Here is a 57,671-nt window from a genome sequence, read left to right as displayed (position 1 = left end):
GCGCATGAAACGGCGCGGCTCGGTTTTGATGCCGCCGACGCGCATCTCTTTACGCCCGATGGCCTGTCGCTCCAGCGCCGTGACCGCCATCCGCTGATCCTGTCTGAAAAGAAAACGCATCTTTAAAGAAGCATTTCCAGCAAAAGCGCGAAGCGGTTTTGCGTCGGATAATGCGTAAGGAAAAACAATCACATTATCGGAGAAAGTCCATGAGACTGAAAGACAAGGTTGCCCTCATCACCGGCGCTGCGCGTGGCATCGGGCTTGGCTTTGCGGCGGCCTACGCGCAAGAGGGTGCAAAGGTCATCATTGCCGATATCAATATCGAGCGCGCGGAAGAAGCCGCGCGCGGTATCGGTCCATCCGTGAAGGCGGTGAGGCTGGACGTGACCGATCTGGGCGCAATCGACAAGGTGGTGGCCGCCATCGATGCCGAATATGGCGGCATCGATATTCTGGTCAACAATGCCGCAATCTTCGACATGGCACCGATCAATGAACTGACCGAGGACAGCTACGAACGCGTTTTGGGCATTAATCTCAAGGGCCCCCTTTTTATGATGAAGGCGGTTTCGAATGTGATGATCAAGCGCGGACGCGGCGGCAAGATCATCAATATGGCGAGCCAGGCGGGTCGCCGTGGTGAGGCGCTGGTGACGCTCTATTGCGCATCCAAGGCGGCAATCATCTCCGCCACGCAGTCGGCGGCTCTCGCTCTGGTCAAGCATGGCATCAACGTCAATGCGATTGCGCCGGGGGTGGTCGATGGCGAACATTGGGATGTGGTGGATGCGAATTTCGCCAAATGGGAGGGCCTGAAGCCGGGCGAGAAAAAAGCAGCCGTGGCGAAGTCGGTGCCGATCGGTCGCTTCGCGACGCCGGAGGATATTACCGGCATGGCGGTGTTCCTCGCCTCGTCCGACAGCGACTATATTCTCGCCCAGACCTTCGGTGTCGATGGCGGCAACTGGATGGCGTAAGGCGAGGCCGGGATAGTGCAATGAAAGCGATCTATTTTACCGGCCATGGCGAAGCAGGCATGGCCGATCTGCCGGAACCGGCATTGCTGCCGGGTCACGCGCTGATCGACGTCAAGGCGTCGGGCCTCTGTCACACAGACATTGATGTCCTGCATGGCCGCTATGGGTCGAGTGCCTTTCCGCTGGTGCCGGGGCATGAATATGCGGGCAGGGTGATGGCCATCGCCGAAGACGTGACCAATGTGAAGGTCGGCGACCGCGTTGCGGTCGATCCGAATATTCCCTGTGGTCACTGCCGCGCCTGCCTCAAGGGGCTGACCAATCTCTGCTCCGACCTGAAAGCTTATGGCGTGACCCATAATGGCGGCTTTGCTGGCATGAGCCTCGTCAATGCCAGCCATCTCCATTCTATCGGTGATCTGCCTTATGATATCGCGGCCCTTGCCGAACCGTTGGCCTGCGTGCTGAACGGGCTTGGCGCGGCAGGCTTGAAGACTGGCCCGCACGGTACTGAAAATGCGCTGGTTTTCGGGGCAGGCCCAATCGGCCTGTTGCTGGCCCTGTCGCTGAAAGCGCAGGGCGTGTCCGAGGTTGCGGTCGCCGACATCAATGAACACCGGCTGGCTTTCGTTGAAAGCCTCGGGCTTGAGCCGGTCGTGTCCGGTTCGCAAGCGCTGGACAGGCGCCAGCGCAGCTTTGATTTTGTCGCCGACGCCACCGGCATAGCCGGGGTGGTCGAAAGCATGGTCGGCTTCACCGCCGATGGAGGAACCGTTCTGGTATTTGGCGTCTGTGCGCCCGACGCACGAATTTCAGTGGCACCCTTCGAGATTTTCCGTCGCCAGATCAGGATTGCCGGTTCGCATTCTTTGAACCGAAACATTCCGCAGGCATTGGACATATTGAAACAGGACTTTTCAAACGGTGGCTCTATGGCGCGGCTCATTTCCCACCGGCTGCCGCTGGAGCAAATGCTGCCATTCTTCACCAAAAATGGCGGCGATCCCGCGACCATGAAAGTCCAGTTCGTACCCGATTGAATAGAGGATACCGTCATGACCAAGCTATCGCGCGCAACGCTTCAAAGCTTCGATAAGGTGCACAAGCCCGGCTACGATCCTGCCGGGTTGAAGCCGGGTATCGTGCATTTCGGCGTCGGCAATTTTCACCGCGCCCATCAGGCAGTCTATCTGGACGATCTGTTTGCGACCGGCGAGGGGCATGACTGGGCGCTGGTGGGTGCCGGTGTGCGTGGTAGCGACGATGCCATGCGTGATACGCTCAAAGTCCAGGACTGGCTGACCACCGTTGTGGAACAGGAAGCCGATCATGCAGGCGCGCGCATCACCGCATCGATGGTCGATTATGTGACGATTTCGACCGAGGAAGGGCGCAAGGCCCTGATGGCCTATCTGACATCAGCCGATACGCGCATCGTTTCGATGACGATCACGGAGGGCGGCTATTATATCGACCCGGCGAGCCAGACCTTCGATCCGGCTCATCCGGATATCGTGGCGGATGCCGCGCATCCGGACCATCCGAAAACCGTGTTCGGCCTGATCGTTCAGGCGCTGAAACTGCGCAAGGCGGCGGGTGTCCAGCCTTTCACGGTCATGTCCTGTGATAACATTCCGGGCAACGGGCATGTGACGGAAGACGCCGTGACGGGGCTTGCCAAGCTGAGCGACCCGGCCTTTGCCGACTGGATTTCTGCCAATGTCGCTTTCCCGAATTCGATGGTGGATCGCATTACGCCCGCCACCGGCGCGCGCGAACGCGAGATTGCCGCGAAGGATTTCGGTGTCGATGACGGCTGGCCGGTCTTCTGCGAAGTTTTCAAGCAATGGGTGATGGAGGATAATTTCCCGACCGGACGCCCGGCTCTGGAAAAAGTCGGCGTCACCTTCACCGATCAGGTTGCCGCTTATGAACTGATGAAAATCCGCATCCTGAATGGCGGCCACGCGGCCATCGCCTATCCGGGCGGCTTGCTCGACATTCATTTCGTGCATGAGGCCATGGAGCATCCGCTGATCCGGCGCTATCTGGAGAAGTTGACCAAGGATGAGATCATCCCGGAAGTGCCGCCCGTGCCGGATACCGATCTTGAAGCCTATCGCGTGTTGATCGACAAGCGCTTCGCCAATCCAAGCATCGGCGACACCATCCGCCGCTTGTGTCTCGATGGCTCCAACCGCCAGCCGAAATTCATTCTGCCCACCGCTGCTGACCGCGTGGCGAAGGGCCATTCGGTGACCGGGCTTGCGCTCGTTTCCGCTTTCTGGTGCCGCTATTGCTATGGCACCACAGATAGCGGCGCTGTTATCGAGCCGAATGATCCGTCATGGGATCGCCTGACCAAGCAGGCAGCGCGCGCCAAGGCCGACCCGGCTGCGTGGCTTTCCATGGATGATATTTTCGGAGCGCTTGCCGCCAATCCCGCCTATGTCACCGCGTTCAGCTCTGCACTGAAAGCAATCTGGCGGGATGGCACGGTCAAGACATTGGAACGCTATCTTGCAGGTCAGCAGTTTTAATTACAAAGGAGCTGCAATCAGATGCCCGGTCGCGGCGTGGCGCATGACTTCCATCGGCACGCCGTAAATCTCCCGAAGCTGATTGGGCTCCATCACACCGGCGGGTGTTGATTGGGCGATCAGGCGGCCACTGTGCAGCGCGAAGATGGAATCGCAGAAGCGGGCGGCCATGTTCACATCGTGTAGGACGATGAAAACGCTCAGTTCCTTCTCCTGCGACAGCTTGCGTACCAGCGACAGAACTTCCAGCTGATGGGCAATATCGAGCGCCGATGTGGGCTCATCGAGAAGCAGGCATTGCGCATCCTGCGCCACCAGCATGGCCAGCCAGACGCGCTGGCGTTCGCCGCCGGAAAGCGTATCGACAAGCCGGTCCGCAAAAGGTGCTATGCCGGTCAGTTCGATGGCCTCTTCCACCTTCGCCCGGTCGGTATCACCAAAGCGGCCCAGAGCGCCGTGCCACGGATAACGGCCAAGCGCGACCAGTTCCTTGACCAGCATGCCCGATGCGGATGCCGTCTGCTGCGGCAGATAGGCAAGCTTGCGTGCAAATTCGCGGTCGCCCCATTGGTCGAGGCGCTTGCCTGCAAAATGGATTGTGCCTCCCGACGCTGGCTGCTGGCGGGCAAGTATTTTAAGCAGTGTCGACTTGCCTGAACCGTTATGTCCGATCAAGGCTGTCACACTTCCTGCCGGTATCGACATGGTCAAAGGCTGCAACAGCGTGCGCCCGGCAACCGAAAAGCTGACATTCTCAAGTTCGAACAAGTTGGTCATCAATCGTCGTCCTCTGGCGCAGTGCTTTCCCTGCAATAACGCAGCTTTTCGAAAGTTGCCACAAAAACATGAGTAAGTTATACCTCTTTTAGATTAAGATTTCAGGAAAGCAGATTTGGGTTTCCATCCGCATATGAAAAGCCGGATCGAAGACGTCACCTTGCTGGACGACCTTCACTATCGCGTCTGGAATGGCGCGATTGCCGACGTGTGGTCTGTCGAATGTGGTCCCGGCGCGCGCGGTGAATATGTCTCGCAAGCGCCACGCCTGTTTCTCGTCTGCGAAAGCCAGGGCGCGCTCGATATCCGTCCCGGCAGCAAGGGGCGTGCCGTTGCGCAAGGCGCGAACCCTTCGCGTCTTTGCTATATTCCGGCGGGCATGACGATCTGGAGCGAGAGTGCGAGACCGGGTAAGCTCAAGCATCTTGATCTGCATCTCGACATCAACACGCTGCAGCAGCGCTTTGGTGGCGCGCTCGACAGGGCTGCGGTCGAGCGTCCACGCCTTTTGTTTTCCAATGCCAGGATTGAGCAGATCGGCGGGCTTCTGGCGGAAGAGTGCCTGTCCAATGCGCCGTTGCACGATCTCTATGGTGAAGGCCTGATCAACGCGCTTGTCGCGGAACTGTTCGGGGCGGAAGCGCAGCCGCGTGCAGGCGCGAGCAGGCTGTCACCATGGCGGCTCCGGCGCGTGACAGATTTCATCGAGGACAATTACGCGCGCATCATCCGCTTGCAGGAACTGGCCGATCTGGCTGGTCTGTCGGAAACATATTTCTGCAGCGCCTTCAAGGCATCGACGGGGGTGTCGCCCCATAGCTGGCAGATGGAGCGACGCATCGCGCGTGCGCAGGCGCTGCTGCTTCAGGCGCACACGCCGCTGCCGCATATTGCGGCGCTGGTCGGGTTTTCCGATCAGGCCCATTTCACGCGTGTTTTCAAGAAGCAAACCGGCACAACGCCGGCGGCATGGCTGAGACAACAGGTGTAGCAGAGCCACAGAAAGGATTGCTTTTTTACTGCACGCTGAGATGAACTGAAGATCGTTCAATTTGCCATAAAAACGAACAATCCTGCCGAATATTCTTGATATAAGCACTCATATTAACGCGCCCGTCTGCGGGGTCGCGGGAGCCTGTGAAGGTTCGCGTTTTTATCCGTCTTAGGGGTCACATCATATGCCGTCGATGAAGCACAATCTTCTCGTCCTGCTGGCAAGCGGTACTGCGCTTGCCGCCATTCCTGCCTTGGCGCAGGAAGACAGCAAACCCCTTCAGCTAAACACGGTTGTCATTCAGTCTGATGGAAATGGCGGCACCACGCGGGCCGACGGTGTTGCGCCGGTCCGGGGCTTTGTGCCTCAGGCGACCACCACCGGCTCGAAGGACAGCGTTGCAATCGACAAGATCCCGCAATCCGTATCGGTCGTCGGGCGCGATCAGATGGATGCGCTCGGCGCGCAGAAGATCGACGAAGCCTTGCGCTATACGCCCGGCGTGCTGGCGCAGCCTTTCGGCGTCGATAATGACACGAACTGGCTCTATATTCGCGGTTTCGACGCGACGGCCAATGGCACCTATCTCGATGGGTTGCAGAATTTCAGCTACGGCTTTGGCGGCTTTTTAATCGACAGTTTCGGTATCGAGCGCATCGACGTGCTGCGTGGTCCGGCATCGGCTCTTTATGGCGGTGCCAATCCCGGCGGTATCGTGAATTACATCAGCAAGCGCCCGACCGGCGAACGCCTGCGCTATCTTGAGGCGGGCATCAACAGCTATGGCAATGGCTATCTCGGCTTCGACATTGGTGACAAGGCGACGGAGACGGTTAATTACCGCGTCAACGGCAAGATCCAGGGTGGCGACAACTATACGGATTTTTCCAAGGAATTTCGTGGCGTCATCTCGCCAAGCATCGAATACAAGCCGGATGAATCGACCAGCCTGACCATTCTGGCCAACTATACCCATCTGGACCTGACGCATGATGGCGGCTTTCTGCCTTACTATGGTACCGTGGTGCCGACCGAGTTCGGCAAGATTTCGCGCAAGGCGAATTTTACCGAGCCGGATGTCGATTCCTATAATCGCGAACAGCTATCGATCGGCTATGAATTCGAACACACATTCGACAGTGACTGGACCGTCCGTCAGAATGTGCGTTACGGCTTTGCCAATGTGAAGGAGCATAGCCTCTACCCTTACGGCTATGACGGATTTCTGGCGCAGCCAGCTGCTGGCAATCCCTACCTCGCCCGCATCAATTTCAAGCACGATACCACGGTCAACACCTTTCAGGCTGATAACCAGCTTGAAGGCAAGGTGACGACCGGGGCCATCGACCACAATCTGCTGTTCGGCGCGGAGTACCGCTATTTCCGCATCGACCAGATGCAGCAGACCGGCGGCGCAACGATCATCGACGCCTATAACCCGGTTTATGGCGAGCCGCAGGGGCCTATGTGGGACCCCTATATTGATCAGGATCTGCGCCGCAATCAGGTGGGTGTCTATGCGCAGGATCGCATGGAATTCGGCGATGGCTGGATACTGACGCTGAATGGTCGTTACGATCATGTCTGGACTGAAGCCTCAGGTCTGCCGAGCTTCGAATATGATACGGGCCGCTTCTCCGGTCGTGCAGGTCTCGGCTATGAGTTCGAGAACGGCATCACGCCTTATGTGAGTGCTGCGACCTTCTTCAATCCGATTATCGAGACCCTGTATGACGGCAGCTATGCCAAGCCGGAAACCGGCGTTCAGTATGAAGCCGGTGTCAAATATCGCCCGGCATTCTTCGATGGCCTGATCACCGCGTCCTTCTTCGATCTGACCAAGGAAAATTCGCTGACCGGCTCCAGCTTTGCCCGTGAACAGCTCGGCAAGGTCAATTCGCGCGGCTTCGAACTCGAAATGCAGGCCAATATTGCCGAGGACTGGAAGGTGACGGCAAGCGTGACCGCCTATGACCTGAAGGTCAAGGAAAACGCCTCGGACCCAACGCTGGTCGGCAAGCGTCCTTATCTCCTGCCGGAGCAACAGGCTTCGGTCTTCGTCGAGTATAAGGTGCCCGAAGGCGCGCTGAAAGGCGTGACGCTGGGCGGCGGCGTCCGTTATATCGGCTCGTCCTATGCCGACGAGCAGAACACGCTGAAAGTGCCCGCTGTGGCACTCGCCGATTTGAAACTCGGCTATGAAAAGGATAATTGGGGCATCGATCTCAACGTGACCAATCTTTTCGACAAGGATTATGTTGCTGGATGTCAGGGCGTCTATGTCTGCGGTTATGGCGAGGGCAGGAAGGCTTTGCTCAAGGTGCACACCAAGTGGTGATGCGACGGTTTTCGCCGCGCGTTCCGTCATGACAGTCACCCGTCGCGCGGTTCTCGGATTCGCAGGCGCCCTTTTTGCGGCGCCTGCACTGCGTTCGGCCCATGCCGCGACGATGCGTTTTGCGGTGATCGACTGGGCCATGCTTGAGACCGCTCTGGCGATCGGCGCTGTGCCGGTGGCAGCGGCAGAACTGCGCCAATACAGGCAAATGCAGCTTGAGCCGGCGGTGCCGGAAAATGTCGCTGATCTTGGTCTGCGCGGAGCGCCCAATCTTGAGCTTCTGCGCATGATGGAACCGGATCTGATCGTCGCGTCCAATTTTTACGAATATCAGCGTGCAGCCTTCGAGCGCATCGCGCCGGTCTTCGCGCCGACTGTCTATAGCGCCGGTCAGCCGCCCTATGCGATGCTGGAAGAGGCGACGTTAAGTCTTGGGGAAAAGCTCGGTCTGGCTGCGGAAGCGCGCGCTTACGTCGCGACTGTTGCACGCGAGATTGCGGAGGCGCGGCAGCGCTTCGCTGCGATACCGGGACGGAAGGTCTTCGTCATCAGTCTGGGCGATGCCCGGCATTTTCGCGCTTTCGGGCGCGACAGCCTGTTTGGCGATGTGCTGGTTCGGCTCGGTTTTGAGAATGCGTGGACGCGCGATACAAGCTATTCAGCCGCGGCGCCGGTGGGGCTGGAGCAATTGGCCGAAACGCCGGACGCATCCATCGTGATCGTCGGCCCGACCGATCCTGAAACGCTTTATCGTCTGCCGCAAAATGCCTTGTGGAACGCGCTGCCCGCTATCCGTGAAAAGCGGGTTCTGTTTCTGCCGCCGCTCGATCATTTCGGCGGATTGCCTGCCGCGCGCCGCTTTGCCCAGCTTCTTCGTGAAAACTGGAAGAGCAGCCCATGACGGAGAAGAGTGTTGCAGGCATAAGGCCGCTGCTGTTCTGGGCGCTGCTCGCGCTTGTCGCGGCACTGATGGCCGCTTTCGAATTCACGCGGGCGCTGAATGCCCCTGCCGGTTCACCGGAACTGCTGGCGCTGCACCGGGTCATCGCGTTTGACACCGTCTTACCGCGCAATGCTATGGCCCTGATCTGTGGCGCAGGCCTTGGGCTTTCCGGCCTGCTGTTGCAGCAGGTTTTACGCAATCCGCTCGCCGAACCCTCGACGCTCGGCATTGCTGCCGGAGCGCAGCTCGCCATGACGGCGGGTATACTTTATCTGCCCGCAGCCTTCATCTTTCGAGAATGGCTGGCTTTGGCGGGCGGTCTGGCGGCGGTCAGTCTGGTGCTGGCGCTCAACTGGAAACGCTCGCTGGAACCCGCTTCTGTCATTCTCTGCGGAATGATCGTGTCGCTGACCGCAACGGCGGCAAGCACGGCGCTCATCCTCGCCAATGGCGAATATGTGTTCTCGCTGTTCGTCTGGGGCGGCGGTTCGCTGGAACAACAAAGCTGGGGGCCGGGCATTGCGCTCTCCCTGCGGGTTCTGATCGGCGGCGGGATTGCCTTCTTCCTGCTGCGCCCGTTGACATTGCTGGCGCTCGACAATGCCAATGCGCGCAGCCTCGGCCTGTCGCTGGCGGCAAGCCGCCTTCTGGTGATTGCCATTGCCGTCTGGCTGGCGGCAAGTATCACGGCAGAAGTCGGCATATTGGGCTTTGTCGGTCTGGTCGCTCCGACGCTGGCGCAGCTTTCCGGCGCGCGCCGTCTCAAGACAAAGCTGATCGCCGCGCCCGCCATTGGGGCAATTCTGCTCTGGTTGACCGATGGCTGCGTCAGCCTGTTGCAGGCCGTCACCGGCGACCGCCTGCCGGTGGGCGCTGCGACTGCATTGCTCGGCGGTCCGCTGCTGCTCTGGATGCTGCCGCGTCTGCGCATGTTTGAATGGCCGTCGGGCCAGAGCGAGGCCAGCGCTGTTCGCCTCAAGCGTACCGGCTTGTTCTTCGCCATTTTGCTGCTGCTTGTCCTGCTTGTGGCCGCCATCACGCTGGGTCTCGGCCGGGGGCAGGACGGTTTTGTCCTTGCCCGTGGTGAAGTGTTCGATGCGCTTTTCGACTGGCGCGTGCAAAGACTTGCTCTTGCGGGCCTATCGGGCGGCATGCTGGCATTGGCCGGAGCCATTCTCCAGCGCATGACGGGTAACACGCTCGCCAGCCCCGAAATTATGGGCGTCGGCCTTGGTGCTGGTGCGGGTTTGGCGGTGGTTCTCCTGCTTCCCGTCGCAAGCCTTTCCCTGCAATGGCTGGGCGCTTCCATCGGCTCGGTGCTGGCGCTGATCTTCATTCTGGCGATTGCCGCGCGCAGCGGTTTTGGTGCGGAAAAGCTGCTTCTGGCCGGTGTCGGCCTTGGCGCTATGGTCAGCTCCATTCTGACAGCCATCATTGCAACCGGCTCTCCACAAGCCTTTGTCCTGCTCGGCTGGTTGAGCGGTACCGGCACGCAGGCGACGCCTATGCAGCTTTGGCTGGCCGCTCTTGCGCTGGCTGCCAGTTTCACGATCCTGCTTGCTTTGTCGCGCTGGCTCGACATTCTGCCGCTTGGTTCGGTGACGATGCGCACCCTCGGTCTTTCGCTCGTCCTGCCGCGTCTTGTGATCGTGCTGATTGCAGCGCTTCTGACAGCGATTGCATCGATGATGGTGGGGCCGCTCTCGTTTGTCGGGCTGATCGCTCCGCATCTGGCGCGCAATTTCGGCCTGCATACGCCGAAGCGCTTCCTGACGGCATCCATGCTGATGGGCGCGCTGATGATGGTAAGCGCCGATTGGCTCGCGCGGATGGTGGCCTTTCCCTACAATCTGCCGCTTGGCCTGTTCGCCTCGCTTCTGGGTGGGGCCTGCTTCATCGCGCTGCTATCGCGGCGCGGGTAGCCTTTATGACGTGGCCTTCGCCGGGGCGGTTCTAAGCACGCGCCAGCCGAGAAGACTGAAGCCGATGGTCATCAGCGGATTGAGAATGTTGAAAAAGCAAAAGCCGAGATAGGCGGTGGTGCTGACCCCCAGCGCCGCAGCCATATAGGCGCCGCAACTGTTCCATGGGATCAGCGGAGACGTCACGGTTGCGCTGTCGCCAATCACGCGGGAAAGAAGTGCCGGTGCCAGTCCGCGATTGGCAAAAGCCTGCTTGAACATGCGCCCCGGCAGGGCAATGGAAATATACTGATCGGACGTGACGACATTCGACAGGACAGAGGTTCCTGCGACGGTCGAGATCAGACTGGCATCGGATTTCGCGCGATGGATCAACGGGTCGATCAGGCGATTGAGAATGCCTGCATGTTCGATTACCGCGCCAAAGGCGAGCGCCGTGATGATGAGCCAGATGGTCGTCATCATGCTCGCCATGCCACCCCGGCTGAGAATCATGTCGATATCGGGATCGCCGACGGAGCTCGTATAGCCGGTGGCAAGCGCCAGCCATGCGCCTTTCAATAGGGCGAGCGCACTGGGAAGTGCTGCATCATTGGCAAATGCGATCACCCGTTGTGGGTCCATGATGACGCCCTGGATAGCGCCTGCCAAAGCGCCGCTGAATATCGCCACGACCGGAGATACCCGCGCTACCGACAGCACGAAGACCAGCAGCAGGGGCAGGAAAGCCCAGAGCGAAACCTGAATCTGGCTGTCGATCTTTGTGAGAAGCGAGCTTGCGTCAAAATCGTTTTGCTCACCAAGAAAGCCGAACAGCACAATGGACAAAAGCAAAGCGGGGATCGAGGTCCAGAGGGATTCCCGGATGTGGTCGAATATTTCCGAACCGGCGGAGGCGGCCGCCAGATTGACCGTGTCGGAAAGCGGCGATGCCTTGTCGCCAAAATAAGCGCCGGAAATGACGGCGCCCGCTGTGATTGCGGGGGAAAGGTCCATATGAGCCGCGACACCCATAAGCCCGATGCCGATAGTGCCTGCGACGGTCCATGAACTGCCGATGCTGAAGGCCACCACCGCGCAGACAATGGTGGTCGTCGCGTAGAAATAATCGGGGTTGAGAAGCTTCAGCCCGTAATAGACCATGGACATGATCGTGCCGCTGAGCGCCCATGTGCCAATCAACGCGCCAACCGCCATCAGGATGAGAATGGCGGGCAAGCCGGTCGCGATCCCGTCAACAACGGCGGCGCGGACCGCGGCCCAGCTCGATCCGTTCTTATAGGCAACACCGGCGGCGATCAGCCCGCAGACCGCAAGGGCGATCTGGTTGGGGCCGGACGAGGCCGCATCACCAAACAGATAATAGGAAAGGGCGAGGAAAACGATAAGCGCAATACATGGAACAAGTGCATCCAGCATGGATGGAATATGACCGCCAGTGGTCGGCGCCGGTTCGTTTTCGCTCACCTTGTGGTCTCCCCTGATAGCGACTTTAGTAGATTAAACGCTGAAAACTCCGGTCTTCCCTCAAAGACCGGAGCTTCCAATATTTCATTCAATGCCAGGTCAGTTTTGAAAAGCCTGTACTGACAATGGTTCCTTTTTTGCCATCGACAATGCCGGGAATGTCGGCCAGCGCGCCGATGGCGGCGGATTTTCCGGTCGCCTTGGCAAAATTGCAGGCGGCATCCACCTTCGGTCCCATCGAACCTGCCGGAAACTGATAGTGCGAAAGGGATTCCGGGGTCGCTTCGTGGATGCCCTTTTGCGTCGGCTTACCCCAGTCGGTAAAGACCGCTTCGGCGTCGGTCGCCATGATGAAGAGGTCGGCGCCAAGTTCACGTGCGAGAAGCTCGCTCGCCAGATCCTTGTCGATGACGGCCTCCACGCCGCCAAGCGAGCGTTCCTTGCCTTTCTCATACATGGTGGGAATGCCGCCGCCGCCCGCGCAGATGAGAATGGTGTTCTTTTCAAGCAGCCATTTCAACGGGCGAATTTCGAAAATCCGCTTCGGAAGCGGCGAGGGCACAACCCGTCGCCACTTGTCGCCGTCCTGCTTGAAGGTCCAGCCTTTTTCGCCACGGATGCGGTCGGCATCGTCTTTGGAATAGACCGGGCCGACGAACTTGGTCGGGTTTTGGAAGCCGGGATCATCGCCATCCACCTCAACCATGGTAAGGACGGTTGCGATGGGAATGTCGAATGGCAGAACATTGCCAAGTTCCTGTTCCAGCATATAGCCGATCATGCCTTCCGTCTGGGCGCCAAGCACGTCCAGCGGATAGGCCTCGTCAGGCTTGTAGGCAGCGCCCTGCAAGGCAAGCAACCCCACCTGCGGACCATTGCCATGGGTGATGATGACCTGATGGTCCTTGGTGACCGGCGCGATGGCTTCGACAGCGGTGCGGATATTCCTGCGTTGCACCTCGGCTGTCATCGGCTCGCCGCGCCGTAAAAGGGCGTTGCCGCCCAATGCGATGACGATGCGCATTCTCAATCTCCAATCGTTGCCACAAGCAGGGCCTTGATGGTGTGCAGACGGTTCTCCGCCTGTTCGAATGCGATATTGGCGTGGGATTCGAAAACTTCGTCGGTCACTTCAAGACCGTCCGAGATGCCGAACTGATCGGCAATCTGCTTGCCCACGACGGTTTCGGTATCGTGGAAGGCTGGCAGGCAATGCATGAACTTCACCTGCGGATTGCCTGCGGCTTTCATCAGCGCAGCATTGACCTGATAGGGCTTCAGCAGCTTGATGCGTTCGGCCCAGACTTCCTTCGCTTCGCCCATCGACACCCAGACATCGGTGTGGATGAAGTCCACGTCCTTGACCGCCGCCTTGACGTCATCGGTGATGGTGACCTTTGCGCCCGATGCAGCGGCGAGGTCTTCTGCAATCTTGCGATATTCGTCAGCGGGCCACAGTTCTTTCGGTCCGCAGATGCGGACATCCATGCCCATCAGGCTGCCGACGATCAGAAGCGAATGACCCATATTGGACCGCGTGTCGCCGACATAGGCATATTTGATCTGGGGGATCGACTTGTCGCTGTGTTCCCACATGGTCAGCACGTCGGCCAGCATCTGTGTTGGATGATATTCATCGGTCAGGCCGTTATAGACCGGTACTCCGGCATATTTGGCCAGCGTTTCAACACCGCTCTGCGATGAGCCGCGATATTCGATAGCGTCATACATACGCCCCAACACACGCGCCGTGTCCTTGAAGGATTCCTTGTGGCCGATCTGGGATCCGGCAGGATCGAGATAGGTGACATTGGCGCCCTGATCCGAACAGGCGACCTCGAAGGCGCAGCGGGTGCGTGTGGAGGTCTTTTCAAAGATGAGGCAGATTTCCTTGCCTGACAGGTGCTTTTGCTCGGTGCGGGCATATTTGGCGCGCTTCAGATCGCGCGCTAGATCGAGCAGGAAGCGGAATTCGCGTGGCGTGTAATCCTGCACCGTGAGGAGGGAACGATTGCGCAGATTAAAGCTCATGATACGTCTCCAAAACTATATTATGTTGCGATGGAAGTCCGGTTCTCAGACCGGATCGCGCCATATGGGGCAGGTCATGCAATGCCCGCCGCCCCGACCACGGCCAAGCTCGGAACCGCGAATGGTGATGACTTCAACGCCCGCCTTGCGCAGCAGCGTGTTTGTGTAGGTGTTGCGGTCGTAGGAAACCACCACGCCGGGCTCCAGCGCGACGACATTGTTGCCGTCGTCCCACTGTTCGCGCTCGGCTTCGTAGGCGTTGCCGCCAGTTGCCACCGAGCGCAGTTTCTTCAGTCCCAGCGCTTCCGCCGTCACTTCCAGCAGGTGCTTTGTTTCGGGACGAACGGCTATTTTTCCGTCGTCGCCCGGATAAATGCTGAAGCAGCGAATCTGGTCCACGACTTCGCCAAAAATCGTAACGAGGTCGCGGTCGCAGAAACTAAACACCGTATCGAGATGCATGGCCGCACGGCTTTTCGGCATCACACAGGCGATGACGCGGGTGGCGGCATTGGCGGCAAACAGCGCTTCCGCCACCTGACCGACAGCCTGATAAGTTGTGCGTTCGCCCATGCCGATCAGCACAACGCCATTGCCGATGGGCATGACATCGCCGCCTTCCATCGTGGCGTTGCCGTGGTCGGTGTCGAAATCGCCCCACCAGATTTTGAAATCGCCGTCCTTGAATTCCGGATGATATTTGTAGATGGCGCGCTGGATCAGCGTTTCCGGCTGACGGGCTGGCCAGAACATCGGGTTCACGGTCACGCCGCCGTAAATCCAGCAGGATGAGTCGCGCTGGAACAACGTGTTGGGGATCGGCGGAATAATGAATTCCGTACCGCCCAGCACGTCCAGCATCAGTTCCTTGCCCCATATGTCCGGCAGGTCGGAAACGGCCACGCCGCCGATGAGAAACTGGGCCAGGTTTTTCGATGGCAGTTCATCCAGCCAGGGGCGCATGGAATTGGCGACATTGCGCCCGATCTGATTAGGCAGAATACGCCGGTCGAGAACGAATTGGCGTGCTTCCTTGTCGTCCAGCGTTTCGGCGAGCAGGTCCTGCATTTCCAGAACCTCAACGCCGCGCTCCCGCATTTTGAGCACGAAATCGAAATGGTCCTTCTGGGCCTCGTGCACCCAGATCACGTCATCGAACAGAAGGTCATGGCAATTGGCTGGCGTCAGTCGTTGATGGGCGAGCGATGGGCTGCAAACCATCACTGTGCGTAGCTTGCCGACTTCCGAATGCACTCCAAATTGTCTCATCTCGATGCTCCTGTTTGAAAGGGTGATCTGGGCGGGAAGATTTTCCGGTAGCCGGCAAAAGATCGTTCCCGTGGATGAATGCGTTAGAATGGTGTGATAACTCCCGTCCACATCAGATAGATGGCGACGAGGGCGAGCAGGGTTATGCCTGCCGCGATCCAAACTTCATGTCCCTCAAAGATCGGTTCTCCATGTTCCTTGCGGGCTTTCGCGTAAACCAGAATGCCGGGTGCGAAGAGCACCGTGCACATCAGGAGAAAGCTTAGTCCCGCCGCGTAGACGAGCCAGACGCCGTAGAGCGTCGCTATCAGGCTCACCCACAGGTCTCGCCGTCGCGACTTGCTGTTGGCGCCATATGTCTCGCCGCTGAGCGCGAGTTTCAGTGCAAAAGCGCCGGAAAACACATAAGGCGGCAGAATGGCGACCGATGCGATGAAGTAGAAGAACTGGTAGGCGCTTTCGGAAAAATAGGTCAGCAGCAGGAAGAACTGAATCGCGAGGTTCGTTGCCCAGAGCGCATTGGCTGGCGACCCGTTCTTGTTCTCGACCGCAAACCACTTTGGAAATGTGCCGTCGCGACCGCAGGAAAATGGGATTTCCGCGCAGAGCAGGGTCCAGGACAGGAAAGCCCCACCCACTGAAATCAGAAGGCCGATATTGATGAGCAGCGCGCCCCAATGACCGACAAGCGGCTCGAAGACGCCTGCCATGGAGGGCACTTTCAACCCGGCGAGTTCCGGCTGGCTCATCAGCCCGGTCGAGAGCAGCGATACCAGCACATAGATGCCGAGTGCGCCGAGAAAGCCGATCACGGTCGCGCGGCCCACATCCTTGCGGTTGGCGGCGCGGGCCGAATAGACGCTGGCGCCTTCAATGCCGATGAACACCCACAGCGTCACCAGCATCGTGCTTTTGATCTGGTGCGTAATGCTGCCAAGTGTGGCTTCCTCACCACGGCCCCAGAAATTGAAGGTGAACTTGTCCCAATGGAAAGCAACGATGGCGATCAGGATGAACAGCATCAGCGGCACAAGTTTGGCTATCGTCGTGACGATATTGACGAATGACGCCTGCTTGATGCCGTAGAGGACAAGCGTATGGATCAGCCAAAGGCAGATTGACGCGCCGATGATTGATGGCAGGTTGGAACCGTCGCCGAAAACTGGGAAAAAGAACGACAAGGCCGAGAAGATCGCCACCGCATAGGCAACATTGCCGAGAAAGGCGCTGAGCCAGTATCCCCAGGCGCTGTTGAAGCCGATAAACGATCCGAAACCGGCCTTAGCATAGGCGTAAGGTCCGGCATCGAGATCGGGACGACGATTGGCGAGCGACTGATAGACGCGCGCCAGCATCAACATGCCGATGCCGGTGATGATCCAGCCGATAATGATTGCGCCCGGCGATGCCGCGCGAGACATATCCGATGGCAGATTGAAGACGCCGCCGCCGATCATCGATCCCAACACAAGCGCAATCAAAGGAAACAATGTCAGTTTGTGCGGCTCTTTTTCTGCCGTGACTTGCCCACTCTGCGTATCGGCCATGCAATTCTCCAATCGTGCGCGATTATGAGCATGAAACGAAATTTCACAGACAATGATGTGATCGCTAATCTCACGTCATTGATCAAGATCAATGGTATAATTATTATTTATCAAATGCATAGATGCGGGTTTAGTAAGTGATATTAGCGTAAATAAAATAAAGTCAATAATTTTTTAAATTAAAATAGATCGAATAGACCTAGTTTTGCTGTTAATCAGTTAAACATATTCAAAAATATTTCTCGTACTGCGCAGGATGCTTGATATATATTTTAATTACGCAAAACTCCTTGGACGCCAATGGCAGTTAAGCCATGCGCCGGTTGTGGTGGATCAATCTCTCTTTTTTAAAGAGCCGATGAGCCGCGAAGCGGTCCCGGCTCATTCTTCAATAAGGTTTGTTTTTCATGCGATCCCCGCGATACGCATTTGATCTACACCGCGACCAGATCCAAAGTTCGCTATTAAGCAAACGATAAATCAGGCCAAGCTAACGGAGAGCTATGGCAGAGCTGGATTTTATCAATATGGTTTTCTTTAAAAAATTCCGGTGGTGCCGCGTTTCAAGGCCGGCCGCGCAAATGGGTTGCGCAGAGCGCCCACATTGCGGGGATGGCCGCCAGCGCAAGGGCGCCGACGATGGAAAAGAAGACGCCATAGCCGAAATACTGGGCGGCATAACCCGCCGCCACACCGCCCGCCATGCTGATCAGCGCATCCATGCATTGGAACAGCGTGAAATCCACTCCTGCCTGGCGCGGGTCAGACCACAGCATAAATTGCGCATAAAGCGCAACGAAACCCAGCGCTACCACACCGGATGAGCTGATAATCGCAACCGCGATCAATTGCACGCTGGCGGTCTTGTCGCCGGCATGTATGGCGAAAAACAGGAAGCACAGAGCCTGAAGCAAGAGCGCTACAGCCAGTATCTTGCGCATGCCGAAGGCGCGCACCAGACCGCCACCGGCAAGTGCTGCGGCAAGGCCGACAAACATGCTTCCGGCGCCGTTCAGCAATCCGACGGTGGTGAGGTCGAGACCGCTATCGATCAGGAAGGGTCCAAGCATTGCGAGCCCCGCCTTCTGTGCGATGACATAGACCGCTGCCGCCGCCAGTCCGCGCCGGATATCACGCCGCCGCAGTGCTGCCGCCAGCGACGGCACATGCGGGCGTGTTTCCGCGACAGAACCTTTGCGGGCGAAAAGCGCGAAGGGCAGGCCGAGCAGCACGAGGATCAGCGCCATTGTCCAGATGGCGATACGCCAGCCGAATGCACCGACGAGAACGAGAAACAATCCGGCGCCGATCGCCGAACCGAGATAGGCGCCGCCGACCTGTGCGGCATTGCCCCAACCGTAATTGTCTTCCGACAGGCTTTGCACGGCATAACCGTCGCAGGCGATATCGACGGTGGCCGTTGCAAAGGCGATCAGCATCAATATGCCGAGAAGCGGATAGATCTGTGATGGGTCGATAAGCCCGATGATCAGGAGGCCGATGACCGAGACAGCGCCGCCGCCCAGAATGATGGTTGCCGTTCGGGCGGCGCCGCTATGCGGCAGCCGGAAACGTTCCACTGCGGGCGCCCAGAGAAATTTGAGCGCCCATGGCAGTATGATCAGCGAAACGAGGCCGATGCGGTCGAGCGGCACGCCGCTGTCGCGCATGATGGCAGGCAAGCCTGACCAAGTGATGCCGCCAATGACGCTTTGCGCCACATAGAGCCCGCTGATCGTCAGGAACACGCGGGCTGGCGCGACGGTCGGTGACGGCTGGTCGGCCTGTTTCTGCATCGACGTCATCAGAAGCGATAGCGCAGGCTGCCGAATATCTGGCGGCCTTCCTGCTGGTAGCAATAGCCAGCGGTGCAGACCGGATCGCGATTGTCGAAGATGTTCTTCGCATTCACTTGCAGCTGCATGCCGTCGAGCTTCGGATTGCGATAGCTGAAGTCATAGGACAGCGCCGCATCCACCATGACACGCGAGTCGTTCTTGAAGGTGTTTTCGTCATCGCCATAGCTGGAGCTGACATAGCGCACACCGGAGCCAAAACCGAGGCCAGCCAGCACGCCGTTCTCGATCTTGTAATTGCCCCACAGCGACAGCACGTCATTGGGCGTGCCGGAAAGCTCGTTGCCTTCCGTACCTTCGGTGCCGCCTTCGATCTTCACGCGCAGATGGGTGTAGGACGCGATGATGCCGAGACCGTTATCGAGCGTGGCATTGGCTTCCAGTTCGAAGCCACGCGAGTTGAGATCGAGCTGGCGCTGCTTATTGCGATCTGCCGAGGCGACGAGGACAACACCGTCTTCCTGATCGATATCGAAGAAAGCGGCGCTCACTACGGCATTATAGCCGGGGATTTCGTATTTGACGCCGATTTCCTTTTGCGTGGCGATGGTCGGCTTGGCGACATGTTTGTCGTCGCTGGCGATATCGTCATAGACGAAGCCGATATTGGGCGAGAACGAGGTGGAATAGTTCACATAGGGGATGAAGCCCCATTCCGTCTTGTAGGCTGCGCCGACGCGACCGGAGAAGGCGCTGTCCTTCTGTTCGCTTTCCGAATAATCCACATCGGTGGTGTTGGTTTTCACCCAGTCATAACGGCCGCTGCCGAACAGGGTGAAATTATCCCATTCGATCTGGTCATGGGCATAAATGCCGACCTGATTCATCTTCTGCCCGCCATAATAGGGCACGTCCTGGGCCCGCATGTCCTCGACGGACACATAGGACAGGCCGCTATAGGCGTTATAATCCGACCAGCCATAATCGATGCCAGCAATGGCCTTATGGGTCATCGGGCCGGTGTCGAAATCGAACTGCGCCATCGTATCGACGACAAAATTCTTCATCCGCTCGGTGTAATGGCCCCAGTAGCGTGACAGGTCTGTGCTGCCTGCTGTCGTGTAATGGCCGCTATATTCGAGATCGGCATCGACATCGCTGTAACGCAGGTTCTGGCGGATGGTCAGCAGGTCGTTGAAGCGATGTTCGAACTCATAGCCGATGCGGCCCTGGTTCTGAACGAAGTCGTTATAGGCAGGGTCGCCCTCATAAATATCCGAAACCTCGCCATAGGACGGATTGTAGAAGGCCGCCGTTCCACCGGTCTTGGAGCGGGAAAACTCGCTTAGAACCGTGAATTTCGTGTCTTCGTCCGGCTTCAGCGTGAAGGCTGGCGCGATGTAATATTTGTCGTCGGGATAGCCGGGCAGTTCGGTATCGCTTATGCGGCCAAGGCCGGTGATGCGATAGAGGAAGGTCTTCTCGTCATTGGCGGGGCCGGATACGTCGAAGGCAGCCTGATACCGATTATGGTTGCCGAACAGCAGTTCCACTTCGCGGAAATCTTCGTCCTTCGGGCGCTTTGTGACGACATTGACGATGCCGCCGGGGCCGCTGACGCCATAGAGCGACGAGGCCGGGCCTTTCAGCACCGTGATACCTTCAATGCCGTAAGGTTCCGCCTTCAGCCATGCGGAAGGGCCGTTCATGACGCGGAGGCCGTCGCGGAACATGCCGTTGTAATAAGCGGGAAAACCGCGCAGGTAGAACGCGTCATAGCGCGTATCGAAACCGTAATTGTTGGGATTGGCGCTTGCCGTATAGCTCAGCGCATCGTTGAGCGTGTTCGGCTTCTGGTCTTCCATCTGGCGCTGCGTGACGACGGAAATCGACTGCGGAATCCGGGCGATTTCCGTGTCGATCTTGGTGCCGTCGCGATCCTTCTTGGCGACATAGCCATCCTGCACCAGCGTATCGTTGCTCTGCGACTCGATGGTCACGGTGTTGAGCACCAGAGGCTGCGAGGCGTCCTGCGCAAAAACGATGGCAGTGGAGGCGAGAAGGGTGGAACTGGCGAGTGCAAAGCGTAGCGGGAGGCGGAGAGCAGGAGTCGGCATGGATGTCCCTCGAACAACGATCTTGCGTCGCTCGGCTCCCCCGATCCGGCGATGCAAATTTGAGTATGAGACTCCACTATAAAATTGACTCTAAAAGTCAACTATAAGCAGTTCATTAAATTAGCTCTCAATGATATTGCGCTGCGGCTTGCGATTTTTCTGCAACAGATGGGCGCTGCGGCGTGCCCTTTGGCGTCAGCGATTGCGAAATTGCGGCGGGCGCTTTTCGGCACTGGTAGAGATGCTGATGAAGCTGACTGCCCCGGAACAGCAAGCGCTTCGAGGGCAGGTTGAGCCCTCAAAGCATGAGTGGGACGCTTATCGCGCCAGACCTGCATCCTTCAGGAACTTGACCGATGGCATGATCTTGTTCTTGTCGCGCAGTTCGAGGATCAGGCGCGGATTGCTTTCGAGTTCAGCCAGAGCCGCGAAAACGCCATGCCAGCGGATGGTGCCTTCGCCGATGCCCCAATGACGATCCGCATGGCCGTCCGCGTCCTGCAAATGAACATGCTGCAGGCGGTTGCCCGCACGACGGATGAAGTAATCGACCGGATGCGCGCCCAGCGAACCATAGGTGAAATGGGCATGGCCGGTATCGACCGAAACGGCGACCGATGACGACTGGAAGCTGTCGGCGAGCAGGCAGCGGGCATCGGTATCGATATCCTCGATATTTTCGATCACCAGCGTGCAGCCGATTTCTTCGGCGCGGTTGACGACCGGCGCCAGCGTTTCATGGGCGTAGTCGATGATCTGCTGGCCGCTTTCGACAAAATTGTCGAGATTGTTATAGGTCCAGAAATTATAAGGGCTGTGGATCACCATCTGCGTGGCGCCGATGAATTCGCAAACCTCCAGTCCCTGAAGATAGCGCTGGGTGACGATCTTGCGAATGTCTTCGTCCTGATTGGAGAAGTTGAGACCCCAGAATGGACCATGAATGCCGAGGCGGCCCTTATAACCGTTGAGCAGAGTCTTGATGCGGCTTGCAGGCGTCTTCCAGTCGGCCTTCAGGAGAGCGACATGGACAAAATCCTGGATCTCCAGATCGCGGTTTTCCGACAGGATGAAATCGAGATTTTCTTCGAGATAGGACAGCGGCACGGCTGCGCCGAGAAGCGGCAGGTCGGACATAATCAATTTCCTGGATTGACCGGATGGCATGGGATGAAAGCGGTCCTGCCTCGCCTCCGGACTAAAGTGCAGGCAGAACCGTACTTGTATCGCCTTTCAGGCTGCTGCTTCAGCCAGCGCCAGACGCGACGCGATCACCAGATCGGGGCTGTCGGAGGTGATGTAGGCAACATCGCGCTCCATCCAGCGGTCGATCAGCGCGCGGTCGTTGAGCGTCCAGACGCCAAGGCGGTCATCGGGAAACAGCGACGTGATGCGGTCAAATTCGGCTTCGAACAATTCGTGATGCACGCCAACATAACGGACCAGAGGTTCCACGCTGCGGAAGAAATTTTCCAGCCCGCCATTGCGTTCCACCCATTGCGCGTTGAGCGAAATCAGCCGGTCGATTTCTGGCGCAACTTCCGCACAGCGTTCGACGACACTGCGGTCGAAGGAGTGCAGCACCACATGGTCGCCAATATTGCGGGCGCGGATGATTTCGACGGCCTTTTCCACGAGGCCTTCATAGGGCTTACCGTCGGCATCGGATTTTAGCTCGATATAGAGATGCACGTCCGGGCGCGTTGCGAGAACGTCCAGCACTTCCTCAAAGGTCGGGATGTGATCGCTTGTGACGGTGCCCTGTTCGTTTTTCAGTCGGACAGCACGGCGACCGGCATCGTCGAGCGCGCGCACATTGCCGGAACCGGTGGTGGTGCGGTCGAGCGATGCGTCATGAATGACGAGTATCTGCCCCGCATCGCTCAGGTGAAGATCGAACTCGACGCTGTCGATTTCGAGAGCCAGAACGTTGCGAAAGCCGGTGAGCGAGTTTTCCGCCCACAGATTGCGCGCGCCGCGATGGGCCATGATCTTTTTCATGTCTGTATGTCCTATTGAACGGTTGGGTCGAGCTTGTCGCGAAGCCAGTCCCCGAGAAGAGAAATCGAAAGTGTGGTGAGAACGATCACCAGCGCCGGAGCCAGCATTATCCATGGCGCGCGTGTCAGATATTCGCGCGCGAACCCAACCATGTTGCCGAGCGATGATTCCGGCGGCTGAACGCCGAGACCAAGGAAGGAAAGGCCGGATTCCATCAGGATGATTTCCGGGAATGTCAGCGTCATCGAGACGATCAGCGTCGAGGCGACATTGGGCAGGATGTGGCGGAAATAAACGCGGAACGGTGTTGCGCCAAGCTGCACCACGGCGCTGGCATAGCCCTGCGCTCCGGCGGAAATGGCAAGGCCGCGCGCGATGCGGGCATAACGCTCCCAGCCGTAGAAACCCATCAGGCCGATCAGCAGCGGCATGGAATTGCCGAAGAAGGCGAGCACTGCAAGCGCCAGAACCATAAAGGGCAGGGCGGCCTGAAAATCGGCCAGCATCAACACGATATGTTCGACCCAGCCGCGAAAGCGGGCGGCAAGAAAACCCAGTAAGGTGCCGAAGACGGCAGAAAGGATCGTCGCGCCAAAGGCGATGACCAGCGACACGCGGATCGACTGTATCAGCCGCGAATAGACATCGCGGCCCAACTCGTCGGTGCCGAGCCAGTGTCCCGGTGATCCCACCGGAACAAGCCGCGCCATCAGGTCCATCTTGGTGATGGAATAGGGCCGCAGATAATCCGCGAAGATCACGACGAACAGCATCAGCGCGAGCCAGAAACAGGCAAAGGCGACGCTCATCGGCATGGAGGTGCGTAGGCGAGTGATGAGCGCGGGCGCCTTGACGGCGGGGGCAGGGATAAGGGCGGTATCGGTCATGGCCTTCCTCAATGCGCGGCTTTGGTGCGCAGGCGCGGGTCGAGAACGCCATAGAGCACATCGACAACAAGATTGGAGATCACCATGCAGCTCGCGATAATCAGCAGCAGGCATTGCACCACGGCGAGGTCGCGATTGGCGACTGAGACCACCAGAAGGCGACCAATGCCGGGCCATGAGAAGATTGTTTCGACCACCACCGCCCCGGCGATGAGCGCGCCCACCATGAAGCCCACGATGGTGACAATCGGCACGGACGCATTGGGCAAAGCGTGTTTCCACACCACATCGCTCCAGCTGATGCCTTTGGCCGATGCCGTGCGGATATAAGGCTGTCCCAGCACTTCGATCATGGCCGAGCGTGAGAAGCGCGCCAGAATGGCCGTGCCACCAATTGCGATGGTGAGGGTTGGCAGAATACCGTGGACCCACGTATCGCTGCCGCCGGACGGCAATACGCCGAGCTGTACCGAGAAGATCAGCACCAGCACGAGGCCAAGCACGAAAGATGGCACGGTGAAGCCGAGGATCGAAAGGGTGATGACGCCACGGTCAGCGATGCCCTGACGGTGCAGCGCGGCATAGACACCTGCCGGAATGCCTAGGCAAAGCTTGATGATCAGCGCCGGAATGGTGATCTGGAGCGTGGCAGGCACACGTTGCAGCACCAGATCGATAGCCGGCGCCTTGTCGCGCATCGAGATGCCGAAATCGAAGCTCAATATGCCTTTGAGATAGGACAGATATTGCAGCCAGATGGGATCATCGAGACCCCAGGCCTTGCGGAAGGCATCGATGGATTCCTGCGGCGCATCGGGACCAAGCATGATCTGCGCCGGATCGCCAGACAGGCGCAGCACCACGAAGGCAAAGGTCATCACCAGAAAGACGGTGATCAGCGCACGGATGAGGCGGGAGGCGATGAAAGTAAGCATGGGTGCCTCACGCAGCACTTTTTGCCGGCTCAACGAAGTGACAAGCCGTGCGCCGGTCAAAGCCGGTCGATTCCAGATCGGGCATCGTTGTCGGGCATTGAAAGCCCGCCACCGGACACCGGGGATGAAACACGCAGCCGCTCGGGCGGTTTGCGGGGTTTGGCGGTTCACCTTTGAGGATCATGCGCTGGTTGAATTTCTTGCCCGGAATGGGAACCGAAGACACCAGCGCCTTCGTATAGGGGTGCTGCGGTGTTTCGAAAATCACGCCCGAGCTGGCCTCTTCAACGATCTTGCCGAGATACATGACGGCGACGCGGTCGCAGATGTTGCGCACGACTTTCAGGTCGTGGCTGATGAACACCATGGCGATGCCGTGTTTTTCTTGCAGGTCGCGCAGCAGATTGACCACCTGCGCCTGAATGGAAACATCAAGTGCGGAAACCGGCTCGTCGCAGACAAGCAGCCTTGGGCTGGTCGCAAGGGCGCGGGCGATGATGACGCGCTGGCGCTGGCCGCCGGATAGTTCATGCGGATAGCGTTCGCCCTGATCGCGGCGCAGTCCAACGGATTGCATCAGCTCGCCGACACGTTCTTTGAGTTCCGCGCCGGAGGCGATCCCGTGAATTTGCAGCGGTTCGCCGATCTGTGTCGCGATCGGCAGGCGGCGATCTAGTGCCGCCAGCGGGTCCTGAAAAACAAGCTGCATTTGTGCCCGCAGTTTGCGCCAGTCGGCTGTGTGGCGGCGTGGCAATGGCTTGCCGTCGAACAGAACCTGACCTTCGGTGGCGTCGTCTATGCCGAGCAGCATGCGTCCAAGCGTGGACTTGCCGCAGCCGGATTCACCGACAATGCCAAGGGTCTCTCCGGGCCGGACACGCAGGCTGACACCATACACCGCCTTGACCGGATCGGCCTTTTTGAAAAGGCCGTCGCTTCGGTAAACCCGAACCAGATTGTTTGCTTCAAGCAGGAAACTCATGCCAAAGCCCCTTCCGTCGGGATAGTACGGCTGTGATAGAGATGCGATGTCGCGCTTTCGCTATGGGGGTGGAAACAGGCCACCTTCTGGCCGTTGCGCATCTGCAAATCGGGAATTGCGCTCGTGCATGCTTCGCTGGTTTGCGAACAGCGGGGCGCGAAGGCGCAGCCTATCGGCAGATTGCGCGGGTCGGGTACAGTGCCGGGAATGGCGCGCAGGCGCTCACGTCCGCCGTCGAGGCGCGGGATGGCTTCGAACAAGCCGCGCGTATAGGGATGCTGCGGCCTGTCGAACAAGTCGACGGTCGGGCCGCTTTCAACGATGCGCCCGGCATACATGACGCAGACGCGTTCGCAAATCTGGCTGACCGCGCCGAGATCATGGCTGATGAAAACCACCGCCATGCCGGTTTCGCGGCGAATCTGATCCAGAAGATCAAGGATCTGCGCCTGAATCGTCACATCAAGCGCGGTGGTCGGCTCGTCGGCGATGAGTACATCGGGCTGACCGGCCAGCGCGATGGCGATCATCAGCCGCTGGCACTGCCCGCCGGAAAACTCGTGTGGATAGAGATTGAAACGACGGGCCGCATCGGGAATGCCGACGCGTTCCATCAGCTGGATGGCTTCGCTGCGCGCTGCCGTGTCTTTCAGTCCGCGATGTAGCGCCAGCGATTCAACGATCTGATGGCCGACTTTCTTGACGGGATTGAGCGACGAACTCGGGTCCTGAAAGATCATGGCGATGCGCCCGCCGCGAACGCTTTCCTTGACGGAGCGGGCGGAGCCGACCAGTTCCTGACCGTCGACCTTAACCGAACCTGACACAGAAGCCTTGCCGGGGAGAAGCCCAAGCGCGGCAAGCCAGGTTACGGATTTTCCGCAGCCGGATTCTCCGACGAGGCCGAGCGTCTCGCCACGGTCTACATCGAGATCGATCCCGTGCAGAACCTGCACGCCGCTGAAAGAGACCTTCAAGTCCAGGATGGAGACGAATGCCACGGGCGGCACCTTTTCATTGAGAGTAAGAAGGCTGGCATAGTGAAATGCCAGCCTTGGTCAGTGGATCAGACGTTCCAGTTGGTGGAACGGAAATCCATCGCGAATGCCGGTGCGGCTTTCCAGTTCAGTTCCTTCTTCATGCCGGTGAAGACGGCATTCTGATGCAGAACATTGTAGGCCGGGTCTTCCCGCTCGCAGATTTCCAGCATGCGCTTGATGGCCTTCTTGCGCTGGTCGCGGTCGGTGGATGTTTCCATGATGACCGACAGCTTGTTGACCTCGTCGTTCGACCAGTCCTTCTTCTGCTGCGCTTCGCCATTCGGGCCGAACTGGACCACCAACGGGGTGATCGGATCGTTGATGTTGTTGGATGCCGACCAGTCGCGGACGCCCTTGACGCCTTCCGGGTCGTGAACCTGCGCCCAGTTTTCCTTCATCTCGATTTCGACATTGAGGCCCACCTGCTTCCACATTTCCACCAGAACTTGCGCCGTTGGCGTCTGGTTGGTGTAGTAGTTGTTCAGCAGACGGTAGGGGATGGCGTCGCCCTTGTAATTGGCCTGCTTGAGCAGATCGCGTGCCAGTTCCGGGTCGAATTTCGGCGGCTGCCAGTCGTCGATGAACATATCGGAGGTGCGGAAGCTCTCAAACTGCATGCCAGCCGGTACGACCGTCTGTCCGGCCCACAGCGCATCCACAATCGCCTGACGATCGATCGAATGGGTCATGGCGCGGCGCACGAGCGGATTGCGCAGGATTTCGTTCTGCGTGTTGAAAACCGTGATGCGGTGGTTCCAGATGGTCGAGCTCTGGATTTCGAGGCCCGGATTGGCAGTAACAGTGCTGATCTGGTCTGGCGGCAGGTCGCAGGCAAAATCATACTGGCCGGAGATAAGGCCGTTCACGCGGCTTGCAACTTCCGGCACTTCGACAAAGCGGATCTGCTGCAGCGGCGGCTGTCCGCCCCAATATTCGTCATGGGCTTCAAGAACGAGTTCCACATCCGGCTTATAATCGGCAACCTTGTAAGGTCCGGTCGTGACCGGCTTGCGTGCCCATTCGGCATAAGACTTGGATTCATCCCAGGCGCGCTTGTTCGCGATCTGCGAGCCGAAGGCATAGAGACGGCCTTCCAGCGTCACATCCGGCGTCGCATTGTGGAAACGGACGGTATATTTGTCGACAGCTTCGACACCGCGCAGCGCAGGCCAGAGACGGCGCGAAATGCCCGGAATGGCGGCGGGCAATTCCTTGGCCGTCTGCGGTTTGAAATTGGCTTCGTAAAGCGTCTTGCCGCCAGCAGGCTCGGTGCCTGCAAAAAGGCGCTCGTCGGAGAAGGAGAAGACCACGTCTTCGGCGGTCAGCTCATCGCCATTGTGAAATTTCACGCCCTGACGCAGCTTCAGTTCGATGGTCTTGTCGTCCAGACGCTTCCATTCCGTGGCAAGGCCCGGAACCGGACCCTGATTGCCCATCCAGTCGCGCAGGATCAGGCCTTCCCACAGGTTCGGGAAGAACACGCGCTCGCCGACATTCGATTGTTCATTCCAGATATCGAGCGTGTTGTTGTTGGTGATCTTCTGAACCGCGACGGTGACCGAGCGGCGCTGATTGGCGCGGACGACCCCCGGCATGATGAACGTGCCAGCGGCAGCGCCCATGAGACCCAAAGCGTGACGACGGTTGATAAGCATGTTTTCCCCGTTCCGTAGCGGCCACGGAAATCCGCTGGCCAGACTAAAACTGAGGGCGGGGAATAGGCCTCAAATGTAACAGGCTTTTCTCAGTTTATTGAAGCTTTCTTGACGCTGTTGTGTGTATGTCAATACAAAAGCATATATATCTAGTTGTATATCGAATTTATTGCTTATTTATACGTGTGAAATCTTTTGTTGCAGGATAGCGATTTATCGGGCCGCACATGGCCATGCTAAATTTTTTTCATCCCCGCTTTCCGCCGATCATGACCTGCCGTACCTTTCGCCTGCAATCTGATTTGATCCGCGGGGTGCGCAAGCAGTGTTGACGTCCATCGATACCGGCAATCTGGAAAAACTCGCTTCGCAGCGCGTCAACGGCGTTGGCGGGCTGACCGTCCATTTCAAGGATGGGCGGTCCCGCATTTCCCGGCTTTATCAGGAAGGCGCGGCCAAAATCCGCATGCCGCAAGTGGCGCGTGACCCGCTGGAAGCGATCCTGATCAACACCTCCGGCGGACTGACCGGCGGCGACCGGCTGCGCTGGGATGTGGAATTGCAGGAAGGTGCTTCCGCCGTCATCACAACGCAGGCCTGCGAGCGCATTTATCGCTCCGGCGGCGGCGATGCGCGCATCGCTACACGCATCAAGGCTGCAAAAGGCACGCGTCTTGCATGGCTCCCGCAGGAAACCATTTTGTTCAACCGTTCCGCGCTGTCGCGGGGGCTGGATGTCGAGATGGAGGAAGGCGCGGACGTGCTGCTGGTGGAGGCGACTGTTTTCGGGCGGCTCGCCATGGGTGAGGCGGTCGAACAGGCATCGTTCAGTGATCGCTGGCGGGTGCGGCTTGGCGGGCGTCTGGTTCATGCGGAAGAGTTCCGCCTTGGGCCTGATGTTGCCGCTGAATTGCGGGCGAGAGCGGTTGCCGATGGGGGGCTTGCCGTTGCCACTGTGCTGCTGGTTTCGGATCAGGCCGAACGGCAACTGGGGGCCGCACGCGCGATCATCGGCGGAGAGGGCGGCGCCAGCGTCTGGCAGGTCGGCGGCGCCTCGAAGCTCGCGGCGCGGCTTTATGCGCCGGACAGTTATGCCTTGCGCAAGCGCCTTGTTCCTTTGCTGGCGCTGCTCAATGGAAAGGCAGGGCTGCCCAAAGTTTGGTCAATTTGAATTCGCGGCCATCGTGTCGCTTTTGGTGAGAAGGGTCGAAACAAGTCATGAATTTGACGCCCAGAGAAAAAGACAAGCTGTTGATTGCCATGGCGGCGATGGTTGCCCGCCGCCGTCTGGAACGCGGTGTGAAGCTCAATCATCCGGAAGCCATCGCCTTGATCAGCGATTTTGTTGTTGAAGGCGCGCGTGACGGACGCACCGTCGCCGATCTGATGGAAGCAGGCGCGCATGTCATCAGCCGGGAACAGGTGATGGCGGGCGTTGCCGAGATGATCCATGACATTCAGGTCGAAGCGACATTTCCCGATGGCACCAAGCTTGTCACGGTACATGAGCCGATCCGCTGATTTTGAAATCTAATTTTTGAAAAGGTGCACGATGAAGAAGATGACGGTCCTGACGGCAGCAGCGTTTGCGCTCATTGCAAACCCTGCCTTTGCCCACCTCAATCCCGCCGAACACGGCTCGTTTGCCGCCGGTTTCTCGCATCCGTTTTTCGGTGCGGATCATATTCTGGCGATGGTCGCCATCGGTCTCTGGGCGGCGATGCAGGGCGGGCGCGCGCTTTTCATCGTGCCTGCGGCTTTTGTCGGCGTCATGCTTCTGGGCTTCATGGCGGCGCTTCTCGGTATGCCGCTGCCATTCGTCGAGCCGGTCATTCTGGCCTCGGTGGTCGTGCTTGGTTTTCTCGTTGCACTGGCGCTGCCGGTCTCGCCGCTTGTCGGCGCGGTGATTGCGGGTTTCTTCGCTTTTTTTCATGGTCATGCGCATGGCGGTGAAATCGGCGCTGCGACCTTCTTCAGTTATGCGGCAGGCTTTGCGCTGGCGACGGCTCTGCTCCACGCAGCGGGTATCGCGTTTGGTCTTGGCATCGGGCGTCTGGTGTCGGGCCCGAGCGGACGCCTCGCCCTGCGGGTTGCCGGTGGCGCGACCGCGCTTGGCGGACTGATGCTGATCGCTGGTTGAGGTGCACCATGATACCCGGCGAAATCTTCACAGTTGATGGCGAAATTGAGCTCAATGCGGGGCAGCCCACGATCACGATCAAGGTTGCCAATACCGGCGACCGACCGATCCAGGTTGGCAGCCATTATCATTTCTACGAGGCGAATGCGGCACTTGCATTCGACCGCGAGAAGGCACGCGGTTGCAGGCTCGATATAGCGGCGGGAACCGCCGTGCGTTTCGAGCCGGGACAGGAACGCGACGTGACGCTGGTTCCGCTTGGCGGCAAGCGTGAGGTCTATGGGTTCCGCCAGAAAATCATGGGTAAGCTTTAATTCAGAGCCAGAGCACATCCCGAAAGGTGTGAAACGGTTTTCGGACGAGATGTGCGTCAAAACAAAGAGCGCCGACGGAGAATTTCATGCCAGCTAAAATCAGTCGCGCCACCTATGCGCAGATGTTTGGCCCCACCACTGGCGACAAGCTTCGCCTTGCCGATACGGAACTTATCATCGAGGTCGAACACGATCTCACCACCTATGGCGAGGAGGTCAAGTTCGGCGGCGGCAAGGTTATCCGTGACGGGATGGGCCAGAGCCAGCTCCCGCGGGCGCAAGGGGCGGTCGACACGGTCATCACCAATGCGCTCATTCTGGATCACACCGGCATCTACAAGGCAGATATCGGGTTGCGCGACGGGCGCATTGCAGGCATCGGCAAAGCAGGCAATCCTGATACGCAGCCGGGCGTCACGATCATTATCGGCCCGGGCACCGAAATCATTGCGGGCGAGGGCAAGATCGTCACGGCGGGCGGCATCGATTCGCATATTCACTTTATCTCGCCGCAACAGGTGGATGAGGCGCTGAATGCCGGCATCACCTGTATGGTGGGGGGCGGCACCGGCCCCGCGCATGGCACGCTGGCGACAACCTGCACGCCCGGACCGTGGCATATTGCGCGGCTGATCGAATCCTTCGACGGCATGGCGATGAATTTCGGCGTCTTCGGCAAAGGCAATGCCTCATTGCCGGGCGCGCTGGAGGAAATGGTGCTGGCAGGGGCTTGCGGCCTCAAGCTGCATGAAGATTGGGGCACGACGCCTGCGGCTATCGACAATTGCCTTTCCGTGGCCGACCATTTTGACGTGCAGGTGGCGATCCACACCGATACGCTCAATGAAAGCGGCTTTGTGGAAGACACGCTGAATGCCTTCAAGGGACGCACCATCCACTCCTTCCACACCGAAGGTGCGGGCGGCGGCCACGCGCCGGATATTATCCGCGTCTGCCAATATCCCAATGTTCTGCCCGCATCGACCAACCCGACGCGGCCTTATACGATCAATACGGTGGCCGAGCATCTCGACATGCTGATGGTCTGTCATCACCTCTCCCCCGCCATTCCCGAAGATATCGCCTTTGCCGAAAGCCGCATCCGCAAGGAGACCATCGCGGCTGAAGATATTCTGCACGACATGGGCGCGTTTTCGATTATCTCGTCCGACAGTCAGGCCATGGGCCGCGTCGGCGAAATGATCATCCGCTGTTGGCAGACGGCGGACAAGATGAAGCGCCAGCGCGGCAGTCTGCCCGATGACAGACCGGGCAATGACAATTACCGCGCCCGACGCTATGTGGCGAAGTATACCATCAATCCGGCCATCGCCCATGGCATGTCGCATGAGATCGGCTCGATTGAAGTTGGAAAGCGCGCCGATCTGGTGTTGTGGAACCCGGCTTTCTTCGGCGTCAAGCCGGATATGGTGCTGCTGGGCGGCTGGATCGCAACGGCTCCGATGGGCGATCCCAATGGGTCTATCCCCACGCCGCAGCCGATGCATTATCGCCCGATGTTCGGTTCTTTTGGCAAGGCGCGCACCAATACCTCAATCACTTTTGTTTCGCAGGCGGCAATCGACGGTGGGCTGCGTGAGAAAATTGGAGTGGACAAGCAGATGGCTGCGGTCATCAATACGCGTGGCGGCATTGGCAAGCAGTCGATGATCCTCAACAATGCGATGCCGCAAATGGAAGTCGACCCGGAAACCTATGAAGTGCGCGCCGATGGCGAGCTTCTGACATGCGAACCGGTTGACGTGGTGCCGATGGCGCAGCGTTATTTCCTGTTCTGAGATTTGAGGTGGAACATGTTTCGAGCAACAAACATCATCCGCGCGCATGAAGTGATCGACGCTGTTCCGGCGGCGCATGCCGTGCTGGAGCGTGACGAACGCCATCTGCGCCGCAAGGCTATCACGCTCGATAGCGGCGAGAAGGTGCTTGCCGATTTTCCGGAGCCGGTGGTGCTGGAACATGGCGACCGGATTGTTCTCGACGACGGGCGGGAGATCGAGATCCGCGCCGCCAGCGAAGAGCTTTACGAAATCCACGGTCGCGACCAGTTGCATATCGCTGAGCTTGCATGGCATATCGGCAACCGGCATCTGGCGGCGCAGATTGAGGCGGACCGCATCTTCATTCTGCGTGACCATGTGATCAAGGCGATGCTGGAAGGTCTGGGCGCAACCGTGACCGATGTGGTGGCGATTTTCAGCCCGTTGCGCGGCGCTTATTCAGGTGGCCATTCGCATCATGACCACGGCGGGCATAGTCACGGACATGACCACGCACATGGTCACGATCACGGCCACGAGCATGACCATCACCACCACCATCACGACTGACCCCAACACCGCCCTCCTGCGGCTGATGGCGTGGCTGTCGCCGGTGTTTCCGGTTGGCTCGTTCAGCTATAGCCACGGGCTGGAGCAGGCGGTGCATGATGGCTTCGTCACCGATGCGGACGCATTGAAGGACTGGCTGCGCTGGCTCGTCACACGCGGTTCCGGCTGGAATGATGCGGTCTTATGCGCTGAAAGCTGGCGGCGAGCGATGGCGGGTGAGGATTTGCGGGAAGTGGCCGATCTGGCGGAGGCGCTGGCCGGTTCGCGGGAACGGCATATGGAAACCACGCTGCAAGGCGGTGCCTTCCTGTCGGCGGCGCGCAGCTGGCCGTCTCCAGTCTTCGATCAACTGCCGGTCGATTGCGCCTATCCGGTGGCCGTCGGGGCCGTGGCCGCCGCGCATGGTGTTCCGCTCGGCTCGACGCTGGCAGCCTTCTTGCAAGCCTTCTGCATCAATCTGTTGCAGGCATCTATCCGCCTGTCGGTAACAGGACAAAGCGGCGTGACCACTACCATGGCGGCGCTGGAAACCACGCTGGCGGAAACCGCCATGCGCGCAGGACAGTCTGGTCTGGACGGCCTTGGCTCGGCGACATTTATCGCCGACATTATGGCCATGAAACACGAAACACAGCATTCGAGGCTTTTTCGCTCATGACACAGAAAAACGGACCGCTCAGAATTGGTATCGGTGGGCCGGTTGGCTCCGGCAAGACGACGCTGACCGAAAAGCTCTGCAAGGCGCTGCGCGACACATATTCGGTCGCCGTCATCACCAACGATATCTACACGCAGGAAGATGCCTATATTCTGGCGCGCCACCAGGCGCTGTCCGAGGACCGTATCATGGGCGTGGAAACCGGCGGTTGTCCTCATACGGCAATTCGTGAGGATGCGTCGATCAACCTGCAGGCTATCGCCGAAATGAACCGGCGCTTCCCTGATCTGGATATCGTGTTCATCGAATCCGGCGGCGATAATCTGGCGGCGACCTTCTCTCCCGATCTGGCCGATCTGACGCTTTATGTCATTTCCGTCTGTCAGGGTGAGGAAATTCCGCGCAAGGGTGGGCCGGGCATCACGCGTTCAGATTTTCTGGTCATCAACAAGAGCGACCTTGCACCCTATGTCCGCGTCGATCTGGAGGTGATGGAAGGTGACGCGGCACGCATGCGCGGCAAGCGTCCGTTCGGCTTTACCGATCTGCATCGCGGCGAGGGTGTGCAGGCGGTGATCGATTTCATCGTCGAAAATGGCGGGCTGGATATTCGCGCCGCCTGATAAACGGCGTTTCGTTAGAGCGGTTCCGGTTAAAATGGAATCGGGGAACCGCTCTATCTATTTGTTTTTACGCATTATCCTACGCAAAACCGCTACGCACTTTTGCTGGAAATGCTCTATATCCGAACCAGCGGCGTATCCTCATCGAACAGGTCGGAGAGGTTGTGCAGCGGGTCGTTGAGCGACCGCTTGCGGATGGTCAGCAACGTATTCAGCCCGTTTGCAATGCGCCTTGCATAGCCGAGATCGTTGAGAAGCGAGCTCAGCTGCAAGCCGCTGACTTTTTCCTGCCTGTTCGCTTCGAAAAGCTTCGCGCCGAAATCCCGCTCGAAGTCTTTGACCTTCTCGGTAAAAGTCTGCTGGTGGATATCCCAATTGTCGCTTGCTGCGTCGGCGCGGCTCAAAACGCGCACTTCATGCAGCACATTGACCAGATGTTCGCGCAGCTCGACATAGGCGTCGCGCACGGGTGAATTGGTCTGCCGGAGATAGAAGCCGAGATTCTTCTGGAGATGCTTGGCATCCTTGACGATTTCCGCCATTTGCAGCGCGATGATCTGGGCGGTCATCCAGAAATTCTGCTGGTCCTTGTCGTTCCCCGGATCGACCTTGCCGATGAAACTCAATATGTCACCATAGACGCCTTTGATGTAGAGCCGGTAGAGCAGGTCGGCATCCACATAATCGGCATCGGGCGCGGCGCGCATAACGGCGTCGTCATGCTTGGCACGGTTGATCTCGCTGATCGGCAGATAAAGCGCGTGGCAGATCACCTCCACGCTCAAGCGCCCGAGATGCTGCAATTCATGCACCAGCGCCAGAGCCGCCGTTTCCGGCGAGCTGAGCGCCGTCTTGTCGAGATAACGGGCGCGCAGCGCATTGTCCGGCAGGTCCGGTGTGCCCGCCGGGATGAGAACGCGCGGTTCCGGCCTGTCGGGCAGCATACGTTCGAGAAACCGCGTGAAGGGAACCAGTGCGGGCCAGAAGATCAACACGCCTAGAATGTTGAATTCGCTGTTGAAGATCGCAAGCTGGATGAGCTGGTTGTCGCCGACGCCCATTGCCTCCGACAGCCACACGGCAAGGCGAACAAGCACCCACATCAGGACAAGTGAAATGCACGCGGTGACGACATTGAAAATCACATGCGCCAGCGCCAGCCTTTGGCCGCTGCGGTTGCCACCGAGCGCACCGGCAATGCCGGTGGTGACACTGCTGCCGACATTGGCCCCGATGGCAATCGCCGCCGATTGCCAGAGATCGACCTGCCCGAGACCAAGTGCTGTCAGCGTCAGCATCAGGGTCGCATGGGTTGATTGCAGCAGCAGGGTCAACACAAGGCCGATGCCAGCGAAAATGACCTGACCAAGCCAGCCATCGATCCTGTATTGCGCGAGATCGAAATTCTCGGTGACAACGGAAAAGCCCTGCTTGATGCCGTCAATGCCAAGAAAGATGAAGGCGATGCCGAGCAGAATGCGCCCGATAGCCTTGATCTTCGGTCCGAAGAAACTCGCCAACACGCCGAACACCATCAGCGGCAGCGCCAGCGACGACAGGCTGAAATTCTGCCCGGCCAGCGACAGCAACCATATGCCGGTTGCGGAACCAAGATTTGCGCCGAAGATGATGGATATGCCCGCGGCCAGTGAAATCAGGCCGGTGGTGATGAAGGCGATGGTCATCAGCGAAACGAGCGTGCTCGATTGCATCACCGTCGCGCCGACCAGCCCGACCAGCAGACTTTTCCACGAGGTCGAGGTGCCGCGCGCCAGCATGCGCTCCAGTGCGCTGCCTGCCAGATTGCGCAAGCCGTCTTCAAGGCACTGCATCCCGAACAGGAAGATTGCAAGTCCGGCGCAGAGCGTCAGCCAGCTTTCGTTGAGCCAGAAACTATAGCCGAGGACGGCGACCAGTATCAGGCCAAGAAAGCGCGCCGCCTTCTGCCCCATTCCATTTTCCGACGACACAAGCGCTGCCATGGTTGCTGTCTTTGTTTCCTTCGTGCGGGGATGTTTTGGGATTGCAATCAGTCGGTCAGATTTTTCGCGCCTTCGGATGAAGTATTGCTTGATGATAAGCAGCTCGTTCTGAAAGCGCTATCCGGAAATTTCGATCCGGGAAATCTGTTTGCTATGGGCACCCTGCCGGAGTGAAATTCGTTTCACCTGAATTAATTTGAATTGCAAAGCAAATTAATTCGTGCTTTATTGTCCCTATGCAATCCAGTTCGTCTTCTCCTCGGTCCCAATTCGGGATTCGCTTCTCGTTGCTTGCCCGACGCTGGCGGCGCGCGCTTGATACGCGCCTTGCTGAAGCGGGGCTTTCCGATGCCACCTGGGTTCCGTTGATCCATCTTCAGACCACCGGCGGCGGCGTGACGCAGAAGGAACTCGCCGCTCTGGTCGGGATCGACGGATCAAGCCTTGTGCGGCTTCTGGATATTCTGTCCCGTCAGGAACTGGTCGAGCGCCGGGTCGATGAAAACGACAACCGCGCGCGGTTGATCTTCCTTACGCCCAAAGGTGAGCAGCGCGTGGCCGAAATCCGGCGCGAACTGGCCAAAGGCGAGGAAGATATGCTGGCGGACATTTCCGATGCGGATCTGGCCACCATGCTTGACCATTTTGACTCTATCGAGCAGCGCCTCGCGGCCAAGCCGCTGAGACGCTCACAGGAAACCGGAGAATGAGTACCGAAACGTCTACGATGACATCGGCCCGCAGGCTGGATGCCGCGCGCCAGCTTTTGAAGCCGCAACAGTTTCGGGAAAGCGTCGCGCTTTCGCGGCAGCCTTCCATTCGCAATTCGTCGCTCGCTGGCCTTCAGTCAGCGGCCACGGCGGTCATCGCTTTGCCGCTGGTCTATCTTTCGCCCTGGTCGCATCTGATCGGCTTTGCTTCGCTTGGCGCTCTGGTCGCCCTGTTTGGGCGCTTCGCACCACAGGCACGCCGCAACCGCGTTGTGCTTCTGTGCGCCATCTGCCAGACGCTGGCCGTGCTCAGCATGTCGCTTGTCGCCGCAGCGGGTGCGCCGCTGGCTGTACAGCTTATGCTTCTCGCCGTTCTGTGTGGCGTGTTCTGTTTTGTGACCACCACCGGAAAATTCGGCCCTCCCGGAGCGTTGATCTTCATTTTTGCCGCCGGGGCGTCGATGAGCCAGTCGGTTACGGTACATCAGACGGCGGAACGCACCGCCGCCACTGCGCTGGTCGCGATACTGGCCTTTCTGGTCTGTGTGCTGACGGAGTATTTCCGCCATCAGGCAAGCCCAGAAAAGCCTTTCCCTTCGGAAGCGTTGCGACCAATTCGTCACCGGCTGATCGCTGCGGTGCGCGTCGCTTTTGGCGCGGGTGTAGCGGCGTTTGCCGCCTATGCGATGGACGTCGCGCACCCTGCCTGGGCGGCAATGGGCGCTGTTGCCGTAATGCAGGGCGCGCATCTGCATATCAATATGAACCGTGCCTTGCAGCGCATGGTGGGCACCCTTTTGGGTGCGGTCGTCGCGTGGATGATCCTGACGCAAGCACCGTCCATTTGGACGCTGATCGCGATACTGGGGCTCCTGCAATTTGCAACCGAAGTGATTATCGGTTCCAATTATGCGCTGGGGCAAATCCTCGTGACGCCGATGGCGCTGCTGATGACCTATATCGCTGCGCCGGGTCTGAATGGGGCCGATATGGTGTCGGAACGGGTTCTCGACACATTGCTCGGGGCTGCTATCGGCATTGTCTTTTCCGTGTTGTTTTCAACGCAGGACGACCGCGTCTATCTGGCCGAACATCACATAAAAAGAACGCAGCGCTGACGGCGCTGCGAGCGGATTAATTCCATTCGTTTTATAGAAAATAGAAAATGCTTTCTCTATTTGCGATGAGAAGGCAGTCAGCACCTTTGAACGCCAGTGCGTAGCGTGACACCATTCCGTTACGTTTGATCCGGTCGACCGGAGAGGCGATGACGGCAATAAACGATGGTGACAAGCATGGGCGAAAAAGCGTTGAGATTGGTGGAAGATACGGCGGATATCGCTGTTTCACCCGATGAGCTTAAGGCTGCAATGCGGCAGCTCGCTGGCGGCGTCAGCGTTGTCACCGCAGGCTTCGGCGACGGGCGCACTGGCGCGACTGTCACCTCGGCGACCGCGCTTTCGGTCGATCCGCCAACGATCATCGTCAACATCAATCGCGGTTCGTCGGTCTGGCCCGCCATCAACCGCCACAATCATTTCTGCGTCAATGTGCTGTCGGCGGCCCAACAAACGGTTGCGGATCGGTTTGCCGGTAAGGACGGTATCAAGGGTGTTGCGCGCTATGCCGGCGCCGAATGGTACACGCTGGAAAGCGGCGCGCTGGCGCTGACGGGCGCACTGGCCGCAGTCGATTGTGCCGTGGAAGACGTCATCGAGCGGCACACCCATGCCATCATTATCGGTCGTGTTTTGAAAATCGTAGCGGGCGGCGGCGAGCCGCTTGTCTATCACAATGGCGGCTACCGGCTGCTAGACCTGTTGTCAGGCGCTTAACCTGGCCCATTCTGGCGCTGTGCTGTCATCTTCGAGGCCACCGTTACGCGCGAATTGTTCCAGTGTCATCGTGTCGAGAACGCCAGCAATGGCTTCGCGCACGAGCAGCATCGAACGGCGCACCTGACAGGCGCGGTGGTCTTCACAGTCTTCGCATGGCTGATAGGCCATGCGGCTTGCGCAGCGGATCGGTGCGAGCGGGCCGTCGAGAACGCGGACAACCTGACCAATCGTGACCTCGGTTGCTGGTTTGGAAAGGCTGTAGCCGCCGCCGGGGCCCTTCTTGGAACGCAATATGCCGTCATTGCGCAGTTCCAGAAGAATGGCGTCGAGAAATTTCTTGGAGATATTGTTCTTGGAAGCAATCTCGGCGACGAACGCGCTTTCGCCGGGTTCAAGCAAGGCAAGATGCGCCAGTGCTTTCAAACCATATTTGCCCTTCTTCGTCAGCATGGACACTCCACCGATAATCGCCAATGGTTGGTTGCGCATGCTTTTGCATGAAATCGAGCGAATAGATAGTCTATTTACAGGTAATAGACCCCGATCCGTTTGCCGCCGATAATCTCAACCGAGATATCCATGTCGTAAATGTCGCTTAGAATTTCCGGATGGATCAGTTCGTCCGGCGTGCCCTGATGCGCGACCTTGCCGTTGCGCATGGCGACGATGTGGTCGGAATAGCAGGAGGCAAAGTTGATGTCGTGCAACACCAGCACGACCGTCTTGCCAAGCTCATCGGCAGCGCGGCGCAACAACTTCATCATCGATGCCGCATGCTTCATATCCAGATTGTTCAGCGGTTCATCGAGAAGCACATAGTCCGTATCCTGACAAAGCACCATGGCCACGAAGGCGCGCTGGCGCTGGCCGCCGGACAATTCATCGAGAAAGCGATCGCTTAAGCTTTCAAGGCCAAGATACTGGATCGCCTGTTCGATATGCTTGCGGTCTTCGCTGTTCGGTCGCCCCTTGGAATAGGGATAGCGCCCGAATGCCACCAGATCCCGCACGGTCAGTCGTGAATTGATGGCGTTTTCCTGCCTCAGTATGGAGAGGCGCTTTGCCAGCACATCGCCCGAGGTGGTGGTGACATCCAGACCGTCCACGGTCACGCGGCCTTTGTCCATCGGCAAAAGGCGGCTGACCATGGAAAGCAGCGTTGATTTGCCCGCGCCATTGGGGCCGATGATCGATGTTACGCCGCCCGCGGGCAGGTGCAGGGACACGTCATCGACGACAAGAGCGCCGCCATAGGATTTGCTGACTTGGCTTATTTCGATCAACGTGCATTTCCCCTGACAAGAAGGATAATGAAGACGAGACCGCCCAGGAATTCGATGATGACGCTGAGCGCGGTATTGAAGGCAAAGGCCCGTTCGAGAATGGTCTGGCCGCCGACAATGCAGATGGTGGCCAGCAGGACGGCAATCGGCAGGACGACGCGATGTTTCCCCGAGCCTGCCAGCATGTAGGCGAGATTGGCCACCAAAAGGCCGAAGAAGGTGATCGGTCCGACAAGGGCGGTCGAAACCGCGACAAGCACCGTTACCATCAGCAGGATGAGCCGCACCACGCGGCGGTGATCTACACCGAGATTGATGGCAGGCTCGCGTCCAAGCGCCAGTACGTCAAAGACATGCATCAGCCGCCAGCCATAAAGCGATACGGCGGCGACGATGATCGCCGAGAGCGTCAGAATATCGGCGTTGATCGTGTTGAAGCTGGCAAAAAAACGATCCTGCAACACCGCGAAGAGATCGGGATCGAGCATACGCTGCATGAGATTGGACAGGCTGCGGAAGAACACGCCGCAAATAATGCCGACCAGCATCACCAGATGCAGGCTGCGCGCCGCGCCCGAAAACAGCCAGTAATAGAGTGAACCTGCAAACAGCACCATCACCAGCGTTTCGGTGACAAAGCGCATGTTCGGTCCAATCCAGTCGACCTGCACCGCGCCGAAGAAGAACACCACAACGGTCTGGATCAGAATATAGAGCGCATCGAAGCCCATGATGGAGGGCGTGAGGATGCGATTATTGGTGACGGTTTGAAACAGCACGGTCGATACCGCGATTGAATAGGCCACCAGCACCATGGCGGCGAGTTTGGTGCCGCGGAAGGACAGGATGAACGACCAGCTGCCCTTCGCGCCGATTGTCATGAAGGCAATGGCGGCGAGTAGCGCGATCGCGCCGAGAAGCGGAATGAGGATAGCGGGGCGTTTAAGCAAGGCGTGAACCCCGCCGCAACAGGAGGTAAAGGAAGATGACGCTGCCCACGACGCCCATCATCGTGCCGATGGGAATTTCATAGGGAAAGCGGATCAGACGCCCGGCAATATCGCAGGCGAGCACCAAACCCGCGCCGAGAACGGCGATCCATGGCAAGGCGCGGCGCATATTGTCGCCGACGAACATGCTGACGACATTGGGCACGATCAGGCCAAGAAACGGGATCATGCCGACGGTGACGACGACCGACGCGCTGACCATCGATACGATGATGAGGCCGAGCGTCACCACACGGCGATAATTGAGACCGAGATTGGTGGTGAAATCCTCGCCCAGCCCCGCGACGGTAAACCGGTCGGCGGCGATATAGGCGACGACGGTGAGCGCGAAGGCGATCCACAGCAATTCGTAGCGTCCGCGCAGCACGCCGGAAAAGTCGCCGGTCGTCCACGAATTCAGCGATTGCAACAGATCGAAGCGGTAGGCGATGAAGGTCGTGATGGCGCTGACAACGCCGCCGAGCATGATGCCGACCAGCGGCACGACCAGCACGGAGCGAAGCGGGATGCTGCGCAGGATACGCAGAAACAGCGCCGTTCCCGCCACTGCGGTGACGGAGGCAACCAGCATCTTGACGAAGACGGGCGCTTCCGGCGCAAAGAGAATAACCAGAAGAATGCCGAGACTGGCGGATTCGACCGTTCCCGCCGTCGAGGGCTCGACGAAACGGTTGCGGGTCAGCATCTGCATGATCATGCCGGCAACGGCCATCGACATACCCGCCAGCACAATGGCGATGGTGCGCGGAATGCGGCTGACAAGCAGCAGTTCAAGCGCGCTGCCGGGGCTGCCATCCACGCTTTCACGGGAATAGAAAAGCGCATGCAGTGAGACGTCGCCGACCCCGATAAACAGGCTGATGACAGCCAGCACGGCGACAACAACTATAGCTGCAGCTAGTCCCTTCACGCTTTATCCTGTTCTCTTGCCTTGTCATGCATCGGGCTGTCCGGCATGGCGGACAGCCCGGGTGACTGGGTCAGAAAGTGCCTGACTTTTACTTTGCCTTGTCGAAGACTTCCGACAATTGATCGATAGTGCCGTGCAGGCCATTGAGACCGCCACCGACGAGATACCAGTTCTGCGACTTCAGATAGACGATCTGGTCTTTCTTCGCCGCCGTGGTCTGGCGAACGAGATCATTGTCGAGAATCTGCTTGGCGGAATTGCCCTCGCGACCGATGGCGGCGTCGCGGTCGATCACGAACAGCCAGTCAGGATTGGTCTTCAGAATGAATTCCTGGCTGATCGGCTGGCCGTGATTGCCCTTGGTGGTCAGGTCTTTGGCGGCAGGCGTCACGCCATAGGCGTCATGCAGCATGCCAAAGCGCGAACCGGGACCATAGGCGCTCATCTTGCCGCCGGTGGTGAGGATCAGAAGACCCGTGCCCTTGTCTGCGGCTTTCTGCTTCAGCGCGGCAACATCGGCGTTGAGCTTTGCGATTTCTGCCTTGGCTTCCGCTTCCTTGCCGAAAATCTCGCCAAGCTTTTCAACATTGGCTTCTGTGCCGCCGATGAGGTCCTTCGAGGAGACCGTCAGATCGATGGTGGGCGCGATCTTTGCAAGTTCCGGATATTTGGCTGCCGAACGACCGCCCACAATGATGAGATCCGGCTCGGCGGCATTAATGGCTTCATAATCCGGCTCGAACAGCGTGCCGACTTTCGGATAATCGTCGGACTGGTACTTCTTGAGGAAGTCCGGGGCGGTGACCAGCGTTGGCACGCCGGAAACCTTGACGCCGAGGCGGTCGAGATTGTCGAGCGTCGCCAGATCGAGCACGATGACCTTGGCTGGCGAAGCAGGCACTGCCGTTTCACCCTGCGCATGCTTGATGGTGATGTCTGCGGCGCTGGCGGCGGAGGCCAGAGAAAGCGCCACGACGGCTGCGCCACAGAGGCGGGCGACATGTTGGCCGAAATTCAGCATGGTGCACAATCCTTTCGTCAATCCTGTGCTTTATAGTCCAGTTTTCCGCAGGTCAAAGCCCGACGGACAAAAAACGCTCAATTGTCTGTGTGTTCGGGCTTCCTGCCGAGCAGAATGAAGTTCAGGCTGTCCGCCACTGTCAGCGGGATCATCGAACCATGCCCCTCGTTGGCGAAACGGTGAAAAGCCGTTTCCAGCTGCGGCAGCGGTTCCAGTTCCTTGTACACATCCGTGCCCGATGGCCCGCCGCGCAGCTTGCGCATGCGCTGGATATCCGCAGGCGATTGACCGGGGCGGGAACCGCGCTTGCCGGAGGTTTCCATCAGCAGACGCAAAGGGTGGGGAGCCGATTTGAACGAGGCGATGAAACGATCCTTGTCCGACAGGATCGAATGATTATCCCACCAGATCGAAGGGTCGGCAGCGCTGTAGGTCTGGAAGGAATTCGTGTGATTGAACAGCGCATAGAGCGTGAAAAGCCCGCCCAGGGAATGGCCGAACAGCGCCTGCCTGCTTTTGTCGATGGAGAACCGCTTTTCGATTTCGGGCTTCACCCGTACTTCGATGAAAGCAAAGAACGCATCGCGACCGCCGGTCTTTGGCTGGTTGGCCGGATCGGGCGTCAACTGTTCACTGGTCGCCGACGTCAGATCGAAATAGCGCAGCCGCACGATTTCATCAGCATCGTCGGTCGGATAACCAATACCCACCAGAACGGCCTTGAGGTCATCGTTCTTCGCCATTTCAGCAGCGGCAAGCGGCAGCATGCGATTGCCGTCGACCATATAAATGACGGGATAGCCGCCTTCGGGAGCGGCTTCAGCGGGCGCTGCGGTGAAAATGCGATAGGAAATGCCGTTGGCTTCCATGTCGAAGGAAGCGCGCACCTGTTCTGCTGCCTGAACCGTGGAGGCAAAAATCATGCTGCCGACCATTAGCGACAAGGTCTTCTTTATGTTCTTCAGAGCGCTCATTGAGCATCCATTCAATCGAAAAAATGACGCCAGCCTTTCGTTTGGCTGGCGTCACACTGCGTCAGATCAGAAGCGCGACGTCATGCTGACCCAAAGGCGACGACCATCGACAACCGTGTTGAACTCATCGACATCGATTTGCTTGTCGAAGATGTTGTAGATGGCTGCGTTGAACGTCACGTTCTCGCTGAAGTCATAGGAACCGCCGAGATCGACCGTCGCGTAGGGCTTGTACTTGCGCGCCAGAACGGTCTTTCCGTCCGCTGCATAGACCGGCGTACCTGCTGTTCCGATACGCGCGCCGGCATTGGTTTCCTCGCCATGATAATTGGCGGCGGCCCATGCCTTCAGCCCCTCGACGGGGGTGATCCAGTCGCCGCGCAGGCTCGCCATATGCTTCGGCGTGCGGGCCAGCGGAAGGCCCGCATAGGTGCCGGTCTTTTGTTCGGAATCCGTATAGGTGTAGTTGCCGCGAAGGGTGATCGTGTCGGTTGCTTCCCAGTTGAAGGTCAGCTCCACGCCCTGCATGACAGCTTCATCGATATTGAAGGCATACCAGAGACGGTAGTTCGGATCTTCGCTCCAGCGGACGGGATCGCCGTTGCTGTCGGTGACAAGCGCGTTGGAAATCTTGTCCTTGAAGTCCGTGTAGAAGTAGGTGGCGCCCAGACGAAGGCCGGTCTGGTTGTCCCACAACACGCTGGCTTCGTAGCTGGTGCTCTTTTCCGGTTCCAGATTTGGGTCGCCGATGATGACGCCGCAGGTGCCGGTCGGGCCGTAGGAGCAGCCGCCGCCGCCCGTCGTATAAGCATAACCCGGTGCGATGGTGCGGATATCGGGGGCCTTGAAGCCGGTCGAAATACCGCCCTTGAAGGTGATCTGATCGGTCGCGTGCCATACCGCATAGCCGCGGGGACTCAAATGCGAACCATAGACCTCGTGATCGTCCATGCGCAGACCGCCGGTCAGCGAGAAGTCGGGCGTCAGCCACCATTCGTCTTCGGCGAACAGCGCCCATTGGCGTACGCTGAATTCTTCGTCCAGTCCGGTGCGGCGTCCCGGATTCTGGTCGGTGAGAACCGTGTCCATGAACTGGCCGCCGGTGACGAGCGTGTGATTGCCGTACAGTTCGAACGGCGTGGTGAATTTGCCGTCGAGCACCGAGTTCTTCACATGCGGAGAGCGAAGGTTCTCGACATAGCTCTTCGATGCGTTGTTCCAGTTGAAGTTGGTCCGCTCGGACCATTCCTGCATGAAGGAGAATTCCGACGTGGTCGGGCCCCAGCGGCCGGTATGGCTGATCGACCAATGGTCGCGGTCGTTGTAATTGTAGGAATCGACAGCCGACGCGGTTTTTTCCGTCGTGTTGCCAACGGTGCTGTCGCGGCGCAGGCGCGTCTTGCCCAGTTCAAGCTGGATATCGTGGTCTTTGTTCGGGGTCCAGGTGATGCGACCCGTGATGTCGACATCCTGCTGCTCGGGCGAGCCGCTGACGATCTTGTCTTCCTGACGCTTCAGGCCGCGTCCCCAAAGCTGCACGCCGATAAGGTCCGGCACCAGCGGTCCCGTGATATAATAGGAACCCTGAAGGGAATTGCCGTATTTGGAATGCTGCTGAGCAACGCCGTCCACCGTGAACGAGCCGCTCCACTTGTCCGACACTTTCTTGGTGATGACGTTGATGACACCGCCCATCGCATCCGAGCCATAGAGCGAAGACATTGGACCGCGAATGACTTCGATACGCTCAATGGCGTTAGCAGGCGGAAGGAAGCTCTGTTCGAAACCGGAATTGCCGTTGGTGCGGGCATCGCGGGTGCTCTGGCGCTTGCCGTCCACGAGCAGCAGCGTATAGGAGCCGGGGAGGCCGCGAATAAAAATATCGCGTTCGGCGGCAGGGCCGGTCACGGCCACACCCTGCACGTCTTTCAAGGCGTCGGTCAGGTCGCGATAAGCGCCTTTTTCAAGCTCTTCGCCCGGCACGACGGTGATGCTGGCAGGCGCATCGGTGATGTTCTGCTCAAAGCCCGTCGCCGTCACCACGATCTGGTTCAGCTTGACCGTGCCATCGGATGCAGTGTCAGCAGCCTGTTCGCCTTCCGCAGCCTTTTTCTTCTGGGCTTCGGTTTCTTCAGCGGTGGCGCTGGTCGCACTATTTGCTGCTTGCGCGAAGGCGCCCGTTTCGCTTAACAAAAGGGCGGTTGAAAGACACGTCCCTGCAAGGATCGCTCTGGAAGCAAGCTTTCCTCTGGTAATCTGCCTGCCTTGCGCGCCACTGGCACACAAGCCCCAAAACAAGCTGGTCATTTTCACCACCGTCTAAAGTTGAGTTTTCTACTCTCCTTATGTATGGCTATAAGATGACGTCAATCATCATGTTTTAGAAACTTTCCAAGTTTCAAAAAACGCAACTGACGAGGCAGGCATCGGAAATGGCGGATAAGCGGGCGAAGAGCGCAAAACCGGCGGAAAAGGCCGAAAGCGATGGCGCCAATCCTCGTCTGGGGCAGTTGCGGCTGCTGATTGCGCTTGATGCACTTCTTGTGGAAGGCAGTGTCGGTGGCGCGGCCAAGCAGATGGGCTTGAGCATTCCGGCGATGAGCCGTCTGCTGGGGCAGATCCGCGACCATTTTGACGATCCAATCTTTGTCCGCTCCGGTCGCGCCATGATCGCGACGCCAAAGGCGGAAGCATTGCGCGGTCGCTTGCGGCGTTTGGCGAATGAAGCCGATGCCTTGATGAAGCCCGATGCAGAAAACGCGCATGTGTCAGCCTGCACCGGACATCATGGATGGAACCGCAGCGCTATCGTTACGCCGCCGCCACTGACCATCCGCAAGGTGACGGATCTGGAGAACCACCCGTCGGCGGAATATACCGCCGCGCAGTTCGCCGATATCCAGAGCGAGAACGACCCGACGCGGCGGCTGGCCAAATATATTGCCGTCGTTGGCCGCAAGGTGGGGCACACCCGTCCGCTGGAACTGCATGAGGCGGAAGATGCCTTCACGACCATTTTCGCGGGCGAAGCGGACCCGATGCAGATCAGCGCGCTGTTGCGCCTGATCCATTATCGCGGGCTGACCGCGCCGGAGCTTGCAGGCATGGCGTGCGCATCCGCGCGGTTTTATGCGGCGGGAACGAATATCAACACGCCTGCGCTGGATTGGCCCGCCTACCTGTCTCCCAATTCTTCGCAGTCGCCATGGTTCATGCTGTCTGCACTGCTCGTCGCGCGCGCCGGTTACCCGGTGCTGATGCATGGCAGTTGCGGTGTCGGCGAACTGTCCGGCAAACTGGAGATTGCGGCGGAAGCGATCAACATGCCGATTGCCACATCGCATGAACTGGCGGAAAGTGCGCTCAGAGCGCATGGCATATGCTTCATGCCGATGGCGGGTTTTGCGCCGCAGGTGCAGGCGCTGCTGGCGCTTTATCCGCTATTCGAGTCCCGTTCGCCGGTGAACAGTCTTGTCCACCTCCTGAACCCGTTGGGGCTGAAATCGTCATTTCTCGGCGTGTCGCAACCCGCTTATCGCGAGTTGCATCGCGATGCTGCCGTGCTGCTCGACATGCAGTCGGTTTCGGTCGTCTCGACCAGCCGCGATGTGGCGGAACTGGTCCCGCACCGCAAACACACCATATATCGCCACGTGCAGGGGCATTCCAGCGCCTTGCAGCTGCCGACGCTTTCGAAAGCCAGCAGCGACAAGCATTCCAGCCTCAGCTCTTTTGAATATTGGCACGGTGTTTGGAGTGGCACCGCCACCGACGAGCGCGCCGAAAGCATAGTCATCGCAACGGCAGCCATGGCCATGATGACGGTATCCGCCGCTGATAATAACAGCTATGATGCGTTCCACCAGAAAGCCGCAGCCATGTGGCGCAACCGTCATTCGGCTAATACACAAGTCGAAAATCGGTAGGGGTTAACCCCAATATCTAGACCGCATCCTCCGTCCTATTATCCCCCTGTCAAGCAAATGGGGAGGATTTGCCGGAGGAGCGATACGTGCGAACTGATGGGCCAGGTTCTGGCACCCGTTCTGCCACGACCCACCCATCCAGCGTCCTTTCAAGCTGACTCACCACACCACCGCTTCAAGGCGTGCAGTGCGCGTATTCGCGCCGGTCAAGCCTCCCCATTTGGCGTCTGGTGCGGCGACCTGAGGAAGATCAGAAAGGACCCACTATGTCCAAGAAGAAATGCGCGATCATCGGTTCCGGCAATATTGGCACGGATTTGATGATCAAGGTGATGCGCACATCGAAGAATATCGAGATGGGCGCAATGGTCGGCATCGATCCGAATTCGGATGGTCTGGCACGCGCCGCACGGCTCGGCGTGCCGGTGACCCATGACGGCATCGACGGCCTGATGCGTATGCCCGAATATCGCGATATCGATATCGTGTTCGATGCAACTTCGGCCAAGGCGCATCTCCATAATGACGCGCTCTTGCAGAAGGACGGCAAGAAGGTCATCGACCTGACGCCTGCCGCCATCGGCCCCTTCACCATTCCCGCCATCAATGGCGACGCCAATATCGACGAGCCGAACGTCAACATGGTCACATGCGGCGGTCAGGCGACGATCCCGATGGTCTATGCCGTCAAGCGCGCCACCGACCGCGTGGTCTATGGCGAAATCGTCGCTTCGATCTCGTCGCGTTCGGCTGGTCCCGGCACCCGCGCGAATATCGATGAGTTCACCGAAACCACGTCGAAGGCAATCCGTGAACTGGGCGGCGCTGAACGCGGCAAGGCGCTGATCATTCTCAACCCGGCAGAACCGCCGCTCATCATGCGCGATACGGTGTTTGTTCTGTCGCAGGGTGGCAGCCGCGAAGCCATCGAGGCTTCGATTGCCGAAATGGTCAAGACGGTACAAGCCTATGTGCCGGGCTATCGCCTCAAGCAGAAGGTTCAGTTCGAAGTGATCGGCGACAATGCGCCGGTTCGCGTACCGGGCATCGGGCTCGTATCGGGTCTCAAGACGACCATCCTGCTCGAGGTCGAAGGCGCTGCGCATTATCTGCCCGCCTATGCCGGCAATCTCGACATCATGACATCCGCTGCATTGGTCACCGCTGATCATTGGGCAGCAAAAGCGCTTGCCAAGGAGGCTGCATAATGGCCCGCTCCAATCCCGATAAGCTCTATGTTCAGGATGTCACGCTGCGCGACGGCATGCATTCGATCCGCCATCAATACACGCTGAAGGATGTCGTCGCGATTGCGAAGGCGCTGGATGCCGCCAAGGTGGACGCGATTGAAATCACCCATGGCGACGGCCTTGCCGGTTCGACCTTCAATTACGGCTTTGGCCTGCATGACGATGTCGAATGGATCGGCGCGGTTGCCGAGGCCTGCGATCATGCCCGTGTCACCGTGCTGCTCATTCCGGGCATCGGCACGGTGCATGACCTGAAGGAAGCGTATAACGCCGGCGCGCGTTCGGTTCGCGTTGCGACCCATTGCACCGAGGCCGATGTATCACGCCAGCATATCGAGGCTGCGCGTGAACTGGGCATGGACACGATCGGCTTTCTGATGATGTCGCATATGGCCGAACCGGAAAAGCTGGTCGAACAGGCGAAGCTGATGGAAAGCTATGGCGCGGAATGCGTCTATGTTACCGATTCGGCAGGCGCGCTATTGCCTGAGCAATATACGCTTCGCGTCAAGGCGCTGCGTGATGCGCTGCAACCTGAAACCGAAATCGGCGTTCACACCCACCACAATCTGACGCTTGGCGTTGCCAATGCCGTTGCCGGTATCGAAGCAGGCGCTGTTCGCGTCGATGCGTCGCTCGCAGGCATGGGGGCAGGGGCCGGTAATGCGCCGCTTGAAGGTCTGATAGCGGTTCTCAACCGCAAGGGCATCGATACGGGCTGTGACCTCTATGGCCTGATGGATGCCGCCGACGATCTGGTGCGTCCGTTGCAGGACCGTCCGGTGCGGGTGGATCGTGAAAGCCTCTCGCTTGGCTATGCGGGCGTCTATTCGAGCTTCCTGCGTCATGCGGAAAACGCCTCGAAACTCTATGGCGTCGATACGCGCGAAATCCTCATCGAACTTGGCAAGCGCCGCATGGTCGGCGGCCAGGAAGACATGATCATCGATGTCGCGCTCGACATTCTCAAAAACAAGGCCGCATAAGCGGCCCACTCAGGAGGAAATGCTATGACCGTCTTGGAGGGCGCGGCTTCTGCACGCGTAGAAAAAGACACTTTGATTACCGATGGCGATCGCCGTCGCGCGCTGATTGGCAGCGCGGTAGGCAGCACCATCGAATGGTATGATTACTTCCTTTATGGCACCATGTCGGCCATCGTGTTCGGAAAGCTGTTCTTTCCGTCCGATGATCCGGTGACCAGCCAGCTTCTGGCGCTTGCCTCTTTCGCGCTGGCTTTCCTAATCCGCCCCATCGGCGGCATCGTGTTCAGCCATATCGGCGATCGTATCGGACGCAAGAAAACGCTCGTCATCACTCTGTCCATCATGGGCATTTCAACGGTGTTGATCGGCCTGATGCCGACCTATGCCACCATCGGCGTCTGGGCACCGATCATCCTGACGCTGCTGCGTCTGTTGCAGGGACTCGCGCTCGGCGGCGAATGGGGCGGCGGCGTGCTTCTGGCGGTGGAATATTCCCCGCGTAACAGGCGCGGCTTCTATGGCGCTGTGCCGCAGACGGGCGCATTGTTCGGTCTGGCGCTCGGCAATCTGGTGACGTCCGGCCTTGCGCTCGGCTTTTCGGAAGAAGCGTTCCTGTCCTATGGCTGGCGCATTCCGTTCGTGCTGTCCATCGTGCTGGTCGCCATCGGTATGTGGATCCGCAACACGGTTGATGAAACCCCGTCCTTCAAGCGCGTGGCTGCGGCCAACACCGCCAAGAAAGTGCCGTTGGTCGAAACACTGACCAAGCATTGGCGCGCGGTTCTGATCGTCATCGGCGCGAAGTTCATCGAAACCTCGACCTTCTTCCTGTTCGCAACCTTCACCGTGTCCTATCTCGTGGGACTGGGTTTCGAGCGCGTCCATGCTCTCAACTCGGTGCTGATCGCCGCATTGATCGCTGTTCCGGTCATGCTCTACTTTGGCAGCCTGTCCGACCGCATCGGTCGCAAGAAGGTCTTCCTGCTCGGCACTGTCGCCATGGTCATCTATACGGTGCCTTATTTCTGGCTGCTCAATCAGGGTTCGTGGGTCGTGGCGACGCTTGCCGTCGTGATCGGTTTTGCCATCATCTGGTCGACCTATGGTTCGGTTCTCGGCACGTTCTTCGCCGAAAGCTTCCCGGCAGATGTCCGCTATACCGGCGTGTCGCTCGGCTATCAGGTGGGTGCAGCTATTGTCGGTGGTCCGCTGCCGCTGATCGCAACGGCTCTGCTTGCCAAATATAATGGCAGCTATCTGCCGATTGCTGTGTTCATCGCGGCTTGCGGCGTTATTTCGCTGGTCGCGGTCGCCTGCACGACCGACAGAAGTGGCCAGCAGCTCGACGACTGATCCTGTTCTGCAAAACAAAGGGAGCCGGCTTATGCCGGCTTCTTTTTTGCGCCTTCGCTGAAGGACAGTTTCTGGCGCACCAGCTCCGCCACATTCGTCACCTGCATCTTTTCCATCACGCGGCTGCGATGCACTTCAACCGTCTTGATGCTGATATCCATCAGATCGGCGATCTGCTTGTTGAGCTTTCCCGCCACGATATATTCCAGCACTTCTTTTTCGCGTTGCGTCAGGCTTTCATAGCGGCGGGCAAAATCATCCGCCTGCTGGCGCAACCTTGCGTTCTCCCGCGCCTTGGCGAGACAGAATTCGATCCGCTCCAGTACATACTTGTCGTCGAGAGGCTTTTCGATGAAATCCACCACACCGTCGCGGAAGGCCGTGACGGCCATCGGCACGTCACCATGACCGGTGACGATGATTGTCGGCAGATCGACGCCAAGCGTTCGCAGGCGCCGGTGCAGTTCAAGACCGGTTATGCCCGACATGCGCACATCGGCTATCACACAGCCGGACATGTCCGGGGATGCGGCATCCAGAAAAGCTTCCGCCGAATCGAAAGCGCGGACGGTGTACTGGCTCGATTCCAGCAGCCAGACGAGCGAATCCCGAAAAGCCTCGTCGTCATCGATGACATAGACCGCTTCGCTCATACGGCTTTTTCCCCAAGCGTGCCGCTGACAGGCAGCGTGAAATGAAAAGCTGTCCCGCCGTCCGGATTTGGCTCCGCCCAAAGCCTGCCCCGGTGGAACTCCATGATCGAGCGACAGATATTGAGCCCCACGCCCATGCCTTCGGCCTTGGTCGTGTAGAACGGGTCGAATATCTTGGCCATCTCGTCTTCAGCAATGCCTCCTCCGAAATCCAGCACAGCTGTTTCCACCTCCTGCCCGTCAGGACTGATTCTGGCCGAAACGACGATATCGCGCCGTGGCGCTGGCACGGCTGACGTGGCCTCGGTGGCGTTTCGCAACAGATTGAACACAACCTGTTCGATCATAACGCGGTCGGCCAGTACGGTCGGCAGGTCTTTCGCTATATCGACCTTGATCTTGAAACCGCGCCTGCGCGATTCAATCTCGGCGATGGATGCGGTCTCCTCGACAATCTCCCGCAATATTTGCGGCTGCGGGGTCGGCTCGCTGCGGCGCAGAAAATCGCGGATGCGCGCCACGATGCCAGATGCGCGGCTTGCCTGCCGTGACGCTTTCTTCATGGCGTCGAGCAACGCTGCGCGGTCGTCGGTGCCTGCTTCCAGCCGCCGCACCGATCCCATGCAATAATTGCTGACCGCAGCCAGCGGCTGGTTCAGCTCATGGGCAAGGCTGACAGCCATTTCGCCCATCGAAATCAGCCTCGCCGTCTGTTCGAGCCGCAGGGCGCTGTCGCGCTCGAAGGCAAGGGCCGCTTCGCGTTCGGCCTGCGCTTTCGCTTCCTGCTCGCGCATCTTCGCCTGCAAAACCTCGAATTCCTGGCCGGTTTTCTTGAAAATCTCCACGGCGCGCGCAATATCGCCAATCTCGTCGCGGCGATCCTGATCCTTGACGGTCAGATCGTATTTGCGGCGGGTCAGTTGCCCGATTACCGCTGTCAGTCGCCCGAGCGGTCGCGTGATGCTGCGCGACAGGAGAATCAGAAGCGCCGTGGTGACAACGGCGATGGTGGCGAGAATCCCGCCTGCGCGCAGCAGCACGGCCTTGGTTTCACTGTCCACATCTTCCAGATAAATGCCCGTCGCGATAAACCACCGCCACGGCTCGAACGGCATGACATAGGCCATTTTCTCGCCGCTCACATTCGTGTTGGGCTTGGTGAATTCATAACGCACCACGCCGCCGCCGGACTTGGCGGTGTCGATCTGCATCTGCACGTAATGGCGGCCTTCGGAATCGACCAAGGCGGAAGCGTCGGTGCCTTCAAGATCGGGCCGGATCGGCAAAAGCACGGAATTGCCGTCGAAATCGTCGATGAAGAAATATTCGTCATTGGCATAACGCAGCTTGCGCAGCGTTTCGACGGCATTTTCCTTGGCGGCAGCTTCGCTGATCTCGCCGCTTTGGAAACGATCATATTCTTCCTGAATGATCTTGCGGCCGATTTCGGTCAGGTTGCGAACCATGGTGACACGGTCATCGATCATCTGTTCGCGCAGCGCATGCACCGTCACCGCCGCCATGACCAGCAGGCCGATCAGGCTGACAAGGCTCGACAGAAGAAGTTTGGAACCGATACCCAGTTTGATTCTCATCACGCCCATTCGCAGCAGCCGACGGGGCAATCTGCCCGCAATTCCCGTTTCCACGCACTGTTGCAGCAGCGTGGCGCTGTTGGCAACCGGCAGTGCACGCGGATTTTTCCGATGCCGGGGTCTATCAACTTTGTGTCATTTGCCCTAGATCATCCAGGAATACGATACAGATTATCAGCCGTTGTCGTCGGAATAGTGCGACAACCAAATATGCCGGGTTCCAGCCTGTTTGCAGTGCATGCCTCCCAATGCCACGCGACAGGCCAGCTGGTTGCATTTCTGAAGGGCCTAAAATGGAAAAAGCAGATATCGGAATGGTCGGTCTTGGCGTGATGGGTTCCAACCTGGCGCTGAACATAGCCGAGAAAGGCTACACGGTGGCTGTCTATGATCGTGACGAGCCGGTGCTGAAAGCTTTCCTCGATAAAGCCGGTCCGCTACGCGACAAGATCATCCCCTGCGCCACTTTCGAAGAATTGGCGGAAAACACGCGCAAGCCGCGTCCGTTCATCTTCCTCATCAAGGCGGGCGCGCCTGTCGATGCCGAAACGACTCGGCTGAAAGCTCTTCTCGAGAAGGGCGATATCATGATCGATGCGGGCAATTCCGATTATCGCGATACGGTCCGCCGCCTCAAGGCTCTTGGCCCGAATGATCCGACCTTTGTTGGCATGGGCGTTTCCGGCGGCGCGGAAGGCGCACGCCATGGCCCGTCGATGATGGTGGGTGGAACGCCGGAAGCTTATGAGCGCATCGCGCCGATCCTTCTCGCCGCCGCCGCGAAATATAAGGGCGAACCATGCTGCGCGCTGGTCGGTCCTGACGGTGCGGGCCATTTCGTCAAGACGATCCACAACGGCATTGAATATGCCGACATGCAGATGATCGCCGAAATCTACGGCATCCTGCGCGACGGTCTCCGCCTTTCGGCTCCGGCCATTGGCGATGTGTTCGAAAAATGGAATTCAGGTCCGCTCGATTCCTATCTGATCGAGATCACCGCCAAGGTTTTGAAAACCACCGATCCGGAAAGCGGCAAGGCGATGGTCGATATGATCCTCGACGAAGCCGGACAGAAGGGCACCGGACGCTGGGCCGCCATTGAAGCGCAAATGATGGGCGTTCCGGCAACGGCGATTGAAGCTGCGGTCGCCGCGCGTTCGCTTTCGTCTTTGAAAAGCGAGCGTGAGGAAGCCGCGAACATCTACAAGCCTGCGCCGCGCACGCTCGACGTCGCGGATCACACCAAGTTCCTTGCCGATCTGGAGCAGGCATTGCTTGCTGGCAAGATCGCTGCCTATGCACAGGGCTTTGCCGTGATGGAAGCCGCGTCGAAGGAGCATGGCTGGAACATTCCGCTGGCCACCACAGCTCGTATCTGGCGCGCCGGTTGCATCATCCGTTCGGAACTGCTGGACGATATCGCCCAGGCATTCGAGGGCAATGAAAGCCGCAACCTTCTGCTGGCTCCGGCTTTCGTGGAGCGCATGCAGAAGGCGTCGAAGGGCCTGCGGAACATCGTTTCCAAGGCTGCGATTGCTGGTTTGCCGGTTCCCGCACTTGCATCAGCGCTCAACTATTTCGACAGCTATACGCAGTCGCTTGGTACGGCGAATCTCATTCAGGGCCAGCGCGATTTCTTCGGTTCGCATGGCTTCAAGCGCATCGACAAGGATGGCGATTTCCACGGCCCTTGGGGCGAATAATCGCTTCCAACACCTACTGCTTAAAAAAGTCGCCCAGTTGGGCGGCTTTTTTCATGTCGCATCCAGATATGGCTTTAAAGGTATATCGTCATGGGTAGGAACGGTTTGGCGTTCGATCATGTGATGGATGCGGGGAGGGCTGTCGCCACGATGCAACTCATCAAGATGTTTTGCAATCTCGGCATCGGCATGGGTCAGCCGCTGGCTGTGGCGGATATATTCGATCCAGGTCGGCACATGATAGCTTTCCGTCCAGACGCTCGGGTTTTCGAGATCACGCAATAACACCCATTGCTTAGCTCCGTCGCGAATTCTGGTGCGCCGCCGCAGCGCCATTGTGGCGAGAAATTCCGGCACGTCTTTCTGGTCGATGGAATAATCGACCATCACCATGATAGGGCCGCTGCGGGCGCGCAGGTCGAGCTGCAGTTGCGGCTCGCTGAAGGCGTTCGTCGGATCAAGGTTCAGCGATTCGAAATTGGGCTGGCGCAAGATGAAGCCGAGCAGCCCGCCGACAATCAGCACGGCGCTCGCGATGAACAGCGCACCCGATACGCTGTGCAGGTCGGCCAGTTGCCCCCAGACCCAGCTACCCAAGGCCATGCCGCCGAAGGTTGCCGTCTGGTATAATGACAACGCACGACCGACGACCCAGCGCGGGGTCGAAAGCTGCACAGTCACATTGAACAGTGAGAAAGCCTGCACCCAAGCCATGCCAGCTGGCATCAACAGAAGGCAGCTCAACCACACCCGGTTGCTCATGGCGAGGAAGAAACAGCTGACAGCGAGCGCGAAGAATGCGCCGCGGATCACCCATTCATTGCTGAGAATATCGCGCACCCGCCCGATCAGTAGCGCGCCGCAGATCGCGCCGAAACCGAAAAAGCCCAGCATAATGCCATAGGTAATGGCGGTGCCCTGCACCTGATCGCGCGCAACGAGTGGCAGGAGCGCCAGAATCACCACGGCGCTGAAGCCGAAAGCGAATGAACGCACCATGACCTTCAAAAGATTGGGCGACATGGTCACATAACGAAAGCCCGCTGACATGGCGCTGCCGAAGGATTCGCGCGGCAGCGGGTTGCGCGGTGTCACTTTCTTCCAGCGGAAAAGCGCGAAGATCAGGGCGAAATAGCAAAACACGTTAAAGAGAAAGGCAAAGGCCGCACCCGCCGTCGCGACAATGATGCCGCCAATGGCCGGGCCGATACTGCGCATGAGATTATAGCTCATGCTGTTGAGCGCCACTGCGCCCGGCAGATGTTCACGGGGAACAATGTCGCCCATCGAAGCTTGCCAGGAAGGATTATAGAGCGCGCCGCCGCATCCGATCAGAAAGGTGAGGCTGAGCAACAGCCATGGTGTCAGTGCATTACTATAAGAGAGTAGCGCCAGCATCGCCGAAAAGCATAGCATCATCATCTGCGCGATAAGCATGATGCGTCGGCGGTCGTAATTGTCAGCCAACGCCCCGGCGGCGAGCGAGAAAATCATCACCGGCAGCGTCATCGATGCCTGGACCAGTGCCACCATCCCATGAGATGTGGTCAGACTGGTCATCAACCAACCGGCGGCGACGCCTTCGATAAGTCCCCCCAGATTCGATACCAGCGTGGCAGACCACAGCGAGCGGAACGTCCGGGACTGAAAGGATTCGAGCGGAGAGGCGCTTTTGGGCATGGCGTTTTCTGCATCTACGGGCTTGTCTTCGATCCCCTGGAAAAGAGCACGAAGAAAGCGCATCGGCGGGATACAAACCACGGTATAATGAATTGCCCGCTACGGAAACACGCGAGTACCGTTCCGGCCATCACTGAACAAAACAAGATGAAATATCCCGTCGTTCTGGCTCTGGCCCGGTGAAGTGGGCTGTCGCTGGCGTATTCGAGACGCTCTTCCTTACTATGGCACCATGAACGACGCTGTCCGCGCTTTACAGAATCGGGTGTCCATGCAGCTTAATAAGGAGTAAATTTCGTTCCTTATCCCTGTGGAAAAGAAAATCGCATTTTTATCGAAAGCTGTGTTGACAGTTTGTGAGTGCGGGGCCTATATAGCGCCACAACGAGGGCGGCGACGCTGCTAGCGGCAGGTTGCTTCGTCCTTGAGTTCTGGTGAAAGCGGTTGACAGGCTGTTGGCTGACGAGTAGGTGGGGCGGCCAAGATT

General features: G+C 58.6%; 50 protein-coding genes (1 of these 50 running past the window's edge). 24 read left to right on the top strand and 26 right to left on the bottom strand.

Features of this window, described 5'->3' with window-relative positions:
• From ABWW11_RS23235 to ABWW11_RS23220, 4 genes are all read left to right on the top strand, one after another.
• A protein-coding gene (locus ABWW11_RS23235; protein WP_109366948.1) for an ABC transporter ATP-binding protein crosses the window boundary here: on the top strand, window positions 1–126 show its end. The gene continues 1,002 nt to the left of window position 1, outside the view; the window shows 126 of its 1,128 coding nt (coding positions 1,003–1,128); the start codon falls outside the window, past its left edge; it ends in the stop codon at window positions 124–126.
• A gap of 83 nt (window positions 127–209) precedes the next feature.
• Window positions 210–980, top strand: a complete 771-nt coding sequence (locus tag ABWW11_RS23230; protein WP_109366949.1) for an L-iditol 2-dehydrogenase — start codon at window positions 210–212, stop codon at window positions 978–980.
• A 20-nt stretch (window positions 981–1,000) separates the two neighbouring features.
• Window positions 1,001–2,020 carry a zinc-dependent alcohol dehydrogenase family protein gene (locus ABWW11_RS23225; protein ID WP_109366950.1) on the top strand — a complete coding sequence of 340 codons (1,020 nt, stop codon included), beginning with the start codon at window positions 1,001–1,003 and terminating at the stop codon, window positions 2,018–2,020.
• 15 nt (window positions 2,021–2,035) lie between these two features.
• Window positions 2,036–3,520 carry a mannitol dehydrogenase family protein gene (locus ABWW11_RS23220; protein ID WP_283736225.1) on the top strand — a complete coding sequence of 495 codons (1,485 nt, stop codon included), beginning with the start codon at window positions 2,036–2,038 and terminating at the stop codon, window positions 3,518–3,520.
• Here the strand turns inward: ABWW11_RS23220 and ABWW11_RS23215 are convergent, their stop codons facing one another.
• Window positions 3,521–4,297: an ATP-binding cassette domain-containing protein gene (locus ABWW11_RS23215; protein ID WP_109366952.1), complete on the bottom strand. Its 777-nt coding sequence runs from the start codon at window positions 4,295–4,297 to the stop codon at window positions 3,521–3,523.
• A 115-nt stretch (window positions 4,298–4,412) separates the two neighbouring features.
• Here ABWW11_RS23215 and ABWW11_RS23210 point away from each other — a divergent pair, with 115 nt between their 5' ends.
• The 4 genes from ABWW11_RS23210 (at window position 4,413) to fhuB (ending at window position 10,494) form a co-directional block, all read left to right on the top strand.
• Window positions 4,413–5,288 carry a helix-turn-helix transcriptional regulator gene (locus ABWW11_RS23210; RefSeq protein ID WP_109366953.1) on the top strand — a complete coding sequence of 292 codons (876 nt, stop codon included), beginning with the start codon at window positions 4,413–4,415 and terminating at the stop codon, window positions 5,286–5,288.
• A 187-nt stretch (window positions 5,289–5,475) separates the two neighbouring features.
• The gene (locus tag ABWW11_RS23205; RefSeq protein ID WP_109366954.1) at window positions 5,476–7,629 is read left to right on the top strand and encodes a TonB-dependent siderophore receptor; all 2,154 of its coding nucleotides are present in this window, start codon (window positions 5,476–5,478) and stop codon (window positions 7,627–7,629) included.
• Window positions 7,630–7,657: 28 nt separating this feature from the next.
• Window positions 7,658–8,530: an iron-siderophore ABC transporter substrate-binding protein gene (locus ABWW11_RS23200; protein ID WP_235859047.1), complete on the top strand. Its 873-nt coding sequence runs from the start codon at window positions 7,658–7,660 to the stop codon at window positions 8,528–8,530.
• Entirely contained in the window at window positions 8,527–10,494 is a 1,968-nt protein-coding gene (gene fhuB, locus ABWW11_RS23195; protein ID WP_319080789.1) for a Fe(3+)-hydroxamate ABC transporter permease FhuB, read from the top strand. The genes ABWW11_RS23200 and fhuB overlap by 4 nt, the downstream gene beginning before the upstream one ends.
• A gap of 3 nt (window positions 10,495–10,497) precedes the next feature.
• Here the strand turns inward: fhuB and nhaC are convergent, their stop codons facing one another.
• The 14 genes from nhaC to ABWW11_RS23125 form a co-directional block, all read right to left on the bottom strand.
• On the bottom strand, window positions 10,498–11,961 hold the full coding sequence (nhaC, locus tag ABWW11_RS23190; protein WP_210205571.1) for a Na+/H+ antiporter NhaC: 1,464 nt from the start codon (window positions 11,959–11,961) through the stop codon (window positions 10,498–10,500).
• Window positions 11,962–12,049: 88 nt separating this feature from the next.
• Entirely contained in the window at window positions 12,050–12,985 is a 936-nt protein-coding gene (gene arcC / locus ABWW11_RS23185; RefSeq protein WP_109366956.1) for a carbamate kinase, read from the bottom strand.
• 2 nt (window positions 12,986–12,987) lie between these two features.
• Window positions 12,988–13,992, bottom strand: a complete 1,005-nt coding sequence (locus tag ABWW11_RS23180; protein WP_109366957.1) for an ornithine carbamoyltransferase — start codon at window positions 13,990–13,992, stop codon at window positions 12,988–12,990.
• A 45-nt stretch (window positions 13,993–14,037) separates the two neighbouring features.
• Window positions 14,038–15,261, bottom strand: a complete 1,224-nt coding sequence (gene arcA, locus ABWW11_RS23175; RefSeq protein ID WP_109366958.1) for an arginine deiminase — start codon at window positions 15,259–15,261, stop codon at window positions 14,038–14,040.
• Between the two features lie 83 nt (window positions 15,262–15,344).
• Entirely contained in the window at window positions 15,345–16,808 is a 1,464-nt protein-coding gene (arcD, locus tag ABWW11_RS23170; protein ID WP_109366959.1) for an arginine-ornithine antiporter, read from the bottom strand.
• Between the two features lie 563 nt (window positions 16,809–17,371).
• On the bottom strand, window positions 17,372–18,613 hold the full coding sequence (locus tag ABWW11_RS23165) for an MFS transporter (protein WP_371831099.1): 1,242 nt from the start codon (window positions 18,611–18,613) through the stop codon (window positions 17,372–17,374).
• Window positions 18,613–20,721 (bottom strand): TonB-dependent siderophore receptor, encoded by a 2,109-nt coding sequence (locus ABWW11_RS23160; protein ID WP_109366960.1) that lies wholly within the window; start codon window positions 20,719–20,721, stop codon window positions 18,613–18,615. The genes ABWW11_RS23165 and ABWW11_RS23160 overlap by 1 nt, the downstream gene beginning before the upstream one ends.
• Window positions 20,722–21,039: 318 nt before the next feature.
• Entirely contained in the window at window positions 21,040–21,858 is an 819-nt protein-coding gene (locus tag ABWW11_RS23155) for a sugar phosphate isomerase/epimerase family protein (RefSeq protein WP_109366961.1), read from the bottom strand.
• A gap of 96 nt (window positions 21,859–21,954) precedes the next feature.
• Complete coding sequence (locus ABWW11_RS23150) at window positions 21,955–22,722, bottom strand: glycerophosphodiester phosphodiesterase family protein (protein WP_109366962.1); 768 nt, start codon at window positions 22,720–22,722, stop codon at window positions 21,955–21,957.
• Window positions 22,723–22,733: 11 nt separating this feature from the next.
• A complete protein-coding gene (locus tag ABWW11_RS23145; protein ID WP_109366963.1) occupies window positions 22,734–23,609 on the bottom strand; it encodes an ABC transporter permease in 876 nt (291 codons plus the stop codon).
• Between the two features lie 8 nt (window positions 23,610–23,617).
• Complete coding sequence (locus ABWW11_RS23140; protein WP_109366964.1) at window positions 23,618–24,544, bottom strand: ABC transporter permease; 927 nt, start codon at window positions 24,542–24,544, stop codon at window positions 23,618–23,620.
• Between the two features lie 7 nt (window positions 24,545–24,551).
• Window positions 24,552–25,526, bottom strand: a complete 975-nt coding sequence (locus tag ABWW11_RS23135) for an ABC transporter ATP-binding protein (RefSeq protein ID WP_109366965.1) — start codon at window positions 25,524–25,526, stop codon at window positions 24,552–24,554.
• On the bottom strand, window positions 25,523–26,527 hold the full coding sequence (locus ABWW11_RS23130) for an ABC transporter ATP-binding protein (RefSeq protein ID WP_109366966.1): 1,005 nt from the start codon (window positions 26,525–26,527) through the stop codon (window positions 25,523–25,525). Before ABWW11_RS23130 ends, ABWW11_RS23135 begins: the two co-directional genes overlap by 4 nt.
• A 65-nt stretch (window positions 26,528–26,592) precedes the next feature.
• A complete protein-coding gene (locus ABWW11_RS23125) occupies window positions 26,593–28,221 on the bottom strand; it encodes an ABC transporter substrate-binding protein (protein ID WP_109366967.1) in 1,629 nt (542 codons plus the stop codon).
• 328 nt (window positions 28,222–28,549) lie between these two features.
• Between ABWW11_RS23125 and ABWW11_RS23120 the strand changes: the two genes are divergently transcribed.
• The 8 genes from ABWW11_RS23120 to ureG all read left to right on the top strand — a co-directional run bounded on the left by ABWW11_RS23120 (window position 28,550) and on the right by ureG (window position 34,307).
• Window positions 28,550–29,392, top strand: a complete 843-nt coding sequence (locus tag ABWW11_RS23120) for an urease accessory protein UreD (RefSeq protein WP_109366968.1) — start codon at window positions 28,550–28,552, stop codon at window positions 29,390–29,392.
• A gap of 47 nt (window positions 29,393–29,439) precedes the next feature.
• Window positions 29,440–29,742: an urease subunit gamma gene (locus ABWW11_RS23115; protein WP_109366969.1), complete on the top strand. Its 303-nt coding sequence runs from the start codon at window positions 29,440–29,442 to the stop codon at window positions 29,740–29,742.
• Window positions 29,743–29,773: 31 nt separating this feature from the next.
• Window positions 29,774–30,361 carry a HupE/UreJ family protein gene (locus tag ABWW11_RS23110; RefSeq protein WP_109366970.1) on the top strand — a complete coding sequence of 196 codons (588 nt, stop codon included), beginning with the start codon at window positions 29,774–29,776 and terminating at the stop codon, window positions 30,359–30,361.
• An 8-nt stretch (window positions 30,362–30,369) separates the two neighbouring features.
• Entirely contained in the window at window positions 30,370–30,675 is a 306-nt protein-coding gene (locus ABWW11_RS23105) for an urease subunit beta (RefSeq protein WP_109366971.1), read from the top strand.
• A gap of 86 nt (window positions 30,676–30,761) precedes the next feature.
• A complete protein-coding gene (ureC, locus tag ABWW11_RS23100) occupies window positions 30,762–32,474 on the top strand; it encodes an urease subunit alpha (RefSeq protein WP_109366972.1) in 1,713 nt (570 codons plus the stop codon).
• A 15-nt stretch (window positions 32,475–32,489) separates the two neighbouring features.
• Window positions 32,490–33,026 (top strand): urease accessory protein UreE, encoded by a 537-nt coding sequence (ureE, locus tag ABWW11_RS23095; RefSeq protein ID WP_109366973.1) that lies wholly within the window; start codon window positions 32,490–32,492, stop codon window positions 33,024–33,026.
• Window positions 32,998–33,684: an urease accessory protein UreF gene (locus tag ABWW11_RS23090; RefSeq protein WP_109367946.1), complete on the top strand. Its 687-nt coding sequence runs from the start codon at window positions 32,998–33,000 to the stop codon at window positions 33,682–33,684. The genes ureE and ABWW11_RS23090 overlap by 29 nt, the downstream gene beginning before the upstream one ends.
• Entirely contained in the window at window positions 33,681–34,307 is a 627-nt protein-coding gene (gene ureG / locus ABWW11_RS23085) for an urease accessory protein UreG (RefSeq protein WP_109366974.1), read from the top strand. The genes ABWW11_RS23090 and ureG overlap by 4 nt, the downstream gene beginning before the upstream one ends.
• A gap of 116 nt (window positions 34,308–34,423) precedes the next feature.
• Here ureG and ABWW11_RS23080 read toward each other — a convergent pair whose 3' ends face one another.
• A complete protein-coding gene (locus tag ABWW11_RS23080) occupies window positions 34,424–36,289 on the bottom strand; it encodes a Na/Pi cotransporter family protein (protein WP_209446018.1) in 1,866 nt (621 codons plus the stop codon).
• A gap of 287 nt (window positions 36,290–36,576) precedes the next feature.
• Here ABWW11_RS23080 and ABWW11_RS23075 point away from each other — a divergent pair, with 287 nt between their 5' ends.
• From ABWW11_RS23075 to ABWW11_RS23065, 3 genes are all read left to right on the top strand, one after another.
• Window positions 36,577–36,999: a MarR family winged helix-turn-helix transcriptional regulator gene (locus ABWW11_RS23075; protein WP_235859049.1), complete on the top strand. Its 423-nt coding sequence runs from the start codon at window positions 36,577–36,579 to the stop codon at window positions 36,997–36,999.
• Window positions 36,996–38,117: an FUSC family protein gene (locus ABWW11_RS23070; RefSeq protein ID WP_109366977.1), complete on the top strand. Its 1,122-nt coding sequence runs from the start codon at window positions 36,996–36,998 to the stop codon at window positions 38,115–38,117. Before ABWW11_RS23075 ends, ABWW11_RS23070 begins: the two co-directional genes overlap by 4 nt.
• 177 nt (window positions 38,118–38,294) lie before the next feature.
• On the top strand, window positions 38,295–38,834 hold the full coding sequence (locus ABWW11_RS23065) for a flavin reductase family protein (protein ID WP_244597120.1): 540 nt from the start codon (window positions 38,295–38,297) through the stop codon (window positions 38,832–38,834).
• Here ABWW11_RS23065 and ABWW11_RS23060 read toward each other — a convergent pair.
• From ABWW11_RS23060 to ABWW11_RS23030, 7 genes are all read right to left on the bottom strand, one after another.
• A complete protein-coding gene (locus tag ABWW11_RS23060) occupies window positions 38,823–39,287 on the bottom strand; it encodes an Rrf2 family transcriptional regulator (protein WP_109367947.1) in 465 nt (154 codons plus the stop codon). The two genes, ABWW11_RS23065 and ABWW11_RS23060, sit on opposite strands and share 12 nt — an antisense overlap.
• Window positions 39,288–39,361: 74 nt before the next feature.
• Entirely contained in the window at window positions 39,362–40,120 is a 759-nt protein-coding gene (locus tag ABWW11_RS23055) for an iron ABC transporter ATP-binding protein (RefSeq protein ID WP_109366979.1), read from the bottom strand.
• The gene (locus ABWW11_RS23050; RefSeq protein WP_124915326.1) at window positions 40,117–41,070 is read right to left on the bottom strand and encodes an iron chelate uptake ABC transporter family permease subunit; all 954 of its coding nucleotides are present in this window, start codon (window positions 41,068–41,070) and stop codon (window positions 40,117–40,119) included. Before ABWW11_RS23050 ends, ABWW11_RS23055 begins: the two co-directional genes overlap by 4 nt.
• Entirely contained in the window at window positions 41,063–42,040 is a 978-nt protein-coding gene (locus ABWW11_RS23045; protein WP_109366981.1) for an ABC transporter permease, read from the bottom strand. The genes ABWW11_RS23050 and ABWW11_RS23045 overlap by 8 nt, the downstream gene beginning before the upstream one ends.
• 88 nt (window positions 42,041–42,128) lie before the next feature.
• Complete coding sequence (locus ABWW11_RS23040) at window positions 42,129–43,061, bottom strand: siderophore ABC transporter substrate-binding protein (RefSeq protein ID WP_109367948.1); 933 nt, start codon at window positions 43,059–43,061, stop codon at window positions 42,129–42,131.
• A gap of 77 nt (window positions 43,062–43,138) precedes the next feature.
• A complete protein-coding gene (locus ABWW11_RS23035) occupies window positions 43,139–44,035 on the bottom strand; it encodes an alpha/beta hydrolase (protein ID WP_109366982.1) in 897 nt (298 codons plus the stop codon).
• A 66-nt stretch (window positions 44,036–44,101) separates the two neighbouring features.
• Entirely contained in the window at window positions 44,102–46,342 is a 2,241-nt protein-coding gene (locus tag ABWW11_RS23030; protein ID WP_109366983.1) for a TonB-dependent receptor domain-containing protein, read from the bottom strand.
• Between the two features lie 125 nt (window positions 46,343–46,467).
• Here ABWW11_RS23030 and ABWW11_RS23025 point away from each other — a divergent pair, with 125 nt between their 5' ends.
• From ABWW11_RS23025 to ABWW11_RS23010, 4 genes are all read left to right on the top strand, one after another.
• Window positions 46,468–47,961: a glycosyl transferase family protein gene (locus ABWW11_RS23025; protein WP_124915327.1), complete on the top strand. Its 1,494-nt coding sequence runs from the start codon at window positions 46,468–46,470 to the stop codon at window positions 47,959–47,961.
• Between the two features lie 266 nt (window positions 47,962–48,227).
• Window positions 48,228–49,169, top strand: coding sequence for an acetaldehyde dehydrogenase (acetylating) (locus ABWW11_RS23020; RefSeq protein WP_109366985.1), 942 nt, complete (start codon window positions 48,228–48,230; stop codon window positions 49,167–49,169).
• Complete coding sequence (gene dmpG / locus ABWW11_RS23015; RefSeq protein ID WP_109366986.1) at window positions 49,169–50,197, top strand: 4-hydroxy-2-oxovalerate aldolase; 1,029 nt, start codon at window positions 49,169–49,171, stop codon at window positions 50,195–50,197. Before ABWW11_RS23020 ends, dmpG begins: the two co-directional genes overlap by 1 nt.
• Window positions 50,198–50,221: 24 nt before the next feature.
• Window positions 50,222–51,550, top strand: a complete 1,329-nt coding sequence (locus ABWW11_RS23010) for an MFS transporter (protein WP_109366987.1) — start codon at window positions 50,222–50,224, stop codon at window positions 51,548–51,550.
• 29 nt (window positions 51,551–51,579) lie between these two features.
• Here ABWW11_RS23010 and ABWW11_RS23005 read toward each other — a convergent pair whose 3' ends face one another.
• Together ABWW11_RS23005 and ABWW11_RS23000 are read right to left on the bottom strand one after the other, a co-directional pair.
• Entirely contained in the window at window positions 51,580–52,203 is a 624-nt protein-coding gene (locus ABWW11_RS23005) for a response regulator transcription factor (protein ID WP_109366988.1), read from the bottom strand.
• The gene (locus ABWW11_RS23000; protein ID WP_319081252.1) at window positions 52,200–53,798 is read right to left on the bottom strand and encodes a cache domain-containing protein; all 1,599 of its coding nucleotides are present in this window, start codon (window positions 53,796–53,798) and stop codon (window positions 52,200–52,202) included. The genes ABWW11_RS23005 and ABWW11_RS23000 overlap by 4 nt, the downstream gene beginning before the upstream one ends.
• A gap of 293 nt (window positions 53,799–54,091) precedes the next feature.
• Between ABWW11_RS23000 and gnd the strand changes: the two genes are divergently transcribed.
• Complete coding sequence (gene gnd, locus ABWW11_RS22995; RefSeq protein ID WP_109366990.1) at window positions 54,092–55,504, top strand: NADP-dependent phosphogluconate dehydrogenase; 1,413 nt, start codon at window positions 54,092–54,094, stop codon at window positions 55,502–55,504.
• A 51-nt stretch (window positions 55,505–55,555) separates the two neighbouring features.
• On the opposite strand, the gene ABWW11_RS22990 is transcribed toward gnd, so the two are convergent.
• The gene (locus ABWW11_RS22990) at window positions 55,556–57,184 is read right to left on the bottom strand and encodes an MFS transporter (RefSeq protein ID WP_109367949.1); all 1,629 of its coding nucleotides are present in this window, start codon (window positions 57,182–57,184) and stop codon (window positions 55,556–55,558) included.
• Window positions 57,185–57,671 lie beyond the last annotated feature (487 nt).

The sequence above is a fragment of the Brucella sp. NBRC 113783 genome (assembly GCF_040372265.1).
Taxonomy (GTDB): domain Bacteria; phylum Pseudomonadota; class Alphaproteobacteria; order Rhizobiales; family Rhizobiaceae; genus Brucella; species Brucella teleogrylli.
The sequence above is the reverse complement of the archived record's forward strand: the minus strand, read 5'-3'. Positions and strand labels throughout refer to the sequence as shown.

Coding starts and splice junctions, on each gene's coding strand:
- ABWW11_RS23230 (WP_109366949.1), top strand. CDS start 210: ATGAGACTGAAAGACAAGGTTGCCCTCATCACCGGCGCTGCGCGTGGC.
- ABWW11_RS23225 (WP_109366950.1), top strand. CDS start 1,001: ATGAAAGCGATCTATTTTACCGGCCATGGCGAAGCAGGCATGGCCGAT.
- ABWW11_RS23220 (WP_283736225.1), top strand. CDS start 2,036: ATGACCAAGCTATCGCGCGCAACGCTTCAAAGCTTCGATAAGGTGCAC.
- ABWW11_RS23215 (WP_109366952.1), bottom strand. CDS start 4,297: ATGACCAACTTGTTCGAACTTGAGAATGTCAGCTTTTCGGTTGCCGGG.
- ABWW11_RS23205 (WP_109366954.1), top strand. CDS start 5,476: ATGCCGTCGATGAAGCACAATCTTCTCGTCCTGCTGGCAAGCGGTACT.
- ABWW11_RS23200 (WP_235859047.1), top strand. CDS start 7,658: ATGACAGTCACCCGTCGCGCGGTTCTCGGATTCGCAGGCGCCCTTTTT.
- fhuB (WP_319080789.1), top strand. CDS start 8,527: ATGACGGAGAAGAGTGTTGCAGGCATAAGGCCGCTGCTGTTCTGGGCG.
- arcC (WP_109366956.1), bottom strand. CDS start 12,985: ATGCGCATCGTCATCGCATTGGGCGGCAACGCCCTTTTACGGCGCGGC.
- ABWW11_RS23180 (WP_109366957.1), bottom strand. CDS start 13,992: ATGAGCTTTAATCTGCGCAATCGTTCCCTCCTCACGGTGCAGGATTAC.
- arcA (WP_109366958.1), bottom strand. CDS start 15,261: ATGAGACAATTTGGAGTGCATTCGGAAGTCGGCAAGCTACGCACAGTG.
- arcD (WP_109366959.1), bottom strand. CDS start 16,808: ATGGCCGATACGCAGAGTGGGCAAGTCACGGCAGAAAAAGAGCCGCAC.
- ABWW11_RS23165 (WP_371831099.1), bottom strand. CDS start 18,613: ATGACGTCGATGCAGAAACAGGCCGACCAGCCGTCACCGACCGTCGCG.
- ABWW11_RS23160 (WP_109366960.1), bottom strand. CDS start 20,721: ATGCCGACTCCTGCTCTCCGCCTCCCGCTACGCTTTGCACTCGCCAGT.
- ABWW11_RS23155 (WP_109366961.1), bottom strand. CDS start 21,858: ATGTCCGACCTGCCGCTTCTCGGCGCAGCCGTGCCGCTGTCCTATCTC.
- ABWW11_RS23150 (WP_109366962.1), bottom strand. CDS start 22,722: ATGAAAAAGATCATGGCCCATCGCGGCGCGCGCAATCTGTGGGCGGAA.
- ABWW11_RS23145 (WP_109366963.1), bottom strand. CDS start 23,609: ATGACCGATACCGCCCTTATCCCTGCCCCCGCCGTCAAGGCGCCCGCG.
- ABWW11_RS23140 (WP_109366964.1), bottom strand. CDS start 24,544: ATGCTTACTTTCATCGCCTCCCGCCTCATCCGTGCGCTGATCACCGTC.
- ABWW11_RS23135 (WP_109366965.1), bottom strand. CDS start 25,526: ATGAGTTTCCTGCTTGAAGCAAACAATCTGGTTCGGGTTTACCGAAGC.
- ABWW11_RS23125 (WP_109366967.1), bottom strand. CDS start 28,221: ATGCTTATCAACCGTCGTCACGCTTTGGGTCTCATGGGCGCTGCCGCT.
- ABWW11_RS23115 (WP_109366969.1), top strand. CDS start 29,440: ATGAATTTGACGCCCAGAGAAAAAGACAAGCTGTTGATTGCCATGGCG.
- ABWW11_RS23110 (WP_109366970.1), top strand. CDS start 29,774: ATGAAGAAGATGACGGTCCTGACGGCAGCAGCGTTTGCGCTCATTGCA.
- ABWW11_RS23105 (WP_109366971.1), top strand. CDS start 30,370: ATGATACCCGGCGAAATCTTCACAGTTGATGGCGAAATTGAGCTCAAT.
- ureC (WP_109366972.1), top strand. CDS start 30,762: ATGCCAGCTAAAATCAGTCGCGCCACCTATGCGCAGATGTTTGGCCCC.
- ureE (WP_109366973.1), top strand. CDS start 32,490: ATGTTTCGAGCAACAAACATCATCCGCGCGCATGAAGTGATCGACGCT.
- ABWW11_RS23090 (WP_109367946.1), top strand. CDS start 32,998: ATGACCATCACCACCACCATCACGACTGACCCCAACACCGCCCTCCTG.
- ureG (WP_109366974.1), top strand. CDS start 33,681: ATGACACAGAAAAACGGACCGCTCAGAATTGGTATCGGTGGGCCGGTT.
- ABWW11_RS23080 (WP_209446018.1), bottom strand. CDS start 36,289: ATGGCAGCGCTTGTGTCGTCGGAAAATGGAATGGGGCAGAAGGCGGCG.
- ABWW11_RS23070 (WP_109366977.1), top strand. CDS start 36,996: ATGAGTACCGAAACGTCTACGATGACATCGGCCCGCAGGCTGGATGCC.
- ABWW11_RS23065 (WP_244597120.1), top strand. CDS start 38,295: ATGGGCGAAAAAGCGTTGAGATTGGTGGAAGATACGGCGGATATCGCT.
- ABWW11_RS23060 (WP_109367947.1), bottom strand. CDS start 39,287: ATGCTGACGAAGAAGGGCAAATATGGTTTGAAAGCACTGGCGCATCTT.
- ABWW11_RS23040 (WP_109367948.1), bottom strand. CDS start 43,061: ATGCTGAATTTCGGCCAACATGTCGCCCGCCTCTGTGGCGCAGCCGTC.
- ABWW11_RS23035 (WP_109366982.1), bottom strand. CDS start 44,035: ATGAGCGCTCTGAAGAACATAAAGAAGACCTTGTCGCTAATGGTCGGC.
- ABWW11_RS23030 (WP_109366983.1), bottom strand. CDS start 46,342: ATGACCAGCTTGTTTTGGGGCTTGTGTGCCAGTGGCGCGCAAGGCAGG.
- ABWW11_RS23025 (WP_124915327.1), top strand. CDS start 46,468: ATGGCGGATAAGCGGGCGAAGAGCGCAAAACCGGCGGAAAAGGCCGAA.
- ABWW11_RS23020 (WP_109366985.1), top strand. CDS start 48,228: ATGTCCAAGAAGAAATGCGCGATCATCGGTTCCGGCAATATTGGCACG.
- dmpG (WP_109366986.1), top strand. CDS start 49,169: ATGGCCCGCTCCAATCCCGATAAGCTCTATGTTCAGGATGTCACGCTG.
- ABWW11_RS23010 (WP_109366987.1), top strand. CDS start 50,222: ATGACCGTCTTGGAGGGCGCGGCTTCTGCACGCGTAGAAAAAGACACT.
- ABWW11_RS23005 (WP_109366988.1), bottom strand. CDS start 52,203: ATGAGCGAAGCGGTCTATGTCATCGATGACGACGAGGCTTTTCGGGAT.
- ABWW11_RS23000 (WP_319081252.1), bottom strand. CDS start 53,798: ATGAGAATCAAACTGGGTATCGGTTCCAAACTTCTTCTGTCGAGCCTT.
- gnd (WP_109366990.1), top strand. CDS start 54,092: ATGGAAAAAGCAGATATCGGAATGGTCGGTCTTGGCGTGATGGGTTCC.
- ABWW11_RS22990 (WP_109367949.1), bottom strand. CDS start 57,184: ATGCCCAAAAGCGCCTCTCCGCTCGAATCCTTTCAGTCCCGGACGTTC.